Below are 52,184 nucleotides of genomic sequence, written 5' to 3'. Positions count from 1 at the left end.
GTAGCGGCGCTCAGCATGCCCAACGCTCTGGTCAACTCGACCGGCGAGCAACCGCTCGAGCGCTACAACGCCGCGCCGACAGCGCAGCTCGCCCTCTTCCATCAGGAAGGACAGTTCCTGCACGCCGACATGGTTCGCTGGGGATGGCGCCCACACTGGGCGAAGGATCGCGCCGCGCCGATCAATGCTCGAGTGGAGAAGGTCGCACACGGTCCGTTCTTCCGTGCCATCTGGCCGCACCGGGCAATCATCGCTATCAACAACTGGTTCGAGTGGGTCGACGAAGGCGGACCGAAGAAACAGCCCTACTTGATCCGGCACCGGGATGGCTCGCCTATTCTGTGTGCTGCGATAGGCCAATACCCGAATGAGGAACACGCCCCAGGTGAGCACGACGGCTTTGTGATCATCACAGCCGACAGCGCTGGGGGAATGGTCGATATCCACGACCGAAGGCCTGTGGCATTGTCGCCTGAACTCGCTCGGGAATGGTTGGATCCGGCCACGCCGAAAGAACGCGCCGAGCAGATGGTGCTGCATCAGGGCGAAGCGACAGAGGTGTTCGAGTGGTTTAAGGTTGATCGGGCCGTGGGGAATGTTCGGAATCAGGGCCCGGATCTGATAAAACCCGTCGATTGATCAACTGTACGTCAGCGTTTTCAAGCGCTCCACCAGCGCGGCCTCAAAAATGATGTACAGCCTTTCCGCATCGCCGGACCGCAAAGCCCCGCCGGTTTCCAGCCCAAGCACGAAGCCATCCGCCCGTGCTCCTGCCTTTACAGCGATGATCATCGAATCAGCCCGGACAATCTGCGCCAGCAGCCGATCCGCCTCTCTTTGCATCTTCTCGCTCAGCACTACACCTTCCACAACCGTAACCCTTCATATTCAGCGCGACATCCAGTACATCACCAACAAAACGACCGTCACCCAACTGAGGGTCAATAAAAACGAAAGCCCTGCAAGTCGCTTGTCCACGTACATAACGCCATCATAAAAAAAGAATGATGGTTCACGACTTCCCCCTTCGCAAGCATGGCGCAGGGCCATCAATGGCGCAGGTTTCGCACATAGTCCTGGCACGCCTGCAACGCGATCAATCCACGGTCGCCGGTGTCGGTGATGGCGATAATTCGTTGAGCATGCGCCGGGTCAAGTCGGGCTCGTACGGCTGCATGATCCACGCCGCCGGGGCCGGCGGTGGCTGGCACACCGCAGCCTTTGGCAGTGTCGTTTGCGTCGAGGAGGACTGACAACCGCAAATCAGAAGTGGCAAGGCGATCGCGCAGGCGATCTTGGTCACGTCGGGCATCGGCCATTTTCCTGAAGTGGGTTTGCTCGCTGGTCGCCAGCCGCTGCTCGAGCGCCAGACGCTTGTCCTGCTCGGCCTGCTGCGCGGTCGCCGCGGCCAGGGTCAGTTGATTGAGGGTTTCGGCGTGTTGCCGCGCTTGCTCGGCCAGTATGCTGCCGTAGCGCCAGTCCTGAAACTGCCAGGCACTGCCGGCGCCGACCAGCACCAGCGCCAGCGCGCCCACCGTTTTCCACGGCACGACCATCACGGCACATCCCGGAAGAACACGTGCCCGCCCAACTTGAGCGTCTGCTTGGCCTTCGCCGCCCAGGCCGGCGCTTTGATGCTGGTGGCGTAGTAGTGAGTGGCGCCGCCGGTGGGATCCGGCACCTTGCCGTCGATCACCTGGTCTGCAGCGATGCGACATTGCGCCAGCTCACGGAATGGGATCTCTTTCACGCCGATCAGGAATTGATAGTTCGGGTCGGTCTTATTCCAGCAGCTGAACTGGTACGGTTTCTGGCACACGCCGGCGTAGCCCTCACCCCACCACGAATTCGTCTTCCCGTCGAACACGCGGTTGCGGATCGTCCAGGCCACGGCGATCTGCCCGGCAGTTCCCTCCCCACGGGCCTCGCCCCACAGCGTGCGGGCGAGTATGTCGCGGTCTTTTTCGGTTACAGGCATCACTATTCTCCAGGCAAAAAAATACCCGCTCGATGGCGGGTTGCGGTCTGACGCGGCGATCAACTCAAGACTGGGTTGCTCGGGCCACGGTGGTTTCTTCGTTGTACGGCTCAGGCTGCTCTGGCCACGCCGGTTCCGTCGGCCAGACAGGCAGCCCAGTCACGCGGCCCAACAGAACGCGGTATTTCTTCCATGCCGCCAGCGACGCTACCCGCAGCGGCTTCTCGTCGACCTCCTCGGGCAGCGCGTAATCACCAGCGATCGCATCATTTATTGCGTCGACCCGGCTTTGCAGCGCAGTGACTTGAGCGGTTGCAAGGCGCGTTCTGGCGTTGAGAATCGCCGTGGTGTCGCGCAGGAGTTCCTGCTCGGCGATGGCATCAATCAGGGACTGTGGAATTTCTTCGACGAAGGTTTCGCCCTCCAGCAGTTCCATTTCTGGGTTGATCGCCCGCCAGCCAGTGGGCGTAATTGCGTAAGGCATATCATCACCTGTCGAAGTAGTAGCCGAGTGAATAGCAGTTGGCGCTTCCGCCACCGGCTGCGCTGTAAGTAATGGTGCCGTCTGAGGCAATCGGGCAGCGACCATTGAAAATGGCACCCGGCGGCACGAATACCATCCATCCGGACGCGATCGGCGTGCCCGCATCAGAGGGGGTAAATTTCACCGAGACGGTTCCGACGTTTTGCCAAGCCGCCTCCAACGTGTGCGCCGTAACCGGTGCGATGGTGCGCGTATTGAATGCCGCGACCGAGGTCCCACCGCTGAGCAGGCGGAATGTGGTGCTTTCCGGATTGGCCACCGTGTACATGATCGAGCTGTCGGCCAGGCGATGGGCAAACTGATAAGCACCCGCTGCGTTGGTGTTGATCAGAATCGAACCGATGTACCGGCGAGAGTTGTCATTTGTTTTCTGATGCGCTTGGTTGTAATACCGCGCCGGCGCGGCGGTGGTGGACTGCTCAATAGCACCAGCATCGGTAAGGTACAGGTGGATGAAAGTGTTGACCGCCCCCACCGTCATCGGGCTGATCGTTCCTCCAGCGTAGGTAACAACCTTGGCCACTGACGGCACGTACGCGCTACCCGGGCGGATCGCGATACTCGTTCCTGACACCCAGACCAGGCTTAGACCTTCGATAAAGCCCAGCGCGCCGCCGATCCCGCCCTGTTCTCGAGAAAGTGGTGTAGTGAGCCCGGACAGAGAGGTAATGTCGGAGTTCTGCCCTTTGCCGGCCTTGCTGAATTGCAATTTCGCCAAGGCAGCGAGAACCGTGTCGGTCGCAACAACAGCAGATGCCATGTTCGGCAGCGTGAACCCAGTCAGGATTGCAGCCCTTACTCGCGCGTCGGTGTAATACTTGTTCGTCTCCCCCTCTGGAAGACCGTCAGCATTCGTCAGGTTCAATGAGTTGCGCACACCGGCGAGGGTTGGGTCTAAGCCCAAGACTGCCAACACTCCCCCAAATTGATTCTTCAAGCCGTTGAAAGCGTCGGCCAGTAATTTCGGATAGCCCTGCACCGGCATGATCGCGTAGGAAGATCCGCTTACGGTCGCGCCTTTGTAGGCGGGTATGATCGATAGCTGGGTCGGGCTCGCGATGTTACCGATCTCATAATTCAGTCCATCAGGCCCAATAAATGCGTCACCAACACGGGCGTTGGCTACGAAATCCGCATTCGTACCAACGACCGTCGTTGAGCCGCTGGTGACTGCGACTATTCCCCCTCGGAGCCAAGGCATAGTGTTTCCTTTTTTGTCGATAACAAAACCCGCTGAATGGCGGGTTGTTTGGAGATTTACAGGGGACGCATGGGTCTAGCGGCGAAAGTTGTTCTGCCGTTCTTGGCAGTGCCACCCTCGGAACTCACCATTGCCCCCACGTAACCATTAAGTGTTGAGCGCACTCCCGCATGAAATCCGCAAGGCGTCTGCAGCGTGGTATTGCCGTTGTAAATTTTTCCACCAAGAAGCGTGGAGGCGAGAAAGTAATCGTCATAGGAGCCCGTCCATGGCATTTGACATCCACTCCAATAAATTCCGGAAACCTCCCCTCCTCGATTGTCCACGGTCCAGCCTTCGTTGATGGGAAATCCCGTCATGACAAGTAGATTGTCGGCCCCCACGAAAATTTGCTCGTTAGCGGCATTGCGCAGGCGCAGGTCGTACGCGCTCGCGGGCGATGTGGACCGGAACGTCGCAACAAGCCAGCGACCGCTGCAGTCAGACGCATTGAACGGTGTCATCAAGTGCAGTTGGAAGCGGAATCCCGTCCAGTTGCCTGGCCCACCCAACTGCACCAACGAGTGGTACATGCCTTGGTTGGTTGGGTTGAGGAAAACATGCGGCGCCTCGCTGGTGGTTATGGGGGCCGGGTAAGTAATGACCGCCTGGGTAATCGTCACAGGAGCGCTCGGCGGTTTGCCGATGGTATAGGTGCCCGATGCGGCAACGTTCAGCACCCTGTTCTCGCTATCGATTTGAAAGAAATTCTGTCCGTTGCGTGACCTGAATCCGTAGTCCATGCCCCCCTCCTATTGGTAAGTCAGGATGAAAATGTTGAGCACCATCCCTTGCCCACGCCGAACTCGTAGCTGGCCCGTCGACCAGAAGACCGCAGGCAGGACGGAGGTTTCATCTGTTGGATTCGGCAGAGTCACACAAACGAACGACTGCGAAGTGATCTCCGGCATATCGATGAAGCTGGTGAAGTTACTGGTGATGGGAGGGACGGTGATCTGTCTTGTCACAATCGACCGAATGGTCATGACTGACGTTTCCAGTGTTACCCGCCCAGCAGCGTCCCTTGTCCTCGCGCCGTAGTAGTCCATTACGTCATCTTCCCTAGCGCGGCGCGCTCGATGTAGTTGAGGTCGTAGACGTATATCCCGTTGTTGTTCAGGAGCGTGTAGCCGCTGTCAGACTGACCACGCAGCGTGAACGTCCCTGCCGGAATGTTGATCTCCAAAAGCGGCAGGCCCTGATTGTTGAGCGCGGCTGACCTCAACGTCATGCCGAGCACCAACTCCTTGATGAAGGCTTGGCTGATGATTGCCGTATTCATGAACACTTGGCCGCCCTGAACCACGAACGGCGCGATCATCTGCCCACTGACCTCATCCAGAATCGCAAAGCGCTGGGCGAACGCAAGGATCTGCGACTCCTGCTGCTCGCCATCTACGCCAATAGCCAAGCCAGCCATGACGGTCCTTCCGCCCACGGTGGTGGACGTTTTGATCGTTGTCAGCGCTGAGACCTTACCGTTCAAGCCAGCAACTACGGTGCTGACCGTCTCGGCCTTTGCTGTGGCGTCATTTGCTTTCGCGGTGAGGGTGTCGATCCTCTGAGCCGTCGCTTCCTTGTCGGTCGCCACAGCAGTCGCCAGAGAGGTAACATTCGCAGCGTTGGTCTCCACGGCAGCATCAAGCATCGTGATTCTGGTAGCAGACGCTCGGTTTTCCTCCGCCCTAACTTTGTCGTTGTTCACGATGCTGGCTGTGTTTTGCCAGCCGTGAAGCGCATCGGCCATTGCGCCCGTTCCGTCATCTTCACGCCAGGCAGCCTGCAGCGCCTGCATCGTCGATGCCTGCGCCGAGACCTTGCCATCGAGGGTTTCAATCTGCGTGCTGTGCTGTTCGACTTGCAAGGCTAAGGCATTGGTGGTCTCAGCAATCGTTCCCATGTCATACCAGAACTTAGGGTCCGGTGGTGCCGTACCGACCGGCACAGCCTTGATCGCCGAGAATAGACGACCATCGAGCCTCACCACTTCACCTATGCTGTACGGCTTGGTCGGGTCATATGCCATGGCGTCGGTAATTTCGCTGATCAGGTCCTGCAGTTCCTGCTTAGCCTGCTCCAGTCGCTCATTCACTGAGCCTTCACCGTCACCGGAAATCTTCCCGATTTCCTCAAGCAGCTTTTGGCCGAGCGACGACTCCTGAATTTTTCCGAGAAAGTATTTCTCGTATTCGGACTGGTCGATGCTCACCTGCCCGTTGACCCCGTTCGCCGCTGGAAACCAGGGGCCAACATTGCCAGTTCGGTCGACCAGGCGCGCCCAGAAGAACAAGCTGGTACCCGGAACGACGTTCTGCATTTCGTGATTTGCTTGTGGGTAGGCGAAGTCTGCCAACTTCACGGCACTGGCGAGGTCGTTGGTCTTGTTGTTCCATATCTCGGTGCGCTGAGTATCTTCCGCACCAGGTGGAAAACCCCACTCAACGCCAATGCCGTAGACCTTGCTGACGGTACGCAGGAACGATACCGCCGGCGGCAGCCCCTCCTTCCCTTTCAGGTTGGTGAGGATCGAGTTACGCCATTGTGACGAGATATCGAACGCACTCACCGCGCGGACCCGCGCTACGTAGGCACCGGCGTAGATGCCGACCACATCGACGTTGGTCATGCCAGTGCGCTGCAGCTTGATCCAGTTGCCGCTGTCCTTGCGCCATTCAACGTCATAGCCCACCGCGCCATCCACGGCGGGCCAGCTGATGGTCATGGTGGCCACGGCCAGGCCCTGCACGACCGACGACGTCGACGTGAGGGATACGCTGGCCGGCGCCGGAACGACGGTGATCGGAATCACGCTGATCGGCCGTTCTTCCAGGCGCGCACCGGTATCGATGTGAGCGAATTTGCTCGGCTCGAACTGCAGGGCGGTGATTTCGAAGTCGCCCTCGGTGGTGCGCTTGGTGCGCAGCACGCGATACAGCGGGATCGCCAGATCATCGGCGTCGAGCGCCCATTGCAGTTGCGCGACTGGTGGCTCGCTGTAAGCGACAGTCACCGTTACCGCGCGGCCGTTGACGCTCTGCACGGTGCGGCCCTCGGCGCGGCCGCCCGGCAGGTTGATGATCAACCGGTCGCCGGCCTTGGCCTGGGTATCGCGATCGAGCGTGACGACGCGGCCAGCTGCTGACGAGATCCGCCCGCCGACCTCCCGCCCGGCCAGCAGTGAGTCCGCCACCGGAATGATGTGGCCCGGCAGCGGAATAACGCCCTCCATACCGGTCTTGAACGATACGGTGCGGTCTTGGTTGTTGCTCAAGATCGCCCACTTGCCACGGCGCTGGGCCTCGGAGGCGCGGGTGCAGCCAATGGCGCTCAGCTCGGTCGGCCGGTCGCCGTAGCGGCGCTGAAGTTCCAGGTCAGCGAACGGTATGACGTCGGTGTCGTAGTTGTTCGCTGGGTTGTCGTAGCTGACCAGCGCCCGGGTGTACCGGGTTTTCGCCGAGGCGCTGCCGTACGAAAATTTGCCGTCGATCACGTTGGCCCGGGTGAAGACGTAGTCGAAGTCCTGCGCGCGCGGCATGTCGGCCTGCATCACCAGCTGGCCTTGCGCCCAATACGTCATGCCTCGATAAATCGCCGAGATATCGCGCAGCAGCGACCAGGCGTCGGCCTTGCCCTGCAGGTTCATGTCGCAAAGGAAGCGCGGCTCCTGACCGCCGAGGCCGTTCGGCACCAACTGATCGCAATACTGCGCGATCCGGTACAGCTCCCACTTGTCGACCATGAACGGCTTGATGCGCTTGCCGAGGCCGAAACGGTCTTCGGTGCAAATGCCGTAGGTGATCCACGCCGGATTGTTAGTCCAGGCCGATTTCATCGAGCCGTCCCACGTCCCAGTGTAGGTGCGCTGAATCGGGTCGTAGTTGCTCGGCACCATCCAGCGCCGTGCCTTGCACTTCACGGTCACCGCCGGGATGTTGGTGAACTGCTCGGCGTCGAACTCGATATAGACCAGTGCGGTATTCGGATAGCGCAGCTTTGCGTCGATGATCTCGGTGATGCCAGCGATCAGCATGGTGTCAGCGATCTTGTTGCTGTTCTGGTTCGGCGTCAGGCGGCGCACGCGGATCTGCCAGCCAGTAATAGCCGTCGGCAAATCAACCCGGACCGAGCGCTCGTAGCGTGTTGTGGTCTTGCCGTCGACAGCATCGGGATAAACCTGCTGATAGGCGCCGCCGTCGGTGGCCACGTCGATCGCATACTCGATGCGGTAACCGCCGATATTGCCTTGGTCGTCAGACCGTTGCAGTGCCGGCCACGCGAAGCGCATACGTACGGCGGAAAGCTGGATGTTGGTGATCGAGCGCACCCACGGTGCATCGCTGCGCAACTCAACGTTCAACGAGGTCTCGTTTTCCACGGCCGGAATGCCCGGGATGTAGGTCTGATCCACGGAACCCGGGCGCCAGTCCCATTTCACGTTCGGGAAGTTGTAGTTGCCACTGGCATCGCGGATCGGCGTGTTGTCCAGGTAGATGTCGTAATCGGTTGGCACGCCATCAAACTCACCTTCACCCACGGCGATCAGGATTTTCGCCAGATTGGTCGAGCGCAGGCTGTCGCTGGCTTCGACCGGCGATTTCGGCTTGCTGCTGCCGCCCTTCTCGCCGTGGATCTCGATCTGTTGCGCTGCGCCCATGCTTTCCTCCAGGCATAAAAAAACCGCCTCGCGGGCGGTTGGTGTGTTGCTGTCCTGCTTACACTTTGTCTTCAGCCAGGATCGAGGCCGAGATGATCATCCCGCCCCACCGGCGCTCTCCGATGCAGATCGGCACCGGGTTGCCGCTGGCCGTGGTGTTCTTGGCGCTCCCGAAGGCGTAGGACGGTGCGTTTTCGGGGGATGCGCTTTGCTTCAAGCCTGAGGCTTGAGGGCTGAGCATTTGGATCACGCCGCCGGCAGTCATTGCCAGACCAGCCGAGAACAGAGATGGACCAGCGCCGCCGGCAAAAAATGATGCGGCAATCAGTACGACGCCGATGATTGTTTGAAGTACGCCAGCGCGCTTGCTTCCTGAAATCACCGGTACAATTCGAATTTCCTGAGCGCCCCCGAGTGCAAAATCTTTTTCGCCCACATTTTTCCGATTTCGGAAGATCGCGAATCGCATACCGCGCCGATCCAGATCCTTGATCGCCGCTTCAAACCCGTCGATTGTGCATTTCAATGCCTGGACCGCTTCGCCAACCGATTTACTGCCAAGCTCTCGGTAATGCACGCGTCCGAATAGCCTTGCCAGCGGGCCAGATAAAAGAATGGTGGTCATTGATGGTTTAGAAATTGCTGCGGCCGCCATGGGCTATCTCCTGACGAAAAAAAACCGCCAACTGGCGGTTTTGAAAAATTGCTCGGTTTACAGGCACTCGCGAACTGCTGCCTCAAGTGCCGCGCGGCCCCACATTTTTGACCACGGCAAGCGCTGGTACAGTGCGACTTTGCTGCCTGTTCCAGCGCCGGAAACTTCAAGAACCTCATCGGTCATCATGTCAGTAGCAACGACCAGCCTATAGCCGTTCTCTGTCTCAGACATGGTCGAAGTCGAGCGCTGCTCCTGCCACTTCGGGAATACGCACAGAGCGTACTTCTTGGCCGATTTATTGGTGGATGCGCTGATGGTCGGATCGTTCTTCTTCACATCTCCGGGCGACGAGCACCCCGCCAACAGCGCTACCGCCAGCGCTCCTACGATCAGTTTCATGCAGGTCACTCCTGTGGGAAAGGATGCACTGTAGCGCGGCACTGTCCGGGCATCCAGTGTGGACGAAAGCCCAGTAACCACGCTTGATCACCACGTAGTAGCTTTGTGCCTCATTTCTAACCAGGCAGGATTGAAAATGGCGCTATATTCGAGTGGTACAGAGAAATACCTCTCCAAGGAACCTGGCTCGCTTCTCGGTAGCGCACTATGGAACACGCTTTATGACACCGGCAGCGTGGTCCCAGCATCAGGCATATACCGTTGCGAGGGATGCGGAGACGAAATCACTTCGAATAAGTACGATCCCTTCCCGCCTCAGAACAAACATCAGCACGCCAATGGAACCCCGATCCAGTGGCGCCTCATCGTACAGACGCAGACGAAGGGGTAAAGGATTCCCCAGTCCTTTGCCTGCAAGCCCAAGGACTGGGATTGCGCCAATTTCGGCGCGTTTATGACCTGGAGGTCAATATGAGTGCAACGCAGCTGCAGCAAATTTTGCGATCTGCCGAACAAAATGCAAACCGTATGCTGAGGTTCGCTCCTCAGGATCATCAAGGGCAGGAATTTGCGAAGGCGGCGAATGCTGCAATCGAAGACTTGGCGAAAGCGGTAGTCGCGCTCCATAAGCGAGTTGCGGAACTCGAGGACAAATAGCGTCCTCAGGCTGGAGCGGCCCCTGCCGCTTCACCCAGCCTCGTTTCGAAGGAGATTTCGGTATCTCGCCCCTCAGGTCCCGCCGGAAACATCGTCGAGCAGAAAACCGAGATTAAGCGCCCTTCTTCGAACGCGGAATCATCTCCGTACTTTTCCTTCAAAGCGGCAACAAGCTCGCTCTGCGTCAAAGTGAATTTCTCCACCTTGTAGTGCACTATTTCAACTGTTTTTCCCATGTCGTCTCCTGCGGCCTTGCCGCGTCACGTGGATGATTGTGCGTCTTTGTGCCTGAGAATCAGGCGAGTTCTGTCATGCCAGGGTCCACCATAAACGATGACCTCGGACGGCCTGCCGTACAGGTGGTGCAGCAGAAAAGGCCCTGGGCCAAATGTTGCTGCATCCTCGCCGGGCAATGCCGGATCGGTGCCGAGGAAGATCCCGGCATGGTTAGGGTGAACCGTCCGCCCCACTTCCATCACGATCATGTCGCCGCGTTGTGGCTGGTCGACTCGGTAGAAGCCGGCGGCCTCGTAGTTCGCCTCGTACAGGCTGGTGTTGTCCTTGCTTTCCCACCAGCCGTCGGCGCGCTTGAAGGTTTCGAACTCCAGCCCCCACTCGCGTTTGTACCAGTCGGCGCAGACCTGCCAGCAGTCCCAGGCGCCGTGCACGAATGGCCGCTTGAGCAGCGGCACCTCACCGGAAGGCACGCAGGTGCGCAGATCGCCCTCGGGCCAGCTGATGATGTGCCACGGCATGGCCGTCGCCTCACACATGGCCAAGTCACGGGGTGACGGCCTGCTGGTTGCGTCCGGATGCGAATGCACCACACCGATCACCTCGCCGATGTCCTCGGCCGCTGCGTACTCCTCCGGGTCGATTCGAAACTCTTCGTTCGGCTCGGTAGAGACGTTGCGGCACGGGTAGTACTGCTGCTTTCGCCCCACCGCCAGCAAAAGACCGCAGCATTCTTTCGGATACTCCGCTGCCGCGTGCACCTGGATCGCGTTCAAAATGTGTTTACGCATATCAGCTCCGGGCAATGAGAGAAACTGCGGGAAATCCACCGAACGGGTATGGGTTGCCCTCGCCGAAGCGCGGGATGCATCCCTTCCCCAGCGTGGCATCGCACTCGTCCAGTTCGGGGTTGTCGGTAACGATTCCGTCCTTGGTCAAGTATGGTCCGGTGTAGCCACAGTTCGGCCCGCGGTAGCCCCCGGTGAGGCACCAGTGGCAAAGCGTAGTGGCCTGCCGGCCAATCGACTCATTGCCGACGTCGCCCGGGCTGGCTAGCTCCCAACTGACGTTTTCCCCGTCCTCATTCGTCTTCTGGTCGATGTACCAGACCTCGATCGTCTCTTGGGTTGGGTCTGCCGTTGGATTGCCCGCCGGGAAGTTCGCCGCGTCGAGGTAGCTGCCGAGCGTGTGCCGCATCGTCAGTTTGAACTCGAGCAGATCCTCAAACGCCAGACAGAGCGCGGTGATGCGCCCGTTGACGTTACCGACCGACAGAGTGGGCCTCACTGCCGTGCCGTCGCCGTTCGCCTCGATGCCTTCGATCTGCATCGGCCACGCGCTGTACTCGTTGCCCTGCCAGTAAATCGCTTTCGCCGGCAGTTGGTCCGCGTCGTCGCCGGCGGCGATCAGCTCGGCCGTCGTATGCGGGATCGCGTGCCCGTGGAAGCGCAGAATGTCCGCGCCGTAGTCCGTGCCGTCCAATTCAAAGAGCAGCACTTCACTGCCAGGTTCAAGCACCTGGATGTCACTGATCAGCGGCATTATTGCCCCTTATGGTTGGAATGCCCGTTCGAACGTGGCGGTGAGTTTGAAGACTCCGCCGCCCCTTGGTGTGGGAGCGGGATTTTTGCAGGTGAACAGGCCGAGCTCCCCGAGCGGTGTTGTCCAGAGAAACGCCTTCGCTCCGGCATGCCGGTCAAGGAACTTCATGATTTCCAGCACCGTGGCCTTTTGGCCGACGCAGGTAACCGGGTAGGAGTCCTCTTTGTTGTTCGGGCCGTCGCCGACGTTCTGCGCGTAGCCGTTTCCAAACTTCGAGGTGCGCACTCGATAGGTGATATCAGGCGTTTCCCCGCGCTCGGTTGGCCAGGTGAATCTTTCGATGGCCATCAGCCCCTCCCATTTGTAAGGCGCCAGATAGAACCGCCCGGCTGCAGCGCTCTGGCAATAGCAGTTTCAGCCTCGGTTTTCGCAGCCTGCTGGATGCTCTTGCCAAGCTGGTTGGTTGTCTCTTGCGAAACACCCGCCCCGTCGCTCCCGGATGTCTGCACCGAGACCGCCACCGGAAAGTTGTACGTGTTGCCCCCACCACCGGACATTGCGGCCAGTGCAGGCCCGCCACCGGTAGTCAACGGCGTGACGCTACCGCCGTTGGCGCCAGTCATCAGAAACGACCGGCCGCCCTCGTTGTAAAGCTCAGGCCCTAGTTCGTTGACTTCGTACAGAGAGTTCGGCGCAACAGGCCCGCCAGCAGCCCGATATCCAGAGAGATCAAACCCTGTGTAGCCGGCCTGCGATGCTCCGAGATCTGACGACACAGCACCGGCAGATCCGGCGGCCAATCCATTCCCGCCGCCACCTCCGAAGTACGAACCAGCGGCTGACGCGGCGAGACCAAAAAGAGCGCTGAGCCCTTGTGAAGTAGCCTGTCGAGTGGCGATCTTCGCCATATCTGCCAGCACCGACTTGGTGAAGTCAGAAAACGAGAATTTGCCGTTGATGGCGAAACTGGCTACAGCATCCTCTGCCGAGCTGAATGCATTAGTGAGCAGGCTTTTCGTCTGCCCCGCCGCATTCTGTGCAGACTCCAGATAGTTCTGCCATGCCGACGAGGCTCCGGCACTCCAGTCGCCCTGGGCTGCCGTCATCTCGTCGTAGTTGGCTTGAACCGTGTCGTGCAGGTCCTGCTGGGTTGCCTTCAGCGCCGCCAGCTTCTGCGTGTACTCGTCGAGGCTCATGCCGCGCGAGCCATCACCGTACTGATTTGCAAGATCCAGCTTCTGCTGATTGAAGCGATCGTCGATGCCGTTTTGCTGGCTCATCAGATCACGCTGACGATCGCCGAGGCCGATGCCCGCCGCCGCACGCTGGCCCTGCTCACGCAGAGTTTTCACTTGTTGCTGCAGCGCGCGGCTGTAGGTATTGACGGCCTCGGTCTGCTTCTTCAGCCGGCCTTCTTCGTTCTTCGCCAGCACGCTCAGTTCGGTGTCAGCGTCCTGCTGTACCTTGACCATGGCGGCCCGGGCGTCGGCTATTTTCTGGTCAAGCTGAATGCGCTGCGCAGCTGATGTACCTGCCTTGCCCTTCGCCGCTTCAAGCGCGGCGATCTCAGCCTCATATGCAGCAGTGACCTCATCACGCTCGTTGCCGATCATGGCCTCGCGCGCTTGCAGATAATCTGCCTGCGAGATCAGCCCGGCCTTCTGCGAAGCCTCCAAATCCTTTTGCGCATTTTTGTACTCGGCGAGCACGGCATTGAGCGCGTTTTTCGAATCGTTGAACCCGGATAGATCGACGCTGCCAGCGCCCGCCTTGGCATCCTTGTTTTGGTCGTCGATTGCCTTGCGCAACTGGTCGTAGGCGCCACCGGAAAACTTCTTCCCGTCAAACTGAACGCCATCCAGCAGTGCGGACTTTTGGCCAGTCTTCTCCGCGTTCTGATAGAGTTCGGTGAATTGATCGTTGAGCTTCTTGTACGCATCCTTGCGCTTTGCGAGCGGGTTCAGGTTGTCCATCTGCTTGTCCAGTTCCTTCTGGACAGCGATCAATTCCTTGTTCGCCCGAGTCGCTTCGCCGGTCGCGGCAGTGTTGCTTTCGCTCGCAGATAAGCGTGCCTTCAATCCTGCAAGCTTGGCCTCCAGTGCCGGCGTCGAGTCGTCGTTCTCACCGTCGTTCAACCCCAAAAAGGAACTGAGTGAGCTCAGCCCATTCGATATCGCACCTGTGACCCCGCCCCCTTTCCGAGTATCCAGCACGCGCTGAGTGATCTCGATCTGCTTTGCCAGGTCAGGGAAAATCTCTGACCGGACTTCAGCGTAGGCGCCCTTGATGGCCACCTTCACTCGATCCCAGTCACGTTCGATATCGGAAAGCGATTCGCGGTAGCTCTTCAGGCGCTCCTGGGCGGACTGATTGAGATTTTCACTCAGGGTGTCCAGCGCTCGCTGATGGTCTCCCTGATCATCAATCGCCTTGATAGTCTGGTACTGCTCGTAGGTGAGCAGCCCATACTGGTCGCTGATCTTCTCTGCGGCTTCTGTAGCGGTGTCACCGGCATTCGCGAGCGACTTGGCGATGTCTCCAGCGCCCTTCCCTGTCACCTCACCAATTGCTGCGGCGGCCTGAGCCAGGTTCTGCATTTGGACGCCGCTGGTAGCGGCACCGGAAGCCAGTGCAATCACCGCCTCGCGAGCGCCTGCGAAGTTCTCAGTGATCGCCCCGGCGGTATCGGCCATCACCTTGAGGCTGGCAATGCTCTGACCGGCATCGTTCGATCCGCCGTTGATGGCGACGTTGAACTCGCGGGCCTGCTTCTGTGCGTCGATGTAAGCATAACCCAGCGCGCCGAGGACACCGGCCAGCAAGCCGGCGGGAATCAGTGCTGCGGCCAAGCTCTTGGCAGACGCGCCCGCACCGGCGCCGAGCTGAGCAACAGCCCGTGCACCACTCCCCCAATCCCCAGACTGTAGGGCATTGGTCAGCTGCATCACGTTTTCTTGAGCCTGGCGGGTGCCGAGCTTCAGCTTGTCGAATGCAGTTTCTGTCGCGGTCAGGCCGTCACGGTCTTTGCCAATCTTTGCCAGCGCCTCACCGTAACGAGTGGCGTCGATCTGCCCGGCCTTGTACAGATCGTTGAGCGCTTTCTCCTGCGCCTCCAGCTTTGCCAACTTCGCAGTGACCGGGTCGATGCCGTTGACCGTGCGCTTCAACGCCTCGATCTGACGGTTTTCAGCGTCGATCAGCCGCTGCTTCTGCGCCATCTCCTTGGCTTCGGCTTTCTCGATCCGCTCATACGCCTTGCCGAGCCGATCCTGATAGGATTCCTGCTGCTCGATGGTGACGAGACCGCCCTTCCTGGCTCGCTCCAGCAAGCCTTCAGCCTGGATCAGTTGCTCCATGCTGCCGATGTTGCCAGACATCGCCTTGTCGAGCTGGCTGATGATTGCGATTTCACTGGCCGCGCTGGCACCTGCCTTGCGGCTGGCATCGACCTGGCGCTCTTTGGCGCCCGTCGCCTTGTCGATGCCCTGAGCAGCCTCGTTCTCGGCCTGGCTGATCTTCTTGCCGGTGTTGGCCAGGTCCTCGCCAGACTTACCGAGATCATCAATCGCCTTTTCGGCATCAACTGCCGAATCGACCAGCTTGTCGAGATCGTCAGCCGCCTTGGATGCCGACGAGGAGTTCACCTCGATACCGAGGGACGCGAAGGTGGTGCTCATTTACTGTCCCTCTGTTCCGCCATCACCCGCAGGGCTTCGGCTTCCATGACACGGATGTCTGGAAAGACGTCGGCGACCTCCGACCGGGTGAGGCCGAGAAAGCCGGCGACATGGCGAATTGACGTGTAATCGAGTCCGGTAGCGCCGCACGCGCCTGTACGCCACTGGGTGCCCATGGCCTCGAAGACCTTGAAGGCCTGCCAGACATCAGGCCAGACCTCACAGATCTCATCGGGTATGTCACGAAGAGAAAGGCCGAAGGCCGCCAGCGATTCGGCTGACGGCCCCGGCTCGTACAGCTTGCGGGAGACGCTTAGGAGTTTCCCAGGCGCGCCTTGCTGAACGCATCGGAATAAGCGGCCAGCACCGCGCCCGGCGTGGCGGCGATGGATTTGACCAGGATGCGCAGGTTTTCGTCGGTGAACTCTTCGGCGATATCCCAGCCGGCGACAATCGCCTTCAACTGCTCGACCTGCAGATTAATCAGCAAAGCCGTGAACTGCTCAATGCCGGCCTCTTCCGCTTTCTCCTTGAGCGCCTTGTGACGCTCACCCCACTCCGCGTAGAGCCCGGCCAGTTCGGTGCGATCGCGATATTTGAATTCGAACTCTACGCTGACCGGGTCACCGCCAACCGTTGGCAGCATGACGACGTGCTTGAAGGTTGGATTCCGGGCGAGTGTGAACTTTGCCATGTGCCTTCCTTACGCCGAGGCGCTATAGCGGGTTGGGCGGCCGGTCAGCGCGATGCTGATAACGCGGGTCATCAGGTTGTTGCGCGACATGGCCGGGGTCGAGGTGATCGAGACGTAGCCGTTGTAGATGATCCGGCTGCCGCCCGGCAGGTTCAGGCGCAGAACGCGGGCCTGTTTGTCGTCGTCAGCGGCCTCGCAGACATCGACATAGGGCTGCGACGGATCGTCGGCGACCGTGATGCTCAGCGTGATCGGGTTCTTGGTGGTCGGCATCTGGCGGTCATCATCGTCAGCCAGGAAGCCGAACGTCAGAAACTGCTGGTCGCCGCCGCTCGACCCGAGCTCGGTGATTTTCGAGATCTCGGTGAAGGTCGTTACCTCGCGGGCGGCACCGACGCCCGAGCCGGCCGGATACTGCTGAATGTTCGTGGTATTCACGCCATCGAGCGCAAAGGTGCCGCTTGCAATCTCGCCGACTTGCACGGCGCGGCCGTCCAGGCGGGTCCAGCCAGAGCTGAGGGCGATGATGTCGCCCTCGGCCAGACCGTGGGCTGCCGCGGTCGCCACTGCCGGGTTGGCATTGGTCAGGGCGGTGAATGGGATTGCAGCGCCGTAGGCGGAAGCAATTTCGAACGTTGCGCCGTTGGGCATTTGAATGCCGGCCATGGGGTTTTCCTCTCTTTCAGAAATGACAAAACCCGCTCAATGGCGGGTTCTGGGTTTGCCCAATGGGCGGATTAGTTGGTGTCGGCGCGGTACGCGAACGAAACCGGAACTGTGTAGGTCGTGTCGTCTGGGATACCTGGTCCCTGATCGACTGGCGTCATTGTCACCACGGTCAATGCATTCTTCGTGATTCGCTCGTACAGCGGAAACAGCGCGACGATCTGGTCAGCCAGCGCGCCCGCCGCGCCGCGATACTTCCCTGCTGGTGTCACGATGCTGACCTGAAACACCCCAGTGAACAGCCTGTGATCACCGCCGAGCGTGCCGCTTGCGGTGTCGCCCGGCAGAGTGAAAGCTCGCAGGTAGGTGACACCATTTCCGGGCTCATAGGCCTCGTTCTCGACGACGACCTTGATGGGTGTCGGCAGAGCCTTCGCCCAGGCAATCAGTTTGGCCTCGAAGATCGAAGCGATGATGTTATGGCTCATACCTGATTGTTCCTGATGGCTGCGTCGACGATCTGCTGGAACCGCGCGAGCGTGATGCGCACCATGCCGCCCGGTGCCTGTTTGGAATGGCCGTACTCGAGCGGTACCGCATATGGCAGGTTGTTAACGATGTACGCCGTTTGCCCGATCGTCAGCTGCTCGACCTGAAGCCTGAGCTTCGCCAGCGTGACGCCGCCGGCCGGATCGACCTGATCAAGTTCGCCTTCTGCCGGCGCCCCGATCGAGAACTGCCAGTTCCCGCGAAATCGGCCACCGACGTAATCCTTGCCAGCAACCAGTCCATTCACGCTGAAGTTCTGGTCGCGCTCGGTCTTTGTCAGTGGCTTGGCGTACTTCACGCCGCGCTTCAGCTTCCCGGCCTTGGTGAAATTGCTCTCATCGAGATTGATGAGGGTGTTGCGAACGGCGACCTTGAAATCGTAGTCATCGGCGGCGCGGGTGTTGGTTGCGCGATGCGCCACGTTCGCGGCCCAGATCTCGGGGTTGCCCACCGGAGACATCCGGATGACGCTACTGCCAATCTCGATCACGATTTCGCGGAAGGTGGCGTCGAGCCCGGCCTGAGCCTGCTCGGCAAACTGGCGGATGTTCTCGGCGAAACTGCCGTTGAGGCCTGAGTATTTGCTCATGACCGCACCTGAAGCTCGTACAGGATTGGCGTCCCGGCGGGATTCACCTCTTTCAGCGGCGGCACGATGGACCAAGTGCGCCCCTGAATTATCACTTTGTTCAGTAGGTCCGGTACCCACTCCAGCCCCTGCGCAGCGATTTTCAGCTTCTTGTCGCCCTGCTTGATGAGGCTGTTGTTCTGGAATTCCTGACCGGTGAAGTCGAGCAGGATGCCTTGAGCGGTCTGCTCGATGGTGGCGCCTGGCGATTCGCCGCCGATATCCGGATCGTACTCGCCCGGCTCCGTCTTGCTGATGGTCACGGGCTGGCCGAACTCTGTGATCATCTCCAGAGCCATCACGGCCATTTCGTCATAGAAGGCCATGTTGGCTCCGTTTCAGCTATGCGCGCACTGCGAACAGACCGCGCTTCTGTAGATAGTCAGCAAACTGGGTTGCGCTCGGACGATCCGGCGCCGCCGGCAACAGTCGGCCACTGGTGTTCGGGATCGTCGCGTATTCGCGAGTTACCGCGCCCTCGACCCGTTCCAGTGTTACCGCACCCTTGCGTTTCTCGATCGGATCGACGTCGTCGGTATGGATCTCGGCGGCCAGCGCCATCTGGCCGTATTGGATTCTCGCCGGTAGGTAGTTGTCGGGCTTGATCTCGTAATCCAACTCGACACCGCGGCGCGGCCAGGACAGAGCCTGTTCGCTGTTGGACTTTCGCCCTTTCCACGTCATACCGTCCATTGCCAGAGCGGCCCGGCGTAGCAGCGCTTCCTGTGCTGGCACCTCCGCCGGGATGGTCACGCCAAACTTCACGGCGTACATGGCCAGATCTTCGGCAGATGCGTAGCTTTCGGCGTCAGGCTTGCCGGTACCGTCCTCTATGATGAGAGTCATGAATCAGCTCGCTGTGTTGTTTGAATCGGGCGCCAGTGAGTAGGCACCCGGATTATCACGCCTATGGTAGTTCCGAAACCGCCTTTTCCAGCGACTCAACCGAAGCATTCGCCCGGTACGGCACATTGGCCGCGTCGAGTTGCGCTTTGAGTCCGGCGATCTTCACGACATTGTCGACGGGTTCTGCCGCTGCCTTGAGGCGCGCTACTTCAGCGCGCAGCGATTCGATCTCACGAGCCAGATTGTCGCGCTCGCCCGTGAGGGTTTCGAAGCCATCATGAAGGGCTTTCAGCGCACCGAACAAGCGAATCGGCAATTCGCCAGCGCCCGGGTGTTCCAGATCCGATTGCCCTTCGACGGCTTCGATCAGTCGCAGTATGCCGTCGCGCTCGGCGCGAAGCATGTCGTTGTCCTGCTCCAGGCTGGCGATGGTGTAGGCACGATCCGAATTAACCGACTCGCTGATCAAAGGCTTCAATATCGAGACTTCGACACCCTGTGCCTCATAGGCGTCGACCACCTTCGGCCAGTCGCCAATCACCACCGCGTGCGTCACACCCGCTTCAGGCCGATCAAAGTGAGCAGGATTGCGGTACCGCTTTTCCGGATCGAAGTCCGAATTCTGAGTGGAGTAAACCAGTTCCATAAATGTCTCCGTAGCGGCCATCGCTGGCCGCTGTCAGGGCCAGTATCAGCCGCCGGCTTGTGGCGTAGTGGTCAGGGTGATCATCACGCCCGCAGTGACCTTGTTGCTGTCAGCATGCTTGACCCAGTTGGCAGCCGAGCCGACCGCAGCCAGCGTCGGGTTCGAGCCGCCGGTAGCGTCCTTCCAGCTGTAGCCCAGCACATCGATGTTGACGGTACCTTCAGCGCGGTAGCCGATACCCAGGTTTTCTTCGTCGTCGACCGTGTAGGAGCGGAAGCCCGGAGCTTGGGATTCGGTGATCACCACCGCATTCGGCAGCAGACCGAAAATCACGTCAGCCGGCGCGGTGTCGGTTACCAGCACCGGCTTACCGAGAGTGCCCGGCAGTCCGCCATAAATGACGACGCCTGCTTCTTCGTAGATCTTGTTGGTGATCGCCTCGTCTACGATGTCGAAGTAGGCGCTGGAGTGCATGACCCACAGGGCGATACGACCGAACTTGTCACCAAACTTGCGCATGCCCCGGGTCAGGGTCTTCTTGCCATCCGTTTCAATGTTGGCGGTGACCACCATGCCGGCGTTGGAGCCGATTGCAGCGCGTAGCGCGGCAGTGGCGTATTGGATGAAGCCTTCCAGAGTGGCGTCAGCAACGTCGGCGCCGATGATCTGGGAGAACTCGTCGACCGGACGGCCGCGGCGCTTGAACGCCTCTTCGGTGGTTTGGTACGGGCCGTATTTCCACGGTGCCTTGACGCCAACGGCCTCGCCGGCGCCGATCTTCTTTGCGGTCACTTTGCCGGTGGAGTTGACGTCGCGATGCTCCAGCGAGCCGCCGATCTTGTAGAACGAGCGCTTACGGAAGTCGCCTTCGATCAGCTCGTTGTCGAGCACGATCGCACCGTTGGAGGATGCGTTGAACACGTCGAGGTTGTCCTGGACACGCTCCAGGTATGCGGTTTGCGCCTCATCGTTGTAGATGATCAGGTCGCTGTTCACAGTCGTTGCCATGGGTGAATCCCCTTACTTGGGCAATTGCAGATATGCGGTTTGGCCGTGCTTGCGCTGGTAGACGCGCTTTTGCTCGGCAGTCATTTCGGAGCGCTTGAATGCAGCCTGGCCGCCACCCCCGCCCGGGGCTTGTGTCCCTGAAGCCCTTGGCCACAGATGAGGTGCGCTTTCGCGCAGAGATTCCGCCCATTCGAGCGGAGTCAGAGGGGTCTTGCCGTCTTTACCGAGGATCACCTGACCGGATTCATCAACGGCGACCGCTTCCCCCTCTTCGTTCAGCGAGAACACGCCTTTGGCGCGCAGGATGATGTCGTCGGTTGCTTCCGGCAGTGCGCCGGCTTTCAGCGCTGCTCCTCGAACCGAATCGCCCAGGACTTTGCCCTGGAACTTGGCGGCGAATGCCTCAGCCTTTTCGGCCCGCGCCGTGAGCGCCTTCAACTGCTTATCGTTGTCGGCGCGCAGGCGCTCGGTGCGACGATTGAACACCTCGTCCACCTTGCCCTCAGTCAGCAGCTTGGTTTCTTCGTCTTGGCCGGCCCGGCTGAGCAAGCCTTTGACGGCGTCAATGTCGATGCCCTCGAACTGGGTTTCGAACTGGCTGAGCTTGCCGGTGGTTTCCTTCAGCTTGCCCAGCAGCTCGGAGTTTTTGGTTTTCAGACCAGAAACAGAGGCCTCAACGGCAGTCGCGATAGCGGCCTTGATTGCCGGGTTGTCCAGGTCGATTTCGTTTTCTTCTGCCACGTTGATGCACCCTTTGGGTAAGTGTTGCCCGCTTTGCAGACAATAAAAAACCGCCCGAGGGCGGTTTGCTTTGAAACAATGAATCTTATTTAAAATTACTTGCAATTAAGGTTTGAGATTAAGAGGCACAGGAAAAAATTATTCCTTGGATGCGAACTGTCGAAGCTCATCAAAAAAAGCTTGGTCTTCCGCTATTTTTTGTTTGGCTTCCTTCTCCGCTAACGCTCTGTGTTTAGCAATAACTATCGAAAATAAATCATCAACTAGACTCGAAGCCATATCATGGCTGACGTCGTCATGAGCCAATCTAATCACAATTTTCGCTTTTGCTTTTCTATGGGACTCTAGGGCAGAGAAATACTCTTCATTCAGTCCATAACTCATATCACGAGGGCGAACTCCGTTTTGACTTAGGGAGGCTACCAATGGCGCTGCCAATGCCTCTGCAAGTTTTTCAAAGCTACCACCATCTACCTCGATCAGCTGTAGCACATCACCTCGCTCAAGCCGCTGAGGAAACTGCAGATTCAGTTTCTGCACATTTGAAAATGGGAGCTTACACCTGAGTTCCTTTAAATGAATCTCAGCACCTAAAACGGTTACGGGTATTAGTCCCTCTGAAACAATACGCAGCGTCCAGGAACGGGGCTCACTTTTATCAATGACGAGAGTCCTGATTCGCTCCTTTTGCGATTGAGCAAACGACTGCCATAGTGCAACACCAACGGCAAAAAATGTACCTAGCCCGGCAACCCAGTCACCCAAACTCCCCCAGTTAAGTACATATTTTGTAGTCGAACTTGGATTTAGGTTTATGCCCAGAGTCAGGCCTAAAAGGCTGCTCACCGCGCACGCAATAAGTAAGCCGAATACAACAAAATACTTCATACCACCTCCATTTTATTGGAGGCGTTATAGCAAGCCCGCACGCTCAAAAGCCAGCGGTTCCAGACTCTTCATCTGCACCAGCGTCAGCGGTGCGAAGTTGCGATCAAGCTGCAGCTGCGCGAAGCGCTCGACACTCAGGCCGCCCTCGCGGAACAGTTTTGCCCGCACCGGCCCGATCGCCACGTCCTGAAACGACGCGGGCTGTTGTTGAAGCCAGTGGTAATAGTCGAGGCTCGCGCTGACCTGCCCGGCTCCACCTGCGCCCACCGCCGCCCGCGTAGCGTCCTTGGCAAACATTTCGCTGAGCTTGGTCAGCAGGACGAATGTGGTACGGCAATTCGGGTGAAACGGTGGGCGCGGGCCGGAATCGACCGGAAACCGTCGCTTATCCATCGACCGGCATTGCTGGCTTGTCTTGCTGTCCAGCGTGGCGACCATCTCAACTTCGGACACGATGTCCGTATTGGCATTGGCCACCTCCATACGCGCCTGAGACGACACATGTTGAATCGCGGTGTGCACGACCGTGCTGGCATTGCGGTTGGTGGTGGCGAGAACCCCGTCCTTGTACCCGGCTGCCTTGGTGCCGCGAATGTTGCGGATGATCTGGAAGTTCGTTTGACCTTCGAAGAATCCCTGCCGGATCGTGCCGGTGACTCGCTCGCGCTCGGCACTGGTCCAGCCCTTGATGAACGACTTCAGCAGCTTACCGCCGCCGGTGCCGCGCACACTGAGGGGGTTGGTCAATACCGCCGTGCGGATAGCCGCCGCCGTCGGCGCGACCACATCAAGCGAGACACCTACCGGCGCTGACCGGCCTAGGCTCGCCGCCTCAAACTCAGCCTCGTAGTTAGCGATGTCAATCAGGTCGAGGCTCAGTTGCGCGCTGTAGCGGTCGAAGATGCCCAGCAGCAAACTGTCGACCTCTTTCAGCAGAGCCTCCAGCCGCTTCACGTTGAATTCGTTCAAATCCGACTGGGTGAGCCGGTCGCGGATCGAGCGGTCGATCTCCATCAGGAAGGGCGCGAACTTGCCGACCTCCCCAGCCTTCAGCCTCTCAAGGAAGACCGCGTGCCGAATCGTGGCGTCAAGGATTGCCTGGTTTGCCGCCATCTGCTTTGTCCTCATCGTCCAGGCCCAAGCCGTCACCCTGCTCTGCCAACTCGCCATCGATTTGCTGGTCGGTACGCTCAGGTGCAATCAGGCCCAACTTACGCAGGTACGCCCGAAGATCCGCTTTGGCAAATCCACCGTTCTGCCATAGTCCGACCAATGCGGTAATCATTTGCGGATCTGCCGTCAGTTCAACGAATTCTTGATTGATCTGGTAGGCGACCTTCGCGTCGTCGACGCCCATGTAGGTGCAGCACCACATGATCGCCCGGGTGTACGCCTCGCTGACGTTCGCCACACACCCGGCGAGCACCGAAGTCGATGCTGACTGATCACCACGGGCTTCCGTCGCCGTCTTGGACGAGAGAGAGGCCACGACCATCCGGGCGCCGAGTTCGATCATCATCTGGTTCTTGTCGGCCATGGCCTCCTTCACCAGCGTGTTCGGCATCGGCTGGGCGTACCCGAAGGCCCCACCTGCTGGCAGCATCATTGGCGCGCGGGAGCCGACGTAAACGCCGTTCTTCTCCATCCAGTCGCGCCACTGCTCGTCCAGACCGGAAATCCATGGCTGGGCTTGGCCACACCAGAAGACGCTGTCTTCGTAGTCGGCGCTGTTCCGGTAGTGGCCCAGGTTGATCATGGCGATGTCGTAAAGCGGTGACTCGTCGATACTCGGGTCGTTGTTCTGCGCGCCGACAAAGGTGAATGGGATCTCCTTCAAGCGCCCGGCGGCACCGGTGGGCTTGAACTCCTCAACCACCGCCAGTGGCCCGCCGCCTTTCGGCCCGGACCGGCGCCAAACTCGGCAAACAAAGCCGTCGGCCTCAAGTGCCAGCTCCCGGTACTGCTCGACCACTTTGAAACCGAAGCCGTCTTCGATCTCCGGTGATTCGCGCAGCACCACCAGAGTCAACACGCTGTGCCCGTTCACCATCCCTGTACGCCAGTTGATGATGTCTTCGGCGCAGTACGACAGGATCACAGAGTGCCCACCGGTGCCGGCGTCTTGGTGATAGTCGACGTACAGACCATGCCGCCCGGCCTCAAGCACCTTTTCCAGCGTGCCTTGCGAGTGCTGGTAGATGCTCACGCCGGAACCGTTGGCGTCGTCCTGCAGGTACTCCATCTTCTTCGCAACCGCCAGCGTCGGGTCCTTGTGGAAGGCCAGCCCCAACAGCCCGTTGCGCGTGTGTCCCGTGGCGTTCTTGAACACCGCCCGTTCGCGGTAGGCCTTGTTGCGGTCCTTATTCTCAGGCGAAGTGTCGTGTGCGTTGATGTACGGCAGTCGTTCAACAACCCTGTGCTGACCAGCGCAAACATCGCGCACGGTTGCCCAGCGATCCAGCACTTCGATGTAGTCCGCCCGCTTGAAGGAGACGTCGTTGCTCATCGGGCGTATCCCATTTTGATAGCGGTGACCGGTTTGATGATCGGGTACTCGCGGTGAATGAAGTAACCGCCGCCGTCGTTGGCGTGGTCGTTGCCTTGGCTCTTGTCCGGTTCGCCATTGGGCGCCCAGATCTGCTGCTCAAGGCCGTCGGCGTAGGTCGGGCATGTAAACGGGTTGACCAGATACCGCCGTTCGCCCTGCGCATTGCAGAACATGGCGTTCATGGCGTTGATTCGATCCTTAACTGGCGGGTTGGCCGCCGGCGCGATGACCGTGAAGCCTGCCTGCTTCAGCATGGCGATATCGGTGAGGCTGGCATTGACCGACTTGCGCGAATCGCCGGAGGCGTCCGGGTAGATCCGGATCTCGCAGGTCTTCTTGTAGTCGTTGCCGGTGTGCTCCCAGTATCGCTCTTTGATCCGACGGATCATGTCCGGTGTGTCATAGCCATCCATCAACTCGTCCACGGCGCGCGGCAGGCCCTGCTCACGTTTGACGTGGGTGATCGCCGCCATCTTGCCGACGTTGAAGTCCATGCCGATAAACAGCGGCTCACCAGGCTGCACAGTGTCGAAGCACTGGTTCAGCTTGCGGTCGTAAGCGTGGTAGATCGACCCGGACGTCAGATTGACGAACTGGCCATTCAGGTACGCGCGGATCAACTGCTCGGGATACGACTCCATCAGCGAGGCGATGTAGTCGTCGGGCAAGTTCAGCTCATTGTCGAAGGTGCTGGCCTGGATCAGCCCATACATTTCCTTCAGCGCCGGCTTGTCGCGCAACTGCTTCACGAACTGGAGAAAGACGAACTTGAAGCCTTCCGGCGTTGTGGTCACGTCCACGCCGTTTTTCAGCCCGGGCATGTTGTACCGCATCCGGGCAATGATCTTGCGCCAAGCCTGCTGAGCCTTGATCGACGTCAGCACGTCCAGCTCATCGACCAGAGCGTGACCGATCTTGAAGCCGACGATGGTTTGCGGCTTCTCCATCGACCGGCAAATCACAGTGCCGCGATACTGCCGGCCGCTGTAAATGTGAACCTCATGGTTCGCCTGGTTGATCTTGGTCTTCAGCCCCCAGTCGTAGGCTACCTCCTCCATCGTGGGATAGAAGATGTCGCGGATCTGCGGGTAAGTCGGTGCGAAGTAGCCAGCGTTGACGCCGGGCCATTCCATGAAGTGCTTGCTCAGCGCTGAGCATCCGACCCAGGTCTTTCCTGAGCCGAATCCAGCGACGAATGCGCGAAATTTGTGGGGTAATAGGAGGAACTGCGACTGCGGAACGTTAAGGCTCGGCATTCGGCTTCCTCGCATCCACTACGTCGACCTGAATGCGCGTCGGGGTTGCTGGTTCGTCGTCAGGCTCATCCTTCCGATGGCGATTGACGTAGACGTCGCCGACTTCCTTCGCGGCCTGCTCGAGGATCTGCATGGCCAGGCCGATGTTCTTCATCGTCTCGGCCCGCTCGACAAACCGGTTCATGGCTCGTAGGCGATAGGCCCGATTGGCGATCGGGATCTCGGCGGTCTCTTCGCGGAAGCGCTTCCGAGCATCTTCAAACATCGTCACCCAGCGCTTGGCCAGGCCTTTCCCTGATGTCTTTGTCGGGTCGTGTGTCTCCACCTGTTGGCGGGTCACCGATATCCCGTATTCCTTTTGGACGGCTTCAACAACCTGTGAAGGCGTGTCGAAGCAGGCCAAGGCCTGAACGATAAAGGCCTTCACGTCGTTTTGAAGGGCTGCCATAGATTTTCATCCGTCCAGAGCCTGTCCAGAATCAGGCCGACTTGAGCAGACAGGTTCCGCAGGCCCTCGATATGTTCATTTGCCCCACCTCGGCAGGATTGTTTGCAGCGTCCACCAGCTCTTGCACTTGAGGGCTCGCCCCATAGCGACGCACCACACCGACGAAATCTTCAACGTCGTGTCCGCGCATCTCAAGTTTGGGCAATCCGTCTTGGGTGAATGCTGGCTGACCGTACTTATCGGTCGCTTGGGCTATGTGATACAGCTCATGCTCGACCAAGGCACAGAAGTCAGCGTCGGAGCACTGGGCGCAGTAGTCAGCAGCTAGCGTGATGATGTAGGCCGGCACGTCGCCGAACCAATCGCGCATCTGCTGTTCCATCCGGGCCTTCTGCCAGCCGCCTGCGCGAAACGCGACCTGTTCGGCCTGGCCCACCACAGTGCGACCCTTCCTCGTGAAGGCAGAGGACGCCCACATCACTCGAATGTCCGCATCGAGCAGATGGGCGTGGTCTTCGTTGTGAATGCTGCCGGTGTCGGCGAGGATTTCGGCTTGGAGCCATTCCCACACTTCAGGCGCTGGGATCAGGCGAATGCCGAAGCTGGACAGCTCAGACAGATCGAGCAGTGATGCCGGCGGCATTGGCCTATCCATTCACTCCTCCGTGTCGCGACACAATTTGCTGATTCGCGAAACGTGTCGCGACTTACTCGGCCTTGCGGGTCGGCAACTTGAAGTCAGTCACCCGATCCGCGATGTTCCGGATCTTCTCCACACCCAGGAAGCCAACCCAGCCACCGGCAAAGGTGGCCATGCTCTGTGGCAGGCCGAAAAAGTCCAAGCCGCTGATGATGGTAAGTGTCAGGCCGCCGCAGATGGCGCCTTCCACCAGCATCTGGCGACGAGTACCGCCACCGTAAGTGATCCGCAAGACGGCCATCGCGCAGGACAGCGCAGCCGCATAGAGGATTGGCGAATGCTGGCTCAACCACGCAAGCGCTATCGCCCATGTGTCTGGTTTGTCTGGCATGTTTGGCATCTCGGTTCCTCCCCCTTCAGGGAGTAATAATTAGTTGGCAGGTTAATCCTGCAAAGTTATAGCTTCCTTTGCACTCCCAATTCGGGAGATTGGGCTGAAAGCCATAAATGAAAAACCTCTACAAACGCAGAGGCTTTGTACAAATTAAAATCCCATTAATGTGATCGAAATCAGCAATTTATGGATTGTCAGACAATTCTTTGAATTTTCTATAACTGCAAATATCACTTACTCATGAGCCAAGAAGGAGCTGTACTTGTGAGTCAGGTAAACATTTTTGTGATTGAGTACAAACTCCACGGAAAACCGATGTCGTTTGTCATCCGAACCAAACTGATGAACAACGCGGAAGCTTGGCAATGGGCGAGCTGTGACGCCGGTATCGCTCCAATACCTAAGCCCGGACGCCCGCATCTCAAGCGGTTCTCGAAACCCATGGCGGAACGGTTTGGAATCGCCGACGTGAAGTGGCGCTCCACTACCTCCGTCACTTGGGAGGACACCTGAGCCTTGTAAATGGATTAACAGTCGACCGCAGAAGTGGCGCTCTCCGTTCCGATAGGGCGCATTTGAGACGTATGGAGGGACACATGAGGAGCAACCCGATAACTACATCAGACTGGCACGCAGCGACCGAACGCAGTAACGAACTGTTCCAAGAAGCGGATCGACTCAATGCCATCGCCTACGAGCTTCTAACCCATGCTGCTGAGTCTCCTGAAGCAATGGAAAGATACAAGAACGCAAGAGATGCCGCCGACGCTAAAACCTTGGAGGGCAAGAGAGCATGGGAGGAAGCAAGGGCAAAGCTCATCAAGCGTAAACAAAAAAGCCCGCAGTGAGCGGGCAATGAAAATGAACTGTGGCCTAGGCTCCTGATTCAGGGTCGCTGGCAGGCATGCCGCGAGGCTCCTTTACATCAACATCCTGAACGTTCGGTGCGTCATTCTGCGCAGACTTGCCGGCTCGTATGTCACTTCCTGGTTCAGGATGATCCGTGGCTACAGAGTTCGTTGCATCCACGTCCGTCATATCTTCATCAACAGGCGCATCGTCATCAGGCGGCAGCGGTACTTCCGAATCTTTATAGCGAGGGTCGTGCCTGGTTTCATTGTCAGTCGTGCGCGTCACAGCCTGCTGGGATTGATTGCCTGGTGCATTCTCGTCGATTTCCATAATGCTTCTCCGATCGGTGCGCGGGAATCCGTGCTTAAGCGTGTGAGGAGCCAGGTCGCGACAAGTGCCAGTCAGTGGACGAATGGCGTATACAAGCAATTGTTTCCAGAGATCTGAATAGGTGCGCTCGTCTTTCCGAGCTATCTGCCAAAGACCTTCGCAACGTCGACGCCCCTTTGCATCGATCTCGCCGATCTAGTCTCGCGCTACCCTGCAGCAGATGATGAGGTCAGGGTACACGGGCTGCCGGTGTTGATTCCGTACGTCGCACTATCCGGCTATCGACGTCCAGGCCTTCCCGAGGGCGGCCCTGGCTACAGGTTAATTCGAGGCATAAAAAAGCCCCACCGAAAGGCGAGGCATTTTGAAAAAAACTTCGATCAAAAAATCTGAACGTTAGTGACTTTCGCAGTCTTGAAATCCTGACCTGATACGGCAGAAAATTTCCAGCTTTCCCCTGGCCCGAGCCCGACTCCACTAGCCACAGCATTGCCGACCATGTTGCCCGCGCCATCGTAGACTTTGAATACGATAGTCGTAGTGCCAAACGACGCGTCCGTTTCATTGCGAGCGTAACCTTGGACAGTCGAATTACCATCAACCTTTACTACTCTCAAATCGGTGATCGAAAGGCGATCATCTGCCATCACTACCGAAGAAAGGAGCATTGCTGCGAGAGCTACGATCTTGCGCATTCGTGAAACCCTGAAAAGTGGATGAACCTCACTTTTACCTATCCGACCCATACTGTCAATATGATGGCGACAAGTAAATGGCACTCTCTTAAGGAATACAATCAGGCCCATCTACAAGTTTGGCAAATGATGAAAAACCGTGCTAACTAGCCCTTCAGGAGGAGCCAATCGGCGCCACCATGGAAGAGAAATTGCAATGCTCGTAGACATTTATCGCGACGAAGCCTTGGATAGAATCCTTATCGTAGAAGACGGGAAAGAGATCCCTCGAATTTCAGGTGAAGGTTCGAAGTTCTTGAAAGGCCTTACGTTTCACAGGAAGGTGGAATTCAAAGATCTGCCAACTGGGCTTCAGAGCGAAAAAGTCATGGCGTCACTTAAAGAGCGTGGATTTTACGCAGCCCGTCAAACTGTGACCGTTACTGAGGTCGAGATTCAAGACTGACCATGAAACAAAAAACCCGGCTTTTTAGGGCCGGGTTTTCGGATTGAGGCAGCCGGACAAGTGGCTTATTGCTCTTTTTAGGACTCTGAAAAACTCAGAAAACCTGAATGGTTAATGCGGGCAGGTTGTTGACGCAGTAGGCCGTAGAAGCATTTGCTACGAGATTTACAGGTGCTTTAGTAATAGCCAAATTCATACGCGATTCCCCTTCTTGTCCAAGTTGTTGTACTGCGTTTGGTAAATCAGTGAGTGCTTGCAGGAACCAAAAAATCAAAAGAACCACAAGACCTACTACCATCAACAACCACCCGGGTGTGACATAACCGCATGCCAGTGCTCGGTCATCAGTCCTACACAAGCAGGAATGACAGGATGGGTGAATAATGCGACATGGCGACATGACATTGCAAGCCCTTTTGAGGGACTAGTTCATGCCGCCTCGCTTTCGAGCACGCCCACAGCTTCAAGCATGTGCTGCGCCTCAACCAGAGCCTCGTTCACAAGCGACTCCAAACCCTCTTTGATGGCCTTGTTCCAGCGCTGGTAAGTGCGCTCTGTAAGTCCTTGGGAATCCCAGTTCGTCATGTCGTAGTTCGAGTCGGCCAAGACGATCATCTCGCCGGGCTTGTCCTCTGCTACTGCGCGCGCATGTTTGTTGGCCCGGGCGACGTCAGCATCTGCCGCAGCGTTGCGCCAGTCCCACTGCCCTTTCTCTTTGTTCTCCCGGTGCTTCGGCGCCTTGATCTGGGTTACCGCTCGCTGAATGCCTTTCACCTGCTGCGGCACTGCCCAGACCAAGATGGCCTGCTGCGTGAAACGCTGGGGTGCCGGAGTCTTCACCACGGCGACCAGGCGGCCGATGGAGTCAATCTTGCGGCCACGGTGCGTGCTGTACTTCGCCACCAAGGCGTTCCAATGCCGCGGGGCGAGCTGAGCGTGCAGGAGCTTGTGCACGATGCAGTCGGCCAGCAGCGCGGCATCCTTCCCGGATATCTCCCCCTTGAGCTTGCTTGCCTGCACCCGCGGTTCAACATTGCATCCGCCGGAACTGTTGATCGTCTCGGCGGCCAAGGCCCGGACTACTGCTGATATCACGTTGTGGTAGTTCATGCTGCCTGCCCCTTTTTCAGTGCACGGTTCTTGGCCCGGTATTCAGCCTTGATGGTTTTGATTTCTTCGACGGTGTACTTGCGGGGCTCATGAGGCCCCTCCAGCCAGGCCAAGGTTTCGGCGCCAATGCGCAGCACCAGCCGGATGCGGTACTCGACTGCGTTGCCGGACAAGTTACGATTGCACTTCACGCACTGGCGGTGGATGTTCAGCGGCTCGAAGCGCAGCTCCGGGCAGGCTCCAACGGATCGGTAGTGTCCAGCGTCCCAGCGGCTGCCGGTGATCAGGTCACTGTCGCTCGGCATAGAGTCGCAGCTGATGCATGGCAGGTGCGCGTCACGCAGGCGGACGTACTCATTCACAGCAGCTTGGGCTTCGCGTAGGTGATACGCCCTGCTCTTCAGCTTCTCTTTGCGTACCTTGATCTCGCGGCGCTCGATGCTGGCCAGCGACTTGCGCTTCTTCTCCTGCTTGTCCCGCGCGATGACAACGGCGCAGTCCGGCGAGCACCAAGACTGAAAGCTCACTTTCGGGACGAATGAGGCTCTGCAGGTTTTGACTGAGCACTTTTTCGGGCGCGGCTGCTTCCTTTCAATCGTCATGCAGCCTCCTGGCTCAGAAGATCATCGAAGTACACACCCTGCGGTGCGAAGCGCGCGACAATGCGGTCGGTGTACGCCACGCCTTGGGCTCGATTGAAAAGACTGGTCACAGGGAAACCGTCCGGGCCGAACAAATGACAGCCCCCCATCATTTCCAACTTTGTTGCGTACGGAAGATGGCGCATCACCCGGTACCACTCCGCCTGAAACCCGGCATATTCGTTCAGCAGGATCTGCACGCCGATGTGCAACTTGCAGTACCGGCGGGCGTCAGCCTCATCGCCAATCTGCGTCATTTCAGCGATGCGCTTGTACATCGCGAACCACAGTCGGTTCTGGTCCAGCGTTCGGTCCTTGCCGGGGCGCAGCGAGACCACGACGAACTTCTTGTCTCGGTACATGGCACTGATAGCGGTGATAGCCTCGGAAAGCTTGGCCTGGCAGTTCACGGAGATTTTGTCAGCCATGATCCACCCCCTTGATCACGCTTTTTTCGTTGCATAAACTCTGCTCACCAGCCTCATGCGCGCGCGAACCTTTCGGAAGTCTGAGCGAAAGCGAGAGGCTGGATTCTGTTCCTTCCCCGCCCGCTCGACTGCCAGCGGAATGCTCAAGCTCCCCAACCACTTCGCACGCTATGGCAAACGCCGCGTCGCCCAAGCGAGTCGACTGCATGATGCGTGTCATGCCTTCGAGCAAAGCATCGTTTTGTTCCTGAAACTGGCCGGCACCACGCTGCAGCGCTTGCACCTGTCCACGCAGCGCGGCGTTTTCCGCATTGACGTGGCTGAATTGAGTGGCGATGTGTTCTTCCAACGACACCTGGTCACGCTGCCAGTCGATCTCATCGTGGAAGTAACCGAAGCGCTCGCACAGGCTACGGTGGAAGTTTTTGAAGCCGGCCTCAGCCTGCTTTTTCTGTTCAGTGGTATCGGTCATCGAGCCGCGCTCCCTGCTTTCAATTGTTCGGCCTGCCGAATCAGCAGCGCTCGGCGATCGGCCAGATCGTTGGCTGCCAAAATTCGCAGTTCTGTTTTTTCCTCGTCCGAGGCTTTGCGCATCGCCAGCATCGAGTCCTTCACCGCGGCGAGCTTTTCGCGCAGCTTTGGCGAAGGCCGCGCGACCTCACCGGTGAGCAGCGCAACGACGGCCCTACCGTCTTCAGTGACCGGCGCGCTACTCAAGTCGGCCAGGTACTGCTGCGCGCGCTCCTGTGGGATTCGCTGCATTTGCAGGGCTTTGGTAATCGCCTGCGTGCGGCGGTTGGCGTCGAAGCCGACAGACACATGCCAGTTCACCTCTTTGCTGTCCTCCCGGACTTGCCCTACCAAACGCTCGTAAGCGCTGTTGAACGCCATGCGTGCACCGACCTTGTCGCCGGCGTCGAGGACAGGTTTCGCCGCAGCCAGTGCGAGCTGGATTTCGTCGGTCAGCACCACGGTTTCGAATTCATCGTTGGCGGTCATGGCGATCGCCCAGGCCTCGTCCTTGCCCGGGCGGCCGTCAGCGGCCTGCACTCGCTGGAGGATGTCGGCCATCGCCAGCTTGCCCTTAACCTCGAAGCGGCAGGCCTTCAGCGCGGCTTTCACGGCGGGCACCGAGTACGCGCAGAGGTCTTCAGCCATCATCGCCGCAGTGCCTGGATTCATTTCCTGACCCATGGACTCGGCGGTGGCGCAGATCGCTGCAGCGAGGCTGGCAACCTGCTGATCATCCATTTCAAATGTACTCATTGCGCTCCCCTGCTTTGCGCTTGGCCAAGACCATTTGCGCGGCCTGTTCGGCAGCGGATACGTTCGCCTCGGTGCGTTCCATCTGGCGTGCGGTTGTCCCGTTGATGCGCTGACCGGTCACCCACTGGGTGTGGTAGCTCTCGGCGTTAGCCAGCAGTTCGTTGAGGCTGTGGCACTTGCGCAGGACGGCGGCATCGCTGGTTTTCAGGTAGTGCGCGGCGACGTGGTGAGCGACATCAGCGCCGAGGCGGTCGACCAGTTGGCCGAGCTGGCCACCGACCTTGGCGTTCCACACTGGCCAGGTGATGTAGCGCTTGCGGTAGGCCATGGCGTAGTTCGCCCAGACCTTGAAGGTTTTGCAGGACTGGTCTTTTGGGCCTGGCATATCGGCAGGGATCTCGACCCGTGGCGTATCGGTTCGATCAACCACCAGAACCAGATTGCGGGACTGAGCCGGCACAACTTCGGCGGATGCCGGGGGTGCAATTGGTTCAATGACCGGTTCATTGACTGGTTCAGAAGAGTGACTGGTTCTGGGTGCAGCTCCTGCACTACCCCCTAGTGCAGGAGATTCACTAGGGGGTGAACTAGCTGCACTACCCTGGTGAATCTGCTGCACTACCCCTGGTGCAGGAGGTGCACCACCATCGAGGGTCAGGAAGTAAACGTTCGACGAGTTGCCCTTCGGCCCACCCTTCCTAATTTCCTTGCGCAGTAGCCCTGACTCACACAGCGCGGTGATGTGGTTCATGACGGAACGCTTGCTGATCTCGCACTGATCGGCGATGTGCTGATAGGACGGCCAGCACTCCCCCATATCACTGGCATTGTCTGCCAGCTTGATGAGCACCAGTTTGCGAAGTGGATTGCCGACGCGAAGCTTCATAGCGGCGACCATAAGGCCCATGCTCATGCGGCACCTCCAGCAACGAGCAAGGCTTGCTCGGAGTTCACACCCGACGTAAATGCCTTCACCTGATTGATTGTGATGGTGAACTGCATGTCAGGTGTTCCTGACGTGAACGAAACAGACAAAAGCTCGCGACACGTTTTGAAAATTCTGAAAACGTGTCGCGACATGATTAGGGGTATTGCTGGAATTTGGCTGGCTCTGCATAATCGGGCCTCTCTAGTTTTGCGAATCAGCCGACCTTCTCCGTCGGCTTTTTTGTGCTCGGGATTCAGGCGAGTTTCAAATTCGGTCGATGTTTTTCGATCAGTACTTCAGCCTTCCGGCCAAGCTCCCCTGCCCGCGCTTCAACCTGACGGCATTGCTCCGCGAACGCCGGAAGATGCGGCAGGTCCTCTTCGCACATCACCTGGTCATCAAAGACTTCGCTGCCGGTATCGATCACATCGCCCAAGGCGCGGATCAGCGCACCGAAGCTTTTGTTGGCGCACTGATCGCTTTGCATCTGGCGGGCACCGGTCAGGCCGTGACGACCGGCCAGTTCGTTGATGCAGTGGTCGCGATACTCGGGCTCTAGAGCATTCACCCAAGATTCTTCCAGCCACGACGGCATTTCCTGTTCGCCGGACAGCCAGCGCTGAACACGCTTGAGCCAGCGGCCGGTCGCCTTCACGAATTCGCCCACGTCGTTTATCCGCGCCAACTCATTGAAGTCCGGAACCCTTGCCTGGGCGATTTTCGCGGCAGGGACTCGCAAGCAAATCTCTCGACTAAGCGATTGGGCGAAATCGTCCTGGCTCAAGCTGGTGCGTGCGATCTGGTTTTGAGCGTGGGCTACCAGCACTTGGTCGCGGGTTTGGGTGCTATGTCTTGGACTGGACGTTTCCATGGGGACTGCTCTCTTCTAATCTGGCTTCAACGGATTGGCGGACAGGGATGTCGCTTAGGCGGCCATCTCGGCCCAAGGAAACGACGGACACAGCTTTTCTTTTTTGAAAGCACCTTTGGTCAGCGCCTCCGCTCGCTTGGCAATAACCGGAGACATGCCGTGCTTTCCCCGAACCCAGCCGGAAACGGTGCTTTGATCAACCTTGAGCTTCTCGGCGGTGGCCTCCTGAGTGCCAAAGTAGTCAACGAGTCCTTTGTAGATTGCGTTCATGATGCCCCTCCATACGGGAATACCCATATGGTAGGTTATGGGAATACCGATTTGCAAGGGTATGGGAGCGCCCGTAATACTTCGCGAATGGAATTCAAAGACCGACTGAAAGCAGCCCGCCGCCACGCCAAGCTTAATCAAACTGAGCTCGCAGAGCGCGCCGGCCTCACGCAGACCTCAATCTCCGATTTGGAGAGGGGTAAATCGAAAGCGACTGCCTTCGCAGCTCAGATCGCCTCAGTTTGTGGTGTTTCCCCTATGTGGCTCGCAGAGGGCGCCGGCGACATGCTCAAGGGCGTGCCTGATCATCAGGCTGAATCCATCCAGCCCAGCGTGAAACTTGGCACCATCGAGACCTGGGACGATGAAACTCCGCTCGATGACGACGAGGTCTACGTCCCCTTCCTTCACGAAGTCGAGCTGGCGGCCGGATCAGGCAGGTTCGCGATCGAAGAAAATGCCAACTCACGTCTGCGCTTCAACAAAAAGGATCTGCGCCACAATGGCGTTCAGTTCAGCAACGCGAAGTGCGTAAGGGTCGGCGGGAACAGCATGGTTCCTGTGCTGCGCGACGGCGCCACAGTCGGCGTGAACGTGGGGAAAAACTCACTGAGCGACATCGTCGACGGTGAGATGTACGCCATCAACCACAACGGCCAGCTCCGCGTGAAGCAGGTCTACCGCATCCCGACCGGGCTACGCCTACGCAGCTTCAATCGTGATGAGCACCCGGACGAGGACTACACGTTCCAGCAGATCCAGGAGCAGCAGATATCAATCCTGGGGCACGTGTTCTGGTGGGCGATGTATTCCAGGTAACCTTTCGGATCAGTCGCTGTACTACGATTAAACATACGAGCCTGCACAGGCGTAAAACTTCGTTAGCTTTTTCAATCAGACCTTCTTGGCCCACATCAGTACCGGTTTTAGAAAAAATTTTTTGGCGGGTATTGGGGTATGTGATGGGATGGCCGTTCGTATGGCTACCTTATGTCCGATCGCGACACCTTTCGAACGCGACTAATGGCGTTATGCCTTAACCTTCAGTATGATCGCGCGAATTTTATCATCTCGCTGTATGCCTGGCTGGAGCCAGGGAACCTAAGGATTGGGGAATGTTTCGGAAAGTCTATGCCATCAGGTTTGATAAACCGGCAGGGAACGGTAGAAACCGCGCTTGCTTTGTCACCTGCATGAACGCTGACGGCGAACGGTCTGAGGCTATTGTTAAGTTTAGCGCTGGCTGCGAGAGCGGTGTAGGGGCCCTGATTCGGGAGGCACTCTCAGCATTTTTTGCATCCGATCTAGGCCTACATATCCCTGAGCCGCTACTGGTTGAATTACCCGATGGATTCACAGCGGGCCCGTCCTATCCAGAGCACAGCGCTTTTATACGAACGAGCTCTAAATTTGCTTTTGGATCAACGAAGCTTGCGCCAGGCTACCAAATCGTATCACCAGCACACCCGGTACAAGGGCCGCTGATTCAGAAGGCTGCGGAAATTTTTGTCTTTGACACATTCACTGCCAACTACGATCGTGGACCTCAGAATCCAAATTGTCTCACTCAGGGCGATTTCGTTTCGATCATCGATCATGAACTGGCGTTTCTGATGGGATCCATCCTTTTCTGGAAGAGTCCATGGGTGGCGGGCGGCGGTGAGTCTCTGAGCACGGTCGACAAGCATGTATTTTGGATCCATGTTAGAAAGCAGAATATCGACCTAGCGAACATGAAAAACTGCCTTGAGAACATCGATGATGCTAGGCTAGATTCCTACATAGCAGCACTCCCGGATGAGTGGCTGGCTGGACAAGGGAACGTTATTGCCAATGAGATAGTCTCTTACATACGAGACCTCAGAACCAATAGCACTGAGGCTTTTAATGAAGTTGTGAGGGTGCTTTCATGATCAACTTCCAAAATTATGAATTTTCAGTTTTAAGATATGTGCACGACACATTAACTGGAGAATTCGTAAATGTTGGCGTTGTTATATATTGCGAAAAAGAGAGATGGATTTCGGCGCAATGCAGGAACACTTATGCTCGGGTTTCAGCTGTCTTTCCAAATCTGAACAGCTCGCACTTCCGAAGAATGATGAAATTCGTGCAGGCGGAGTTTTCTAAAGCTAACAACTCTCTGAATACTGAATTACAATTCAGTGAGATTGAGTCTTTGCAAACTTTACTACACCGCGTCCTGCCGAAAGATGATAGTTCGCTGCAGTGGTCTACCGTTTCTGCCGGTTTGACTGTGGATCTTGAAGCAGAACTTTCAATTCTATTTGAAAGGTACGTTTCTCATTATGATATCAGGCCAGTCCGTGAGAGACGCACTGAGCAAGATATGTGGAAGGATTTCAAGAAGACTCTTGAGAAGTTCACCTTAACGGAAGATTTTCAATCTAAGAGAATTGCTGTTAAGGATGACGAAATTGAGTTCCAGCATTCTTGGAAAAATGGAATTTGGCATTGTATAGAGCCAATATCATTCGACCTATCTGATGTAGACTATTTCAAAGATAAAGCTCATCGCTGGCTCGGCCAACTGTCGAGCATCAAAGATGCGGCCGAAACTTTTAAAGTTTATCTTTTGGTGAGCCCTCCCACCGACACTGAACTACAACCTGCATTCAATAGGGCATTAAGCATATTGAGAAAAATACCCGTTGAAAGTGAAATTTTTCTCGAAAATGATGCCCCATTGCTAGCAGAGGAAATACAGAAAAAAATGGATCTTCACAGCCAGTCTATTCATTGACAGAAAATCTCGTAGCCCGGTAGCAATATGAAAAAGATAGCAATCGCTGGACTGGTAGCGCTTCTCTCAATTGTTTCAGTCTCGGCATCTGCCTGTCCAAAGGGCACGCATCCTACAGGCGGTACGGGATCGCACCATAAGGGTGGCTCCTGCTCATGAGATGAAGCCCGGCCCAGCGCCGGGCTTTTTCATTCCGCCCTTCCCTCCTACGTACCGCCCTCGAGCCCCTCGACCGAGTGCGCATAGAAGGCTGTCGCCTCCTCCACCAGCCCGGCTGGTTATCACCGTCGGCGCCCCCACTCTGGAGAAGGACAACGTTGTGGCATTCCATGAATCGCACACAAATAGCTTCGCGTCGACTATGCTCACTAGTACTCATGAACTTAATAGCCCGCCTCCCCTTGGCGGGCTTTTTTTGCTCGCGCAAACTGTCTTCTGCAAGGCGTAAACCCCGCGTCCGTGCAGAGTGCATGCCCTCACCTCGCCATCAGCTCTGCGAAATGCTTGAAATCGTTGAGTCTTTTACTTTCGGGCAGTTGGCACAGAAGATGCCCTTACTACTGGGAGAACGTGAACCGCAGCCGGAGAGCTGCTGACGCTAACCTGTGATAGATGAGGCATATAAAAATGAACGCTATTGACCTTCTCAAAGCCGACCACGAAAAAGTAAAGGGCATCCTGAGCCAGTTGAGCGAATCCACTGACCGCGCTCTAAAAAAACGCGTCGAGCTGCTCGATAAGCTGGAGATGGAGATCACCATCCACACCCAGCTGGAAGAGCAGATCCTCTACCCCGCCTTTAAAGAAGCGGGGGGAAAAGAGGAGGATGAAATGTACTACGAGGCGAAGGAAGAACACCGCACAGTGGACTCCTTGGTGCTCCCAGATCTGAAAAGCACTGACCCTTCCACTCCCGAGTTTGCCGGCCGGGTGAAGGTCGTCAAGGAGCTGCTGGAACACCACATCGAGGAAGAGGAAACAGAAATGTTCCCAAAGGCCAAGAAGCTGCTGGGCAAGGCGAAACTCGATGAACTGGGTGAGCAAATGGAAGTGATGAAAACTTCGCTGAAAAAAAGCCTAGGTCACGGCGACATGGCGGCCTGAAGTGATCTCAGCCGAACGTTGACCTTGGAGCCCGGCCCAGTGCCGGGCTTCCTGTATCTCCCCTCCTACGTTCCGCCTCCGAGCCCTTCAGTTGCTTGAGCGAACCTCGTGCCAGCCTCTCTGACCAACTGGCGCCACTCGCCGGCAGTAATCAGTCCTTCCTGCTCCATGGCGTCTGCCATTTTGAGCAACTCATCGTACTGCTCTTCGGCGTCCATTCTGATTTCGGGCTCCTCCAGCAGCTTGCGCCAAGCAGACAGTGCATTTCGTTTCTCTTCTACTCTCATAACGATTCACCTACTGGGATGTGAGCCGGTAGAGGACGAGCACAAGAAGAGTGTTCAATGGAAGCGACTGACGGCGCTGTTGATGGTGGCGCTGCGCCACAAATGGTAAAATCTCAGCTCAATTGATGGAGGGATCCGATGAAAGCAAAACTCACCGTTTTCTTGCTCGCAGCCTGCGTCGCGGGTTCAGCTATTGCTGCCAAGAAGACCTCTGAGCCAGCGCCATGGAACCAGGAGCCGGACAGTTTCATGGGCGTCAAGTTTGACCAAAAATTTGTTTATTCGGTACCCGAGTGCCCTGCGGGTTATGAGATCCCGAAAGAGATGTGTCGTGGAACGCCTTACCAAGGCTATTACTCCACCAAGGGCGCGCCCTCTATCGGTATTGGTTACGGGCTTTCTGTAATGGCAAAGAGTGGACCAGTTGACTCCTTCTACTTGACCACCTCCTCTGAAAATTATCTGCAGCTGGTGCAGCTATTTATCACCAAATACGGTCAGCCAATGAAGCGCTCATCAGAGCCTGTAAAAACAAAAGGCGGCGCTTCATTCACCAATGAAAATCTCATCTGGCGAGGGAAAAAGATAGAAATCGCCATTGAGAAATACAGTGGTGACATCAACACAAGCTCGGCCACATTGAGAACTCTTGCCTCAAAGACAAAAGCAGTGCAGGACATTGACGAAAAAATTCAAAACGCCGCCGGTAAGCTGTAACGAGCCAACTGACTTTCCTTTTAGCTGATAAAAGAAGCCCGCCCCCGCGGGCTTTTTTTCGCCCGCAAATATGGGACAAATTGAATTTTATGGGTATACCCATTGACATAAAATATGGGCATCCCTATATTTGCACTCAAGCCAATGCAGTACCGGCCAGCAGCGAAAGCCGCGCCGTTCTTTAACAACCCGCGCCATAAACGATTACCCGGCTCACGCTGGGAGGTCAGCCCCGGCCACACCTGTGGGGCGAGATGAAGTCAGGTGAACAAAATCGCGCTGCCACTACTGGCGACCGGCGATCCGATAGCCCCGAAAGGCTACCAACGCGCAGAACTGCGACGGCGGACGAGGTGTTGACCGAACTGGCGAATGACCCGGTAGGAGGCGCGAGCAATACCGATAGACTTACCGATGCCGCTTCGATGAGGCGGCATCAGTCCACAACGCAGAGCCCTCCTTGCCCTGAATCTTGAATGAAGGGGACAGTCAGGGAGAGCTCTGCGGTGTGGATTGAACAAATGGACCGAGTAGAAAAAATGAATTAGCGACTTGCCCGCCCGGTCAAGAATTATGAACGCAGTAAATCTGACAGGTGACAGCAATGACTATCCAAGCAGAGACACTCGTACAACTGACCGAAGCGCTCCAAGAGCGAGGCATGAATCTGGTTTCAGATGTTCACTTCACTCGCGCGCCGTATCGGCACAATCACCGCTGGATCTGCATCGTAGAGTGACCATGCTCGTTGCCGGCGGCTCGGGCTAAGACTCCACCGCCGGCCCCATTACCCTGCTACACCGTTTCCCCTCCCTAGACCTTCCGACACCACCCGAATGCACTCCCCTCCGCGCCCAACGGCAACCAGCGGAGCGAACGAATGCATCCGAGTTTTGTTGGATCAACACCCCGCCACTCTGGAGACGACCATGTCAGCTCTACGCAAGACCATCCCGGAAGACGACTTTCTCGAGACGGAGGCCGGTCAGGAATGGCTGACCGAGTCGGTCGACGATCTGCTTTATCGACGCCACGTCGAGGCGCCAAATCCGGTAGGTCGCAGCAAGGTCCTGGTCAACGCTGACCACTTACCGGAGGCGCTGGCGGATCACATGGCCGCGAACCCTGATCCCGATCGGTACATCGAGAAAATCCTGATCAAACTGATCTGTCGCGGGGATGGCGGTGTACTGCACAAGTGGGCCATCGAAGCCGTCGGAGGTGATCCGCAGATCGTTCGGTCGCTCGCCAGCGACCTGGTCGCGGTGCACGCCAACGAATACCGAGACGCCAAGCGCGAAAGCGATCGCGTAGAGCGGGAGTGTGGGTTTTGAGCCCTCACATACTGATCGACCAAGCCCTTGATGGTGTGTCGGCGCCCGCCGGCGAAGAAGACATCAGCCTGCTGGTGCAGGCGCTGATCACCCGACTCTTCACCGACGGCGCAATCACCACCGACGAGTTCAACCACTACTGCAAACGCCTGCGTGACACCTGTCAGCGGCGCAAGGAGGAAGCATGAGTACGGCACCGGTTAAATCTCTGATCGACGAGCAGCTTGAGGACATCGAACACAAGATCGCCCTGCTCGGCTTCGGCCTTCCCTTTAACGAGGTGATCGGCCGCAAGCGCGAGGATCTGGTCGCCAATCTCCCGCAGCGCCTGGCGCCTTCGATGAAGGGCAAGCGGATTGCGGTGAGAGTTCGGCCGTGACCGGTCGTCAATGGGCGCGCCGCCTGATCATCTGGCGCGGCGCGTTCTCCTCCCTCGGCGTTTTCACCTTCCTGATGCTGCTCAGCGCTCTCGCCGACCGCATCACTCAATAAACCCCATCTTTCAGAGCCGCGCACACGCGCGGCGGGAGATCGTCATGCCTGCACCAAACCTCGCCCTCTGGGAAGAGGTCGAAAAGACCGACCCCAAGTTCACCAAGGAATACACCGGCCCCGGCGGTTTTACAGGTACCGCGGTGAACGCCCAATACCTGGCTAAGCGTGCCACCGAGCAGTTCGGGCCCTGCGGTACCGGCTGGGGGTATGAGGTGATCGAAGAGCGCTTCGATATCGGCGGACCGCTGCTGAGCAAGGAAGGAGCAGTTTTGGCCAACGCCCAGGTTCACACCCTCAAAGTCGCGCTGTGGTACCTCGGCGGCGACGGCGAACGCAAGACGATCACGCACTATGGACACACGCCTTTCATCACACAGAACCGGTTTGGCATCAGTACTGACTTCGACGCCCCAAAAAAATCTCTCACAGATGCGATCGGCAAGTGCCTGAGCCAGCTCGGCTTCTCCGCCGACGTTCGCCTGGGTCTTTACGACGACATTCACTATGTCAACGAACGCCTGGGTGAAGCCGAAATCGAGCGCGCCGAGGACAAGATCGAAGCGAAGGAGCGTCTGGCTGCTGAATACCGCGAATGGCTAGCTGAAACGCTCCACTTGATTGGTACCGCGCAATCACTGAATGAGCTGGAACAGCTCTACAAGTCGGCGATGCGCAAGCTGGACTTGCGCAAAACCGAACCAGAGTGCGCTGCTCACAAACTCAAATTCACGCGCGCCAAAGACGCCCGTAAAGCAGACCTTGAAGATGCCTTGGAGGGCGCAGCATGACCGACCTCTACAAACTGAATGTGCAGATGGCCGAACTCGCAGCCTTGGCTGACAGCGACGACGAAGGACTTCGCCAGGCCATCCAAGACACCATGGACGGCATCAAGGGCGAGTTCGAAGTGAAGGCCGACAACGTCGTCATGCTACGCCGGAACATTGAAGGTGACATCGACGCCATCGACAAGGAGGTTGATCGCTTGAACGAGCTCAAGCGCATCAAGAAAAACACTGTTGGCCAACTCAGCGACTACCTGCGCCGGAACATGGAGGCCGCTGACATCAAGTCCATCAAACGACCACTGTTCACCATCACACTCGCGCTCTCGCCCGAGAAGGTCATTGTCGACAACGAGCAAGCCGTGCCTGACGAGTTTGTCACACTGAAGAGCGTGATCACTCCAGACAAGAAAACTATCGCCGTGAAGCTCAAAGAAATCCGTGATCACAACGACGCGGTGCGCAAGCGCATCGAAGCCGGCGAAGACGCGGAGCATGAACTGCTACCGGAACCAGCCTGGGCTCACCTTGAGCGCGGCGAAAGCTCGATCCGGATCAAGTGAGGCCAGCATGATCAGCAACCACCTCAACCTGGTCGAGCAGCGGCGCGGTGCTGCTGCCGACCTTTCCGACCAAATCGCCCAGTACTTGGCCGCCAACGGGAAGATCAAACAGCTCCAAAGTCCGCCGTTGAATCCAGAACCCGCCAAGCGCTCGAGCCAAATAGACCCTGAAACGGTCCTCAAGCGGCGCCGGAAGCCGATATCGGCCGCTGACCGCAAGGCCCTGCGCAAAATGGCGGACTTACTATGAAGTCGAAACGCAAACCCAACAACGGTTTCGCCCGGGCCGAACGCAGTTGCCGGGCGCTGCTGCGCACCAACCACGTTGCGGTGGTGAACATCGACCCCAGTGGCAGCCAGATCATGGCGAACTGGAAGAGCTGCCGGCAGATCCGCAGTCTGGCGATCGCCAATGCGATCTTCGACTTCTCCTACCGCTGGACGATCTACATCGCCGCCATGTGTCGCGACGAGCGCGGCGCCGAGTACATCAAGTCGGTCGAGATCTCGCCCGAGGGTATCTACAAGGTAGAGCGCCTGACTGAAGCGATTGAGCATTACTACCTGGAGATGCGCAACAGCGCGAATCCGAACCATCTGGTCGCATCAGGCTGGATCGCCATTCCTGACGAAGTTTCGATGGAGGAAGCCCAGGCTGCGAAGCTGTTCTACGCCGCCGGCGCCTGGCATCAGGTGAAGGTTGCAGCGTGAGACGAACCATCAACCGGACGCACCAGCGCCGCCGACAGACCTGGCTGGACTTGCCGGCCAGCGGAATTGAAGAGGTAGGCCATGGCCGAAGAACAGGAGCCGACGAAGGAAGCGATCAAGCAGAAGAAAAAGCGCGAGAAGGCGGCAGCAAAGGATGCTGCATTGGGCGTCGAGAGGTTTACGGTTGAGGTCGCCGGCGTGTTCAAGCCAGACCTGAAAGCGGTCATGAAGGCTCATGGCATCAACAATCAGCAGGACATTCACCAGAGGCTACTGAAGAACCTAATCGGCGCGGACTTCGAAACGCAGGCTTGGATGCTGCGGAATGTCACGACACCTTATGTGCCAAGCGAAAAGGTGTTGCAACAGCTGAGGGTTGCCGGGCTGCTGCACTTGGCCAGGCACCCCGGCGAGCATGATGACGAAATCGTCGATCAAGGCGCGCTTATTGATCCCACACTGCATCGTACGGCAGCGCACTAATAACCGTCTGGCACTCTTCAGCCGAACAGATGACCAGAGCGATATCCTTGTCGGCATTCTTCATATGCTTGTCCAGAACGGTGACGAAGTTCATGCCTCGGCATCGAGGACACTTAGGCTTCCATTCATCATTCATTTTGATGTCGCTCATATAGCTCTCCGTAAACCGGCGAAATGCCGGGCCATCAAGCAATAGCTCACAAACACATATCTCGCCACCACCGGTCACGGAGGGCGGCGCCTGACTGGAGATAATCCATGGCGAAGATTCCAAAGGAAGCCGCCAAGCGACACAACCAGGCTCTCGATCTGGTGAAAAGTGATAAGCGCCTCAGCCTTGATGATCGCCTGTTCATCCTCGAAAACTTCCACGAAGGCGCCACGAACATGAACGGCCTGGCTGGAGCCTTCTTTACTCCAGAGGGTTTGGCTCGCGATCTTTCAATTGAGGTTCCTGAGTGCGATGCGATTATCGATCTTTGCGCCGGCATCGGTCGCTTGTCATTCGCCTGCATGGACAGCTCGAAGCGAATTGTTTGCGTTGAGCAGAACCCTGAGTATGCCGAGGTCGGCAAGCGCGTTATGCCTGATGCCGAGTGGATCGTGGCTGATGTGTTCAGCATTGGTGATATCGGGCGGTTCTCTTGGGCGATTTCGAACCCGCCGTTCGGCGCTATCAAGACAGGATCGGCTTTTGAGGGAAATTACACTGGCGCAAAGTTCGAATACAAGGTGATCGAACTGGCTAGCCGCCTTGCTGAATGGGGTACGTTCATCATTCCACAGCCGTCCGCGCCGTTTCGATACTCAGGGCGCCAAACCTACAGCGTCGAAATCGACAAAGAGTGTCAGAAGTTCATCGAACAGACCGGCATTGAGCTCGGCATGAATTGCGGGATCGACACCGCGACCTACCTGAGTGAGTGGAAAGGTGTCAGCCCCACCTGCGAAATCGTGATCTGCGAGTTTGGAAAGCCATCGGTAGAAGAGCCTAAAGAAGCCGCTCCATCTTCCGCCGAAACACAGCTCAGTTTATTCGACGCAGCCTGAACCGGCCTCATGCCGGGCCGAACACAAATCCCGCAACGATCGACAACACGCCAGCTCAGAAGAACCTGGGCGCTTCAACCAGTCGATGCTCCGACGCCATGTAGCCGGCCAGGTCGATCATCTCCCGAAGGAAAACGACCACCTCCAGCTTCACTGCATCATCCGGCAGCCCTATCCGTTTCAGCATCGCTTTAGCGTCCTCTTCGATAGCTGCCAGCGCATCTACATCGCTCTGCAACCTCATGTCGGCCTCCTGCCAGTGTGAGATTGCAGATAAATAACTCATTCAGACGAACTACGCTACCGCCGGGTTTGGGTAAACACAAAAATTCATCTATTTAGGTTTCAGACTATCTACAATTTTTGCCACTTGCTCCAATCCATCGAAAGTAGAAGGAATCAAGCTATCCTCGGAGACTATTCCGCTAAAAATAATTTGCTCGAATCTTGAAAGAAGCTCCTTATCACTTTTTCGAGCGTCGGAAGCGAACTCAACATAACTATTAATAAATTGACACAACGTCATCCTTAAATCTATTTGCAACATTTGGGACTTAATAGCTCTGAAGTTATGAAGTGCAATCCTGAAGAAATAAATAAGCATGAACTCGAGCGCTAGCAGAGCCGCGACTGAAAAAAGCTCTTTAGTCAGATCTTCACTGTGCCCAATCACTCCCAATACTTTCAATATTGGTACGATAATCAAGCAAACACCCAAAGCAATCAAAAATCTGAATGTGGACGTTTTTTCTTCATTTTTAGTTTGTCTTAGATTTGAAAACCCTTGATACAAACCGACGAAATTGTATGCATTCTCATACCCCTTGAGCTTTGTTTCAAGTGCGCTGACACGCTCTTCTCTTTTTGACAGATCTTCGTCAGAACGCACTCTTGCGGCTTCGGAAAATCTAATCGAATCCGGGAGCGCCTTCAGATTCGACATATGGGGGTGATTTATGTATTCACGCAATATATGGATTGCCATGTGATTTTTGGCATATCTAACCTGCCTCGACAGAATCTTATGATCACTAAAAAACATGCCATCCAGTTCCGAGTGAACTTCCACAAGATCGTCCGCCATGCTTTGATACGCTTTCAACTCAAACTCTACGACGAATCGATAACAGTAAGAAATTATGAATTCAATCTCAGTTTGATTGCCACCGAATGATTGTAGAGATTCTGAAAATTTCGTACCTAGGTTCTTTATATTAAACTGGCAAGCCAAATCAAAAACATCAGGTATCTGCCTCATCTCTCTGAAAGCAATTCGTACAAAGAGCAAGGCTCGATAGTATTCAGTTACACCGTGGGTCGTCGAGGTTTTATCGATTATAGTTTCAATAACTGAGGCCGCCCTTTTTAAGGAAACCTGCATTTTCTCAGTACTGAAGAACTCTTGTCGATCTTCATCACTTTCTGCTCCATCGATACTGTCGCTCACTGCGCCTCTTCCTTAAACATGCTAGTCAATTCAGCTAAGGATGCCTTATGCCAAAAGTAAATCGCAAGGTGATCTACCTCAGCGGTCCCATGACCAACATGCTGGACCTGAACTTCCTGCTGTTCCATTCCACGGCCGCCAGCCTGCGCGCCGCCGGGCACAGCGTCATCAACCCCGCTGAGCTCAACCCTGACCCAGATACCTGGAGCAAATGCATGCGCCGTGACATCGCAGCGCTGATGGAATGCGACACCGTGGCCACCCTGCCCGGATGGCAGAACTCCCGCGGCGCCAGTCTCGAAGTTCATATCGGCAAGGAGCTCGGCATGAAGGTCGTGAATGCCCATGATTTGGTATCGATGGAGATTGCAGGATGCGCGAAGTAAAACGGTACTCGGCAGCCCTGACACATGCCGAAACGTCGCCGATGTACGAAGCCGCGGACGGTGAATGGGTTGTGGCTCTGGACTTCGACCGAGTCACCGCCGAGCGTGACGGCTTGCAGCTGAGCCTGACCACCGCAGACCAGACCATCGACGACCTTCAGACCGCAATCGGTCGCCGCAACCAGCGGATTGAGGAGCTGGAGCGGGACAAGGCACGGCTGGATGCGCTGGAATCGAATTGCTGGGATGTCCGCTTCGACAGCAGCCCCAACGGCGATGCCGGCGACAGCAGCATCAACATCGAGATCGTCGGCCATTGGATGGATCAGCCGTCCGAGCGCGTCATCGGCGAGAATTACAGCGAGAACCTTCGCGCAGCGATTGACCAGGCAATGGCGGCGCCGGCGTATCCGCCAGCAAGACCTGAATACCCTGAGCTTGAACCCGACGCTGACGACGATTGGCACATGAACCCGTGCAAGCAAGGTCACCGCGATGTCGGCGCTTCGGGCGGTGTAGCGGCGTGCAACCAGTGCGGCGAGAAGGTCGAAGCGGCAACCACGCAAGAAGCATTCGAACAATGGAACGCTTCGCATCAACCTGCGATTGAGAAACCGGACTCGCCCTTCACCGAGCAGTTCCTCGAAGACCACCTCGGCAAGATGCCCGCGATACCGGCCCAGCACGACGATCAAATTCCCGGTACATCGGGCATGCGCCTGAACATGCTGGCCAACCAGGGCGAATGACCATGACCCACAAAAGCTACAGGCTCGACCCGAACGTGAGAACCATCACCGACTTGGTGAGTGATGAGCAGATGCAGAGCTCATTCCAAGGCACCAACTTCGGCCACGACGACTTTCGCGGGCTACTGGCCCAAGGTTGCATCAAGGCGCTGGCCGGTTGGCATCAGGGGCACACCATCACCAGCATCCTCGAAGAGCTGCGGCTGATCAGTTGGAACCGGCAGATCGGCAAGATCAAGGTCACCGCCAAGGGTCGTCACTACATCTGGCTCGCCTTCAAAGGCCGCCCGGGCGTCTAATTCCGCAAAGAGTACATCCGTACTCCACCCGAAAATCTACTCCCTCCCCCTTCAAAGTCAGCCGCTATAGCGGCAAGGACGACTCATGTCTGAAATAAAGGAACGACCAATCCTGTTCTCGGCGCCGATGGTGCGCGCCATTCTGGGAGGCAGAAAGACGGTCACGCGGCGGCCGGTCAAAGGCTGCCAGATCCCGGTTGAAGACGCTTCCGTTGCTGCCGGTGAGCGTCATCGCTGGATGGCCATTGCTCAGCGCGACCCGCGATATGGATTCGGTGTTTTCGGAGCGACCGAGGCGGAGTGCGCCAAAGAGCTGGAAGAGTTCGCGCCATGCCCTTACGGCCGGCGCGGCGAGCGTCTATGGGTGCGCGAGGCCTGGGCAGCAGATGCACAGGTGGACTCGATCGCGCCCCGAGACTTGAGCCAGGGCGCGCCGATCCTCTACCCAGCAGACGGCGCCATTCGGCAAACCGGCTGCTCCATGATCACACAAGGCCGGGGACGTCCTTCAATCCACATGCCGCGCTGGGCCTGCCGCATCCTGCTGGAGATCACCGACGTGCGCGTCGAGAGGCTACAGGACATCAGCGAGGAACAGGCCCGGGCAGAAGGCTGCTTCTTCACCGACTACGGCCGAAAGTGTGGCCACGGTGGCAAAGGATGGAGTGAGATCGGCGACTGCCCCGCGCCAGCAGAGCATCACCCGCAGCGCGAAGGCTGGATGTGGGCCGAGACGACCAGTCACGAACAGTGCCTGGGTTCCGCACGGAACGCTTTCGGCAATCTGTGGAACGCCACCGGCGGCAACTGGGACGCCAACCCGTGGGTCTGGGTCGTCGAGTTCAAGAGGATTCAGCCATGATCTTCGCCCCGCTCTACATGGCCTACCTGATCTACAGGGGGCCGTGGCGATGACCGGAATGATCGGCGCCCGCGCGGCGCCGCCGAAGCACAAGAGCGTCGAGTGGTACACCCCGGCCTGGATATTCGACAGACTCGGGCTGCAGTTTGACCTCGACCCTTCCAGCCCGCACGACTTTGTGACGGCGGTACCGGCGAAGACGAAATACACCATCTTCGATGACGGCCTCTCGAAACCGTGGACAGGCCGAGTATGGATGAACCCGCCCTACGGTCCGGATACTGGGTTCTGGATGCGCCGGCTGATTGCTCATGGCGACGGCATCGCGCTGGTGTTCAGCCGTACGGATGCCGAGTGGTTTCAGGAAGCGATGGCCAGAGCTTCAGCGACCCTACTGATCAAAGGACGAATTGCCTTCGTGCCTGGCCATGAAAACAGCCACAAGAAGGGCCGCTCCGGCGCTGGTAGTGCAATGTTTGCCTTTGGCGATGAATGCGCGATCGCGCTGCAGGGTCTGGCGGATCTCGGGGTTCTGGTTCCCCGAATCGCCGCCTGGCCTGTTTTCGATGTAGCCCCTCCCCCAACTCAACAGCTTGCAGGTGTAGGGCGGGAGGAAATCGACTCACGAAAGTCCGTCGAACCAGCCTAGAACACGCATTGCTCTCGCATACGTTTTTTCATTCGCAAGAAACACCAACAGCAATAGACCGCTCCCTATAACGGTGAAAAGAACGCCACCCACTCCGTCGATGGCAATCAGAAACAAGCCCAACGCTAGGAATGCAGCACCAAGAGCTCCCATCACCCTTCGGCTCTGCTTCTGTTCGGGATACCTGCTGAACATCCATTTTCTCCACGTCAAGTAGCGCGTCCACCAACTGTAGACCAGGTGCGACCACTCAATACCCACCACCTTCTGCCGCCACGCGCGGCATGGAGCAATACCTCATGGAAACCGAAATCCTCTCTGACGAGGAGCTGACCGAACTCACCGGCTACAAGGCCCGCGCATACCAACGCCGCTGGCTGATTGATCGCCAGTGGGTGTTTGTCGAAAGTCGCGGTAAGCGCCCGCTGGTGGGGCGGATGTACGCCCGCATGAAGCTGGGCATGATCAGCCCCACCATCGCCGATCCGAACCCGCCGCCGGCCGCACCGGTATGGACACCTGATTATTCGCGAGTGAATTGATATGCGCCCCCGCAAGACCGAGCACCAGCACCTGCCCCCTCGAATGTACAAGCGATCCCGAAAGCGCAAAAACGGTAGTACGTGGACCGCATATTACTACCGCGACCTGCTCGGCAATGACATCCCCCTGGGCAAGGATCTCGATAAGGCCAGACTGAAGTGGGCCGAACTCGAAGCCAAGGAAAAACCGCTCGACCTGCGCACCATGAAGGGAATCTTCGATCGGTACATTCGCGATGTGGTGCCGAAGAAAGCACCGCGCACGCAGAAGGACAACCTGGCGGAGATCAAGCAGCTTCGGCCGATGTTCGATAGCGCCCCGATCGACTCGATCACGCCAGCAACGATTGCTGGCTACCGAGACGCGCGATCGGCAAAGGTCCGGGCCAACCGCGAGATCGCTACCCTCTCCCATATTTTCAACATTGCCCGGGAGTGGGGCCTGACAACAAAGGAAAACCCCTGCCAGGGGGTGCGCAAGAACAAGGAAACGCCGAGGGACTACTACGCAAATGATGTCGTTTGGGAGGCGGTATACAAGAAGGCAGCTCAGGAGCTTAAGGAAGCGATGGACCTGGCCTATCTGACCGGGCAAAGGCCGGCAGACGTGCTGGTTATGCGGAAGGATGATGTTGAAGGCGGATTTTTGACTGTTCAGCAGAACAAGACGCACAAGAAGCTGCGCATTCAGATGACGACCGCCGGAGAAGCGAACAGCCTGGGCATTCTGATCGCGGCAATCACAGAGCGAAACGCTGCACATGTCTCGAGCTACCTGATCATCAACCGGAGCGGTAAACGGATGACGGCGACGATGCTGAGGAAGCGATGGGATGCCGCGCGGGAGAAGGCAAAGTTGGAAGCTCTTGAGCAGGGAGACGAGCTACTGGCAAAGAGGATCGGTGAATTCCAGTTCAGGGACATCCGACCAAAAGCGGCATCGGAGATCAGCGATGTGGGTGACGCCAGCCTGCTGCTCGGGCACACGAAAGGCGACATTACTGAGCGGGTTTATCGCCGCGTCGGCGCGATCGCCAAACCCTCAAAATAAGCAAAAAATGCGTTCCATAACTCGAAACACGCCCCTTGTAGAATGCGGTCTGTAGAGGTGCTGCAAAACAGAAGTATTGGAACGAAAATGCGGCTGAGGCCGCGTATTCAGCGGCTTTCCATAGCGGTCTTGAAAACCGTCGACTGTAACAGGTCCATGAGTTCGAATCCCATCGCCTCCGCCATCTTATGTATGACAAAGCCCTGATTATTCAGGGCTTTGTCGTTTCTGGCATTCGGAAATTTGGCTCCTCTCACTGTGGATCGTTTCCGCATCTTTTCGGTCATTTCCGCAACCCTACCCTTCCGACGTCACTTGTTCGACCTCGACAAGCCGGGAGATGTCGCTGTCTTCAACCGGCAGCTTTCGGCTGTGGATTCAACCGGTCGATGCAACAGATTGGCTAAATCGTTCTGCCGGTGTTTCGTAGTCTAGTGTTTTCCGAGGGCGGCTATTTAGCTGCCTTGCGACTTCATTGAGCGCGGCTTGCGAGTGATCCGCAAGGTCGGTTCCTTTCGGGAAGTACTGCCTTAAC

Annotated in this window: 73 protein-coding genes and 1 pseudogene (1 of these 74 running past the window's edge); 26 read left to right on the top strand and 48 right to left on the bottom strand. The window is 57.4% G+C overall.

Going from position 1 to position 52,184, the window contains the following annotated elements; genetic code table 11:
* Window positions 1–639, top strand: the 3' portion of a protein-coding gene (locus CAF87_RS03925; RefSeq protein ID WP_085731181.1) for an SOS response-associated peptidase family protein. It extends 42 nt beyond the left edge of the window; 639 of the gene's 681 nt are visible here — the last part of the coding sequence; the start codon falls outside the window, past its left edge; the stop codon is at window positions 637–639.
* On the opposite strand, the gene CAF87_RS03920 is transcribed toward CAF87_RS03925, so the two are convergent.
* The 10 genes from CAF87_RS03920 to CAF87_RS03875 all read right to left on the bottom strand — a co-directional run bounded on the left by CAF87_RS03920 (window position 640) and on the right by CAF87_RS03875 (window position 9,473).
* Window positions 640–870: a hypothetical protein gene (locus CAF87_RS03920; protein WP_085731182.1), complete on the bottom strand. Its 231-nt coding sequence runs from the start codon at window positions 868–870 to the stop codon at window positions 640–642.
* A 179-nt stretch (window positions 871–1,049) separates the two neighbouring features.
* Window positions 1,050–1,556 carry a lysis system i-spanin subunit Rz gene (locus tag CAF87_RS03915; RefSeq protein WP_085731183.1) on the bottom strand — a complete coding sequence of 169 codons (507 nt, stop codon included), beginning with the start codon at window positions 1,554–1,556 and terminating at the stop codon, window positions 1,050–1,052.
* Complete coding sequence (locus tag CAF87_RS03910) at window positions 1,556–1,978, bottom strand: cell wall hydrolase (RefSeq protein ID WP_085731184.1); 423 nt, start codon at window positions 1,976–1,978, stop codon at window positions 1,556–1,558. The genes CAF87_RS03915 and CAF87_RS03910 overlap by 1 nt, the downstream gene beginning before the upstream one ends.
* A 64-nt stretch (window positions 1,979–2,042) precedes the next feature.
* Complete coding sequence (locus CAF87_RS03905) at window positions 2,043–2,462, bottom strand: hypothetical protein (RefSeq protein ID WP_085731185.1); 420 nt, start codon at window positions 2,460–2,462, stop codon at window positions 2,043–2,045.
* A gap of 4 nt (window positions 2,463–2,466) precedes the next feature.
* A complete protein-coding gene (locus CAF87_RS29410) occupies window positions 2,467–3,723 on the bottom strand; it encodes a hypothetical protein (RefSeq protein ID WP_218189717.1) in 1,257 nt (418 codons plus the stop codon).
* Window positions 3,724–3,779: 56 nt separating this feature from the next.
* The gene (locus CAF87_RS03895) at window positions 3,780–4,505 is read right to left on the bottom strand and encodes a hypothetical protein (protein ID WP_085731186.1); all 726 of its coding nucleotides are present in this window, start codon (window positions 4,503–4,505) and stop codon (window positions 3,780–3,782) included.
* Window positions 4,506–4,514: 9 nt separating this feature from the next.
* Window positions 4,515–4,811, bottom strand: coding sequence for a hypothetical protein (locus CAF87_RS03890; RefSeq protein ID WP_085731187.1), 297 nt, complete (start codon window positions 4,809–4,811; stop codon window positions 4,515–4,517).
* Complete coding sequence (locus tag CAF87_RS03885; protein WP_085731188.1) at window positions 4,811–8,416, bottom strand: host specificity protein J; 3,606 nt, start codon at window positions 8,414–8,416, stop codon at window positions 4,811–4,813. Before CAF87_RS03885 ends, CAF87_RS03890 begins: the two co-directional genes overlap by 1 nt.
* 58 nt (window positions 8,417–8,474) lie before the next feature.
* On the bottom strand, window positions 8,475–9,071 hold the full coding sequence (locus CAF87_RS03880; RefSeq protein WP_085731189.1) for a tail assembly protein: 597 nt from the start codon (window positions 9,069–9,071) through the stop codon (window positions 8,475–8,477).
* Between the two features lie 57 nt (window positions 9,072–9,128).
* Window positions 9,129–9,473 carry a hypothetical protein gene (locus CAF87_RS03875; protein WP_085731190.1) on the bottom strand — a complete coding sequence of 115 codons (345 nt, stop codon included), beginning with the start codon at window positions 9,471–9,473 and terminating at the stop codon, window positions 9,129–9,131.
* Window positions 9,474–9,944: 471 nt separating this feature from the next.
* On the opposite strand from CAF87_RS03875, the gene CAF87_RS03865 reads away from it, so the two are divergent.
* Window positions 9,945–10,130: a hypothetical protein gene (locus CAF87_RS03865; protein WP_085731192.1), complete on the top strand. Its 186-nt coding sequence runs from the start codon at window positions 9,945–9,947 to the stop codon at window positions 10,128–10,130.
* Between the two features lie 5 nt (window positions 10,131–10,135).
* Here CAF87_RS03865 and CAF87_RS03860 read toward each other — a convergent pair whose 3' ends face one another.
* The 22 genes from CAF87_RS03860 to CAF87_RS03755 form a co-directional block, all read right to left on the bottom strand.
* Window positions 10,136–10,366, bottom strand: a complete 231-nt coding sequence (locus tag CAF87_RS03860; RefSeq protein WP_085731193.1) for a hypothetical protein — start codon at window positions 10,364–10,366, stop codon at window positions 10,136–10,138.
* A 24-nt stretch (window positions 10,367–10,390) separates the two neighbouring features.
* The gene (locus CAF87_RS03855; RefSeq protein WP_085731194.1) at window positions 10,391–11,155 is read right to left on the bottom strand and encodes a C40 family peptidase; all 765 of its coding nucleotides are present in this window, start codon (window positions 11,153–11,155) and stop codon (window positions 10,391–10,393) included.
* A 1-nt stretch (window position 11,156) separates the two neighbouring features.
* Window positions 11,157–11,906, bottom strand: coding sequence for a phage minor tail protein L (locus CAF87_RS03850; protein WP_085731195.1), 750 nt, complete (start codon window positions 11,904–11,906; stop codon window positions 11,157–11,159).
* 9 nt (window positions 11,907–11,915) lie between these two features.
* The gene (locus CAF87_RS03845) at window positions 11,916–12,254 is read right to left on the bottom strand and encodes a phage tail protein (protein ID WP_085731196.1); all 339 of its coding nucleotides are present in this window, start codon (window positions 12,252–12,254) and stop codon (window positions 11,916–11,918) included.
* Window positions 12,254–15,583 (bottom strand): phage tail tape measure protein, encoded by a 3,330-nt coding sequence (locus CAF87_RS03840; protein ID WP_085731197.1) that lies wholly within the window; start codon window positions 15,581–15,583, stop codon window positions 12,254–12,256. Before CAF87_RS03840 ends, CAF87_RS03845 begins: the two co-directional genes overlap by 1 nt.
* Window positions 15,580–15,852: a DUF1799 domain-containing protein gene (locus CAF87_RS03835; protein WP_045122089.1), complete on the bottom strand. Its 273-nt coding sequence runs from the start codon at window positions 15,850–15,852 to the stop codon at window positions 15,580–15,582. The genes CAF87_RS03840 and CAF87_RS03835 overlap by 4 nt, the downstream gene beginning before the upstream one ends.
* Window positions 15,853–15,896: 44 nt before the next feature.
* The gene (locus CAF87_RS03830) at window positions 15,897–16,277 is read right to left on the bottom strand and encodes a phage tail assembly chaperone (protein ID WP_085731198.1); all 381 of its coding nucleotides are present in this window, start codon (window positions 16,275–16,277) and stop codon (window positions 15,897–15,899) included.
* A gap of 9 nt (window positions 16,278–16,286) precedes the next feature.
* The gene (locus CAF87_RS03825) at window positions 16,287–16,943 is read right to left on the bottom strand and encodes a phage tail protein (RefSeq protein ID WP_085731199.1); all 657 of its coding nucleotides are present in this window, start codon (window positions 16,941–16,943) and stop codon (window positions 16,287–16,289) included.
* 71 nt (window positions 16,944–17,014) lie between these two features.
* Entirely contained in the window at window positions 17,015–17,431 is a 417-nt protein-coding gene (locus CAF87_RS03820; protein ID WP_085731200.1) for a phage tail terminator-like protein, read from the bottom strand.
* The gene (locus CAF87_RS03815) at window positions 17,428–18,081 is read right to left on the bottom strand and encodes a hypothetical protein (protein ID WP_085731201.1); all 654 of its coding nucleotides are present in this window, start codon (window positions 18,079–18,081) and stop codon (window positions 17,428–17,430) included. Before CAF87_RS03815 ends, CAF87_RS03820 begins: the two co-directional genes overlap by 4 nt.
* The gene (locus CAF87_RS03810; RefSeq protein WP_085731202.1) at window positions 18,078–18,446 is read right to left on the bottom strand and encodes a hypothetical protein; all 369 of its coding nucleotides are present in this window, start codon (window positions 18,444–18,446) and stop codon (window positions 18,078–18,080) included. Before CAF87_RS03810 ends, CAF87_RS03815 begins: the two co-directional genes overlap by 4 nt.
* 16 nt (window positions 18,447–18,462) lie before the next feature.
* A complete protein-coding gene (locus CAF87_RS03805) occupies window positions 18,463–18,966 on the bottom strand; it encodes a DnaT-like ssDNA-binding protein (RefSeq protein ID WP_085731203.1) in 504 nt (167 codons plus the stop codon).
* 61 nt (window positions 18,967–19,027) lie between these two features.
* Window positions 19,028–19,612, bottom strand: coding sequence for a hypothetical protein (locus CAF87_RS03800; protein WP_085731204.1), 585 nt, complete (start codon window positions 19,610–19,612; stop codon window positions 19,028–19,030).
* 45 nt (window positions 19,613–19,657) lie between these two features.
* Window positions 19,658–20,620, bottom strand: a complete 963-nt coding sequence (locus CAF87_RS03795) for a major capsid protein (RefSeq protein WP_085731205.1) — start codon at window positions 20,618–20,620, stop codon at window positions 19,658–19,660.
* A 12-nt stretch (window positions 20,621–20,632) separates the two neighbouring features.
* On the bottom strand, window positions 20,633–21,361 hold the full coding sequence (locus tag CAF87_RS03790) for a hypothetical protein (RefSeq protein WP_085731206.1): 729 nt from the start codon (window positions 21,359–21,361) through the stop codon (window positions 20,633–20,635).
* 138 nt (window positions 21,362–21,499) lie between these two features.
* Window positions 21,500–22,249, bottom strand: a complete 750-nt coding sequence (locus CAF87_RS03785) for a hypothetical protein (protein WP_085731207.1) — start codon at window positions 22,247–22,249, stop codon at window positions 21,500–21,502.
* A gap of 24 nt (window positions 22,250–22,273) precedes the next feature.
* Window positions 22,274–23,362: a minor capsid protein gene (locus CAF87_RS03780; RefSeq protein ID WP_085731208.1), complete on the bottom strand. Its 1,089-nt coding sequence runs from the start codon at window positions 23,360–23,362 to the stop codon at window positions 22,274–22,276.
* Window positions 23,337–24,755, bottom strand: coding sequence for a DUF4055 domain-containing protein (locus CAF87_RS03775; RefSeq protein WP_085731209.1), 1,419 nt, complete (start codon window positions 24,753–24,755; stop codon window positions 23,337–23,339). Before CAF87_RS03775 ends, CAF87_RS03780 begins: the two co-directional genes overlap by 26 nt.
* Entirely contained in the window at window positions 24,752–26,053 is a 1,302-nt protein-coding gene (locus tag CAF87_RS03770; protein ID WP_085731210.1) for a terminase large subunit domain-containing protein, read from the bottom strand. The genes CAF87_RS03775 and CAF87_RS03770 overlap by 4 nt, the downstream gene beginning before the upstream one ends.
* Window positions 26,040–26,501 (bottom strand): DUF2280 domain-containing protein, encoded by a 462-nt coding sequence (locus CAF87_RS03765; RefSeq protein WP_085731211.1) that lies wholly within the window; start codon window positions 26,499–26,501, stop codon window positions 26,040–26,042. The genes CAF87_RS03770 and CAF87_RS03765 overlap by 14 nt, the downstream gene beginning before the upstream one ends.
* A gap of 31 nt (window positions 26,502–26,532) precedes the next feature.
* Window positions 26,533–27,156 carry a putative metallopeptidase gene (locus CAF87_RS03760; RefSeq protein WP_085731212.1) on the bottom strand — a complete coding sequence of 208 codons (624 nt, stop codon included), beginning with the start codon at window positions 27,154–27,156 and terminating at the stop codon, window positions 26,533–26,535.
* A 52-nt stretch (window positions 27,157–27,208) separates the two neighbouring features.
* Complete coding sequence (locus CAF87_RS03755; protein WP_085731213.1) at window positions 27,209–27,541, bottom strand: phage holin, lambda family; 333 nt, start codon at window positions 27,539–27,541, stop codon at window positions 27,209–27,211.
* Window positions 27,542–27,799: 258 nt separating this feature from the next.
* Between CAF87_RS03755 and CAF87_RS03750 the strand changes: the two genes are divergently transcribed.
* Entirely contained in the window at window positions 27,800–28,048 is a 249-nt protein-coding gene (locus CAF87_RS03750) for a DUF6555 family protein (protein WP_085731214.1), read from the top strand.
* An 83-nt stretch (window positions 28,049–28,131) separates the two neighbouring features.
* Window positions 28,132–28,383: a hypothetical protein gene (locus tag CAF87_RS03745; protein ID WP_085731215.1), complete on the top strand. Its 252-nt coding sequence runs from the start codon at window positions 28,132–28,134 to the stop codon at window positions 28,381–28,383.
* 25 nt (window positions 28,384–28,408) lie between these two features.
* Here the strand turns inward: CAF87_RS03745 and CAF87_RS03740 are convergent, their stop codons facing one another.
* Both CAF87_RS03740 and CAF87_RS03735 read right to left on the bottom strand, forming a co-directional pair.
* Window positions 28,409–28,717 carry a hypothetical protein gene (locus CAF87_RS03740; protein WP_085731216.1) on the bottom strand — a complete coding sequence of 103 codons (309 nt, stop codon included), beginning with the start codon at window positions 28,715–28,717 and terminating at the stop codon, window positions 28,409–28,411.
* Window positions 28,718–29,097: 380 nt separating this feature from the next.
* The gene (locus CAF87_RS03735; RefSeq protein WP_085731217.1) at window positions 29,098–29,412 is read right to left on the bottom strand and encodes an FxLYD domain-containing protein; all 315 of its coding nucleotides are present in this window, start codon (window positions 29,410–29,412) and stop codon (window positions 29,098–29,100) included.
* A gap of 196 nt (window positions 29,413–29,608) precedes the next feature.
* On the opposite strand from CAF87_RS03735, the gene CAF87_RS03730 reads away from it, so the two are divergent.
* Window positions 29,609–29,857: a hypothetical protein gene (locus CAF87_RS03730; RefSeq protein WP_085731218.1), complete on the top strand. Its 249-nt coding sequence runs from the start codon at window positions 29,609–29,611 to the stop codon at window positions 29,855–29,857.
* 94 nt (window positions 29,858–29,951) lie between these two features.
* Here CAF87_RS03730 and CAF87_RS28935 read toward each other — a convergent pair whose 3' ends face one another.
* The 9 genes from CAF87_RS28935 to CAF87_RS03690 all read right to left on the bottom strand — a co-directional run bounded on the left by CAF87_RS28935 (window position 29,952) and on the right by CAF87_RS03690 (window position 35,371).
* Window positions 29,952–30,155, bottom strand: coding sequence for a hypothetical protein (locus CAF87_RS28935; RefSeq protein ID WP_139831708.1), 204 nt, complete (start codon window positions 30,153–30,155; stop codon window positions 29,952–29,954).
* 131 nt (window positions 30,156–30,286) lie between these two features.
* A complete protein-coding gene (locus CAF87_RS03725) occupies window positions 30,287–30,967 on the bottom strand; it encodes a hypothetical protein (RefSeq protein WP_085731219.1) in 681 nt (226 codons plus the stop codon).
* Entirely contained in the window at window positions 30,964–31,569 is a 606-nt protein-coding gene (locus CAF87_RS03720; RefSeq protein WP_085731220.1) for a recombination protein NinG, read from the bottom strand. The genes CAF87_RS03725 and CAF87_RS03720 overlap by 4 nt, the downstream gene beginning before the upstream one ends.
* Window positions 31,566–32,036, bottom strand: coding sequence for a hypothetical protein (locus CAF87_RS03715; protein WP_085731221.1), 471 nt, complete (start codon window positions 32,034–32,036; stop codon window positions 31,566–31,568). The genes CAF87_RS03720 and CAF87_RS03715 overlap by 4 nt, the downstream gene beginning before the upstream one ends.
* On the bottom strand, window positions 32,029–32,508 hold the full coding sequence (locus CAF87_RS03710) for a hypothetical protein (RefSeq protein ID WP_085731222.1): 480 nt from the start codon (window positions 32,506–32,508) through the stop codon (window positions 32,029–32,031). Before CAF87_RS03710 ends, CAF87_RS03715 begins: the two co-directional genes overlap by 8 nt.
* Window positions 32,505–33,302 (bottom strand): hypothetical protein, encoded by a 798-nt coding sequence (locus tag CAF87_RS03705; protein ID WP_085731223.1) that lies wholly within the window; start codon window positions 33,300–33,302, stop codon window positions 32,505–32,507. Before CAF87_RS03705 ends, CAF87_RS03710 begins: the two co-directional genes overlap by 4 nt.
* Window positions 33,289–34,215 (bottom strand): helix-turn-helix domain-containing protein, encoded by a 927-nt coding sequence (locus tag CAF87_RS03700; RefSeq protein WP_085731224.1) that lies wholly within the window; start codon window positions 34,213–34,215, stop codon window positions 33,289–33,291. The genes CAF87_RS03705 and CAF87_RS03700 overlap by 14 nt, the downstream gene beginning before the upstream one ends.
* A 268-nt stretch (window positions 34,216–34,483) precedes the next feature.
* Complete coding sequence (locus CAF87_RS03695; protein WP_256575987.1) at window positions 34,484–34,969, bottom strand: hypothetical protein; 486 nt, start codon at window positions 34,967–34,969, stop codon at window positions 34,484–34,486.
* A 186-nt stretch (window positions 34,970–35,155) separates the two neighbouring features.
* Window positions 35,156–35,371, bottom strand: coding sequence for a YdaS family helix-turn-helix protein (locus CAF87_RS03690; RefSeq protein ID WP_085731226.1), 216 nt, complete (start codon window positions 35,369–35,371; stop codon window positions 35,156–35,158).
* An 87-nt stretch (window positions 35,372–35,458) separates the two neighbouring features.
* On the opposite strand from CAF87_RS03690, the gene CAF87_RS03685 reads away from it, so the two are divergent.
* From CAF87_RS03685 to CAF87_RS03670, 4 genes are all read left to right on the top strand, one after another.
* Window positions 35,459–36,190 (top strand): helix-turn-helix transcriptional regulator, encoded by a 732-nt coding sequence (locus tag CAF87_RS03685; RefSeq protein ID WP_085731275.1) that lies wholly within the window; start codon window positions 35,459–35,461, stop codon window positions 36,188–36,190.
* Window positions 36,191–36,486: 296 nt separating this feature from the next.
* Window positions 36,487–37,284, top strand: coding sequence for a HipA family kinase (locus CAF87_RS03680; RefSeq protein ID WP_085731227.1), 798 nt, complete (start codon window positions 36,487–36,489; stop codon window positions 37,282–37,284).
* Window positions 37,281–38,135 (top strand): DUF3037 domain-containing protein, encoded by an 855-nt coding sequence (locus CAF87_RS03675; protein ID WP_085731228.1) that lies wholly within the window; start codon window positions 37,281–37,283, stop codon window positions 38,133–38,135. The genes CAF87_RS03680 and CAF87_RS03675 overlap by 4 nt, the downstream gene beginning before the upstream one ends.
* 627 nt (window positions 38,136–38,762) lie before the next feature.
* Window positions 38,763–39,239 (top strand): hemerythrin domain-containing protein, encoded by a 477-nt coding sequence (locus tag CAF87_RS03670; protein WP_085731276.1) that lies wholly within the window; start codon window positions 38,763–38,765, stop codon window positions 39,237–39,239.
* Window positions 39,240–39,304: 65 nt separating this feature from the next.
* Here the strand turns inward: CAF87_RS03670 and CAF87_RS03665 are convergent, their stop codons facing one another.
* Window positions 39,305–39,526 (bottom strand): hypothetical protein, encoded by a 222-nt coding sequence (locus CAF87_RS03665; RefSeq protein ID WP_085731229.1) that lies wholly within the window; start codon window positions 39,524–39,526, stop codon window positions 39,305–39,307.
* Window positions 39,527–39,664: 138 nt separating this feature from the next.
* Between CAF87_RS03665 and CAF87_RS03660 the strand changes: the two genes are divergently transcribed.
* The 9 genes from CAF87_RS03660 (at window position 39,665) to CAF87_RS03620 (ending at window position 44,614) form a co-directional block, all read left to right on the top strand.
* Window positions 39,665–40,243, top strand: coding sequence for a hypothetical protein (locus CAF87_RS03660; RefSeq protein ID WP_085731230.1), 579 nt, complete (start codon window positions 39,665–39,667; stop codon window positions 40,241–40,243).
* Window positions 40,244–41,172: 929 nt separating this feature from the next.
* Window positions 41,173–41,577 carry a hypothetical protein gene (locus CAF87_RS03655; protein WP_085731231.1) on the top strand — a complete coding sequence of 135 codons (405 nt, stop codon included), beginning with the start codon at window positions 41,173–41,175 and terminating at the stop codon, window positions 41,575–41,577.
* On the top strand, window positions 41,574–41,765 hold the full coding sequence (locus CAF87_RS03650) for a hypothetical protein (RefSeq protein WP_085731232.1): 192 nt from the start codon (window positions 41,574–41,576) through the stop codon (window positions 41,763–41,765). The genes CAF87_RS03655 and CAF87_RS03650 overlap by 4 nt, the downstream gene beginning before the upstream one ends.
* On the top strand, window positions 41,762–41,956 hold the full coding sequence (locus CAF87_RS03645) for a hypothetical protein (protein ID WP_085731233.1): 195 nt from the start codon (window positions 41,762–41,764) through the stop codon (window positions 41,954–41,956). Before CAF87_RS03650 ends, CAF87_RS03645 begins: the two co-directional genes overlap by 4 nt.
* A 157-nt stretch (window positions 41,957–42,113) precedes the next feature.
* Window positions 42,114–42,860, top strand: a complete 747-nt coding sequence (locus CAF87_RS03640) for a hypothetical protein (RefSeq protein WP_085731234.1) — start codon at window positions 42,114–42,116, stop codon at window positions 42,858–42,860.
* Entirely contained in the window at window positions 42,857–43,420 is a 564-nt protein-coding gene (locus CAF87_RS03635) for a siphovirus Gp157 family protein (protein WP_085731235.1), read from the top strand. The genes CAF87_RS03640 and CAF87_RS03635 overlap by 4 nt, the downstream gene beginning before the upstream one ends.
* 7 nt (window positions 43,421–43,427) lie before the next feature.
* Entirely contained in the window at window positions 43,428–43,670 is a 243-nt protein-coding gene (locus tag CAF87_RS03630) for a hypothetical protein (protein WP_085731236.1), read from the top strand.
* Window positions 43,667–44,131: a hypothetical protein gene (locus CAF87_RS03625; RefSeq protein ID WP_085731237.1), complete on the top strand. Its 465-nt coding sequence runs from the start codon at window positions 43,667–43,669 to the stop codon at window positions 44,129–44,131. Before CAF87_RS03630 ends, CAF87_RS03625 begins: the two co-directional genes overlap by 4 nt.
* Window positions 44,132–44,212: 81 nt before the next feature.
* Window positions 44,213–44,614 carry a hypothetical protein gene (locus CAF87_RS03620; protein ID WP_085731238.1) on the top strand — a complete coding sequence of 134 codons (402 nt, stop codon included), beginning with the start codon at window positions 44,213–44,215 and terminating at the stop codon, window positions 44,612–44,614.
* Here the strand turns inward: CAF87_RS03620 and CAF87_RS28930 are convergent.
* Window positions 44,577–44,765 (bottom strand): hypothetical protein, encoded by a 189-nt coding sequence (locus tag CAF87_RS28930; protein WP_139831709.1) that lies wholly within the window; start codon window positions 44,763–44,765, stop codon window positions 44,577–44,579. The two genes, CAF87_RS03620 and CAF87_RS28930, sit on opposite strands and share 38 nt — an antisense overlap.
* A 107-nt stretch (window positions 44,766–44,872) precedes the next feature.
* On the opposite strand from CAF87_RS28930, the gene CAF87_RS03615 reads away from it, so the two are divergent.
* Window positions 44,873–45,664 carry a methyltransferase gene (locus tag CAF87_RS03615; RefSeq protein ID WP_085731239.1) on the top strand — a complete coding sequence of 264 codons (792 nt, stop codon included), beginning with the start codon at window positions 44,873–44,875 and terminating at the stop codon, window positions 45,662–45,664.
* Window positions 45,665–45,719: 55 nt separating this feature from the next.
* Here CAF87_RS03615 and CAF87_RS03610 read toward each other — a convergent pair whose 3' ends face one another.
* Together CAF87_RS03610 and CAF87_RS29450 are read right to left on the bottom strand one after the other, a co-directional pair.
* On the bottom strand, window positions 45,720–45,908 hold the full coding sequence (locus CAF87_RS03610) for a hypothetical protein (protein ID WP_085731240.1): 189 nt from the start codon (window positions 45,906–45,908) through the stop codon (window positions 45,720–45,722).
* 90 nt (window positions 45,909–45,998) lie between these two features.
* Window positions 45,999–47,111 (bottom strand): hypothetical protein, encoded by a 1,113-nt coding sequence (locus CAF87_RS29450; protein WP_085731241.1) that lies wholly within the window; start codon window positions 47,109–47,111, stop codon window positions 45,999–46,001.
* A gap of 47 nt (window positions 47,112–47,158) precedes the next feature.
* Here CAF87_RS29450 and CAF87_RS03600 point away from each other — a divergent pair, with 47 nt between their 5' ends.
* The 7 genes from CAF87_RS03600 to CAF87_RS03565 all read left to right on the top strand — a co-directional run bounded on the left by CAF87_RS03600 (window position 47,159) and on the right by CAF87_RS03565 (window position 51,649).
* Entirely contained in the window at window positions 47,159–47,497 is a 339-nt protein-coding gene (locus tag CAF87_RS03600; protein ID WP_085731242.1) for a DUF4406 domain-containing protein, read from the top strand.
* Window positions 47,485–48,246, top strand: coding sequence for a phage scaffolding protein (locus CAF87_RS29445; RefSeq protein WP_256575988.1), 762 nt, complete (start codon window positions 47,485–47,487; stop codon window positions 48,244–48,246). Before CAF87_RS03600 ends, CAF87_RS29445 begins: the two co-directional genes overlap by 13 nt.
* 2 nt (window positions 48,247–48,248) lie before the next feature.
* The gene (locus CAF87_RS03590) at window positions 48,249–48,545 is read left to right on the top strand and encodes a hypothetical protein (RefSeq protein WP_085731243.1); all 297 of its coding nucleotides are present in this window, start codon (window positions 48,249–48,251) and stop codon (window positions 48,543–48,545) included.
* 85 nt (window positions 48,546–48,630) lie between these two features.
* Window positions 48,631–49,407, top strand: coding sequence for a hypothetical protein (locus CAF87_RS03585; protein ID WP_085731244.1), 777 nt, complete (start codon window positions 48,631–48,633; stop codon window positions 49,405–49,407).
* Window positions 49,408–49,456: 49 nt separating this feature from the next.
* Window positions 49,457–50,056 (top strand): DNA N-6-adenine-methyltransferase, encoded by a 600-nt coding sequence (locus tag CAF87_RS03580; protein ID WP_085731245.1) that lies wholly within the window; start codon window positions 49,457–49,459, stop codon window positions 50,054–50,056.
* A 299-nt stretch (window positions 50,057–50,355) separates the two neighbouring features.
* A complete protein-coding gene (locus CAF87_RS03570) occupies window positions 50,356–50,598 on the top strand; it encodes a DUF4224 domain-containing protein (RefSeq protein ID WP_085731247.1) in 243 nt (80 codons plus the stop codon).
* Between the two features lies 1 nt (window position 50,599).
* A complete protein-coding gene (locus CAF87_RS03565; protein ID WP_085731248.1) occupies window positions 50,600–51,649 on the top strand; it encodes a tyrosine-type recombinase/integrase in 1,050 nt (349 codons plus the stop codon).
* Window positions 51,650–52,027: 378 nt separating this feature from the next.
* Here CAF87_RS03565 and CAF87_RS28920 read toward each other — a convergent pair.
* Window positions 52,028–52,184 (bottom strand): annotated as a pseudogene (locus CAF87_RS28920) (IS30 family transposase); the annotation flags it as partial.

The sequence above is a fragment of the Pseudomonas sp. R38(2017) genome (assembly GCF_002112395.1).
Lineage (GTDB): Bacteria > Pseudomonadota > Gammaproteobacteria > Pseudomonadales > Pseudomonadaceae > Aquipseudomonas.
The sequence above is the reverse complement of the archived record's forward strand: the minus strand, read 5'-3'. Positions and strand labels throughout refer to the sequence as shown.

Bases quoted from the DNA above. Each gene is read 5' to 3' on its own strand.
- CAF87_RS03820 (WP_085731200.1), bottom strand. From the start codon at position 17,431: ATGAGCCATAACATCATCGCTTCGATCTTCGAGGCCAAACTGATTGCC.
- CAF87_RS03850 (WP_085731195.1), bottom strand. From the start codon at position 11,906: ATGCCGCTGATCAGTGACATCCAGGTGCTTGAACCTGGCAGTGAAGTG.
- CAF87_RS03875 (WP_085731190.1), bottom strand. From the start codon at position 9,473: ATGAAACTGATCGTAGGAGCGCTGGCGGTAGCGCTGTTGGCGGGGTGC.
- CAF87_RS03830 (WP_085731198.1), bottom strand. From the start codon at position 16,277: ATGGCAAAGTTCACACTCGCCCGGAATCCAACCTTCAAGCACGTCGTC.
- CAF87_RS03755 (WP_085731213.1), bottom strand. From the start codon at position 27,541: ATGCCAAACATGCCAGACAAACCAGACACATGGGCGATAGCGCTTGCG.
- CAF87_RS03815 (WP_085731201.1), bottom strand. From the start codon at position 18,081: ATGAGCAAATACTCAGGCCTCAACGGCAGTTTCGCCGAGAACATCCGC.
- CAF87_RS03590 (WP_085731243.1), top strand. From the start codon at position 48,249: ATGACCCACAAAAGCTACAGGCTCGACCCGAACGTGAGAACCATCACC.
- CAF87_RS03630 (WP_085731236.1), top strand. From the start codon at position 43,428: ATGATCAGCAACCACCTCAACCTGGTCGAGCAGCGGCGCGGTGCTGCT.
- CAF87_RS03805 (WP_085731203.1), bottom strand. From the start codon at position 18,966: ATGACTCTCATCATAGAGGACGGTACCGGCAAGCCTGACGCCGAAAGC.
- CAF87_RS03675 (WP_085731228.1), top strand. From the start codon at position 37,281: ATGATCAACTTCCAAAATTATGAATTTTCAGTTTTAAGATATGTGCAC.
- CAF87_RS03725 (WP_085731219.1), bottom strand. From the start codon at position 30,967: ATGAACTACCACAACGTGATATCAGCAGTAGTCCGGGCCTTGGCCGCC.
- CAF87_RS03745 (WP_085731215.1), top strand. From the start codon at position 28,132: ATGAGGAGCAACCCGATAACTACATCAGACTGGCACGCAGCGACCGAA.
- CAF87_RS03585 (WP_085731244.1), top strand. From the start codon at position 48,631: ATGTCTGAAATAAAGGAACGACCAATCCTGTTCTCGGCGCCGATGGTG.
- CAF87_RS03885 (WP_085731188.1), bottom strand. From the start codon at position 8,416: ATGGGCGCAGCGCAACAGATCGAGATCCACGGCGAGAAGGGCGGCAGC.
- CAF87_RS03615 (WP_085731239.1), top strand. From the start codon at position 44,873: ATGGCGAAGATTCCAAAGGAAGCCGCCAAGCGACACAACCAGGCTCTC.
- CAF87_RS03565 (WP_085731248.1), top strand. From the start codon at position 50,600: ATGCGCCCCCGCAAGACCGAGCACCAGCACCTGCCCCCTCGAATGTAC.
- CAF87_RS03845 (WP_085731196.1), bottom strand. From the start codon at position 12,254: ATGGCCATCGAAAGATTCACCTGGCCAACCGAGCGCGGGGAAACGCCT.
- CAF87_RS29410 (WP_218189717.1), bottom strand. From the start codon at position 3,723: ATGCCTTGGCTCCGAGGGGGAATAGTCGCAGTCACCAGCGGCTCAACG.
- CAF87_RS03660 (WP_085731230.1), top strand. From the start codon at position 39,665: ATGAAAGCAAAACTCACCGTTTTCTTGCTCGCAGCCTGCGTCGCGGGT.
- CAF87_RS03880 (WP_085731189.1), bottom strand. From the start codon at position 9,071: ATGGCGGCCGCAGCAATTTCTAAACCATCAATGACCACCATTCTTTTA.
- CAF87_RS03795 (WP_085731205.1), bottom strand. From the start codon at position 20,620: ATGGCAACGACTGTGAACAGCGACCTGATCATCTACAACGATGAGGCG.
- CAF87_RS03890 (WP_085731187.1), bottom strand. From the start codon at position 4,811: ATGGACTACTACGGCGCGAGGACAAGGGACGCTGCTGGGCGGGTAACA.
- CAF87_RS03655 (WP_085731231.1), top strand. From the start codon at position 41,173: ATGTCAGCTCTACGCAAGACCATCCCGGAAGACGACTTTCTCGAGACG.
- CAF87_RS03680 (WP_085731227.1), top strand. From the start codon at position 36,487: ATGTTTCGGAAAGTCTATGCCATCAGGTTTGATAAACCGGCAGGGAAC.
- CAF87_RS03810 (WP_085731202.1), bottom strand. From the start codon at position 18,446: ATGGCCTTCTATGACGAAATGGCCGTGATGGCTCTGGAGATGATCACA.
- CAF87_RS03720 (WP_085731220.1), bottom strand. From the start codon at position 31,569: ATGACGATTGAAAGGAAGCAGCCGCGCCCGAAAAAGTGCTCAGTCAAA.
- CAF87_RS03840 (WP_085731197.1), bottom strand. From the start codon at position 15,583: ATGAGCACCACCTTCGCGTCCCTCGGTATCGAGGTGAACTCCTCGTCG.
- CAF87_RS28935 (WP_139831708.1), bottom strand. From the start codon at position 30,155: ATGGTAGTAGGTCTTGTGGTTCTTTTGATTTTTTGGTTCCTGCAAGCA.
- CAF87_RS03620 (WP_085731238.1), top strand. From the start codon at position 44,213: ATGGCCGAAGAACAGGAGCCGACGAAGGAAGCGATCAAGCAGAAGAAA.
- CAF87_RS03570 (WP_085731247.1), top strand. From the start codon at position 50,356: ATGGAAACCGAAATCCTCTCTGACGAGGAGCTGACCGAACTCACCGGC.
- CAF87_RS03860 (WP_085731193.1), bottom strand. From the start codon at position 10,366: ATGGGAAAAACAGTTGAAATAGTGCACTACAAGGTGGAGAAATTCACT.
- CAF87_RS03910 (WP_085731184.1), bottom strand. From the start codon at position 1,978: ATGCCTGTAACCGAAAAAGACCGCGACATACTCGCCCGCACGCTGTGG.
- CAF87_RS03765 (WP_085731211.1), bottom strand. From the start codon at position 26,501: ATGGCAGCCCTTCAAAACGACGTGAAGGCCTTTATCGTTCAGGCCTTG.
- CAF87_RS03760 (WP_085731212.1), bottom strand. From the start codon at position 27,156: ATGGATAGGCCAATGCCGCCGGCATCACTGCTCGATCTGTCTGAGCTG.
- CAF87_RS03580 (WP_085731245.1), top strand. From the start codon at position 49,457: ATGACCGGAATGATCGGCGCCCGCGCGGCGCCGCCGAAGCACAAGAGC.
- CAF87_RS03730 (WP_085731218.1), top strand. From the start codon at position 29,609: ATGCTCGTAGACATTTATCGCGACGAAGCCTTGGATAGAATCCTTATC.
- CAF87_RS03895 (WP_085731186.1), bottom strand. From the start codon at position 4,505: ATGGACTACGGATTCAGGTCACGCAACGGACAGAATTTCTTTCAAATC.
- CAF87_RS03645 (WP_085731233.1), top strand. From the start codon at position 41,762: ATGAGTACGGCACCGGTTAAATCTCTGATCGACGAGCAGCTTGAGGAC.
- CAF87_RS03740 (WP_085731216.1), bottom strand. From the start codon at position 28,717: ATGGAAATCGACGAGAATGCACCAGGCAATCAATCCCAGCAGGCTGTG.
- CAF87_RS03905 (WP_085731185.1), bottom strand. From the start codon at position 2,462: ATGCCTTACGCAATTACGCCCACTGGCTGGCGGGCGATCAACCCAGAA.
- CAF87_RS03665 (WP_085731229.1), bottom strand. From the start codon at position 39,526: ATGAGAGTAGAAGAGAAACGAAATGCACTGTCTGCTTGGCGCAAGCTG.
- CAF87_RS03865 (WP_085731192.1), top strand. From the start codon at position 9,945: ATGAGTGCAACGCAGCTGCAGCAAATTTTGCGATCTGCCGAACAAAAT.
- CAF87_RS03785 (WP_085731207.1), bottom strand. From the start codon at position 22,249: ATGAAGTATTTTGTTGTATTCGGCTTACTTATTGCGTGCGCGGTGAGC.
- CAF87_RS03800 (WP_085731204.1), bottom strand. From the start codon at position 19,612: ATGGAACTGGTTTACTCCACTCAGAATTCGGACTTCGATCCGGAAAAG.
- CAF87_RS03770 (WP_085731210.1), bottom strand. From the start codon at position 26,053: ATGCCGAGCCTTAACGTTCCGCAGTCGCAGTTCCTCCTATTACCCCAC.
- CAF87_RS03635 (WP_085731235.1), top strand. From the start codon at position 42,857: ATGACCGACCTCTACAAACTGAATGTGCAGATGGCCGAACTCGCAGCC.
- CAF87_RS03690 (WP_085731226.1), bottom strand. From the start codon at position 35,371: ATGAACGCAATCTACAAAGGACTCGTTGACTACTTTGGCACTCAGGAG.
- CAF87_RS03685 (WP_085731275.1), top strand. From the start codon at position 35,459: ATGGAATTCAAAGACCGACTGAAAGCAGCCCGCCGCCACGCCAAGCTT.
- CAF87_RS03610 (WP_085731240.1), bottom strand. From the start codon at position 45,908: ATGAGGTTGCAGAGCGATGTAGATGCGCTGGCAGCTATCGAAGAGGAC.
- CAF87_RS03825 (WP_085731199.1), bottom strand. From the start codon at position 16,943: ATGGCCGGCATTCAAATGCCCAACGGCGCAACGTTCGAAATTGCTTCC.
- CAF87_RS03670 (WP_085731276.1), top strand. From the start codon at position 38,763: ATGAACGCTATTGACCTTCTCAAAGCCGACCACGAAAAAGTAAAGGGC.
- CAF87_RS28930 (WP_139831709.1), bottom strand. From the start codon at position 44,765: ATGAGCGACATCAAAATGAATGATGAATGGAAGCCTAAGTGTCCTCGA.
- CAF87_RS03705 (WP_085731223.1), bottom strand. From the start codon at position 33,302: ATGAGTACATTTGAAATGGATGATCAGCAGGTTGCCAGCCTCGCTGCA.
- CAF87_RS03735 (WP_085731217.1), bottom strand. From the start codon at position 29,412: ATGCGCAAGATCGTAGCTCTCGCAGCAATGCTCCTTTCTTCGGTAGTG.
- CAF87_RS29445 (WP_256575988.1), top strand. From the start codon at position 47,485: ATGCGCGAAGTAAAACGGTACTCGGCAGCCCTGACACATGCCGAAACG.
- CAF87_RS03700 (WP_085731224.1), bottom strand. From the start codon at position 34,215: ATGAGCATGGGCCTTATGGTCGCCGCTATGAAGCTTCGCGTCGGCAAT.
- CAF87_RS03775 (WP_085731209.1), bottom strand. From the start codon at position 24,755: ATGAGCAACGACGTCTCCTTCAAGCGGGCGGACTACATCGAAGTGCTG.
- CAF87_RS03855 (WP_085731194.1), bottom strand. From the start codon at position 11,155: ATGCGTAAACACATTTTGAACGCGATCCAGGTGCACGCGGCAGCGGAG.
- CAF87_RS03915 (WP_085731183.1), bottom strand. From the start codon at position 1,556: ATGGTCGTGCCGTGGAAAACGGTGGGCGCGCTGGCGCTGGTGCTGGTC.
- CAF87_RS03625 (WP_085731237.1), top strand. From the start codon at position 43,667: ATGAAGTCGAAACGCAAACCCAACAACGGTTTCGCCCGGGCCGAACGC.
- CAF87_RS03780 (WP_085731208.1), bottom strand. From the start codon at position 23,362: ATGGCGGCAAACCAGGCAATCCTTGACGCCACGATTCGGCACGCGGTC.
- CAF87_RS03710 (WP_085731222.1), bottom strand. From the start codon at position 32,508: ATGACCGATACCACTGAACAGAAAAAGCAGGCTGAGGCCGGCTTCAAA.
- CAF87_RS03640 (WP_085731234.1), top strand. From the start codon at position 42,114: ATGCCTGCACCAAACCTCGCCCTCTGGGAAGAGGTCGAAAAGACCGAC.
- CAF87_RS03600 (WP_085731242.1), top strand. From the start codon at position 47,159: ATGCCAAAAGTAAATCGCAAGGTGATCTACCTCAGCGGTCCCATGACC.
- CAF87_RS03715 (WP_085731221.1), bottom strand. From the start codon at position 32,036: ATGGCTGACAAAATCTCCGTGAACTGCCAGGCCAAGCTTTCCGAGGCT.